The following is a 57671-nucleotide window of genomic DNA, read 5'->3' as shown; positions in this document are numbered from 1 at the left end:
TTTTTCCGAGTCGGTTCCGGAAGCCTGCTGGCCACGAACGGCGGAGAGATGACCGTTCGAACCGAAGATCTTTTGATTGAAGGTACTGTTATTACCCAGGGCGGGGACATCCGTATAGAAGATAATTCCGCAAACAACTTTTGGGTACTTTCGAAACCATCCCGGAGGTTTGCTAGCCACAAACGGCGGGGATCTTGCCGTTCAAACCGGACTGTTTTCGATTGCAGGAGCCATTTTACCAATGGGGCGGGGACATCCGTATAGAAGACAACCCGCTAAACGACGCTGGTTTTTTCCGAATCGGTCCCGAAGGCTGGATAGACACGGGCGGCGGAGAGGTGACCGTGCGAACCGATGACCTTTTGATTGAAGGCACTATTCTTACCGAGGGCGGGGACATCCGTATGGAAGACAACCTGACAAAGGATTTTGGTTTTTTCCAAATCGGTACCGAAGGTCGGATAGACACGGGCAGCGGAGAGATGACCGTTCGAACCGATGACCTTTGGATTGAAGGCACTATTCTTACCCAGGGTGGGGACATCCGTATGGAAGACAACCCGACAAAGGATTTTGGTTTTTTCCAAATCGGTACCGGAGGCCTGATACGGACGGGCGGCGGAGAGATGACCGTTCGAACCGATGACCTTTGGATTGAAGGCACTATTCTTACCCAGGGTGGGGACATTCGTATAGAAGACAACCCGACAAAGGATTTTGGTTTTTTCCAAATCGGTACCGAAGGTCGGATAGACACGGGCAGCGGAGAGATGACCGTTCGAACCGATGACCTTTGGATTGAAGGCACTATTCTTACCCAGGGTGGGGACATCCGTATGGAAGACAACCCGACAAAGGATTTTGGTTTTTTCCAAATCGGTACCGAAGGTCGGATAGACACGGGTAGCGGAGAGATGACCGTTCGAACCGATGACCTTTGGATTGAAGGCGAGATTCATACCTGGGGCGGGGACATCCGTATGGAAGACAACCCGACAAACAACGCTGGTTTTTTCCAAATCGGTACCGAAGGCCGGATATGGACGAGCGGTGGAGACGTGACCGTTCGAACCGAAGGTTATTTAATCGAAGGCGTTGTTGTTACCAATGGTGGGAACATCCGTATAGAAGACAACCCGACAAACGACGCTGGTTTTTTCCAAATCGGTACCGGAGGCCAGATATGGACGGGTGGTGGAGACGTGACCGTTCGAACCGAAGGTTATTTAATCGAAGGCGTTGTTGTTACCGGTGGTGGGGACATCCGTATAGAAGACAATCCCGCGAATGCGGATAACCTGGCCTCTGAAATCAAGTCGGACGACTGGGGATCACTCGATGCGGGAAGCGGAGACATTACCCTGACGGAAGATACTCGATTAGGGTTATACGATCATGCAGTCCGTGCGGACGGCAATATCGCCATAACCGCTTCGATTATTGATTTTGGTGGGGAAATCGATACCCCTCAGATTATCGCCGCAAGTGAAGATAAAGTCATGATATCAGGTACGACCGCTTCCGATCCCTTTATCCTGATTTCTGGCCAACAACCTGCTTTCCTTGGGGGAATTGTTTCAGAGCCAGTTCCCGATCAATATGCCGTAGCGGGGGAAAACTTTTCAGCCTATACGACGCCCATGCTCCAGTTTTGGATGGCCGGTTCGGATGGGCCCGGGTCTCCTCCGGGTGAAGCCACGCTGGGGGAATTGATGCTTACCGTCAGTGGGTTACCGGCCGGAGTGTCCTACGCGAATAATGGAAATGGCACGGTCACCTTATCCGGTACTCCGACCCAATCCGGAAGCTTTACCATCAGAGTAGTAGCCAATGTCAGTGGAGGAAATGTGGCGGTATCGGAATTCACCCAGGAATTCACAATGTTTGTTGCGCCGCCCCCGGTTTCTCCATCGGCTGAGACCACTCAGTCTTCCTCCTCACCATCGGCTACCGGGACCACCCAAACTTCCCTCTCGCCATCGGCCGGGGCTACTCAGCCCGCTGCTTCTCCGGCGGCTGCCGGGGCTGCTCAGGCCTCTTCTCATCACCAATCAGAATTGCCTAACCTTCCTCTGGTAGATCCCAGCATCGCAGGCGGGAAATCAAGGAATCACACCGTCGTCGGGCCGAAACCCGGGGGGAAAGCCAAACCGTCCACCCATGCCTGGCAATATTTGTATTCCTATGGGGGTGAAGAGCCGGGGTATGCCACCTATTCTTATGTCTTGGTGGGGAGGGGTGAAGCCAATGAGAAAGCCACCTCATTGTATTATGAGCTGGTAAAGGCAATTCATGGGTCAACTATAAGTGCAACGAGTCTTGGAGGGGTTGGAGGGGGACATGTGTCTAAAAACCGTTTGAATTTGTTTCTGATACCGATAGGCAAACCCGATGGCTTCGAATATAATAAGCCGAACTATGAACTGTCTAAACTGTTGCTTACTGCTTTGTCAGTGGAATTGCCTTTGGATTTATCCCGGCCGGGGCCATACATTATTACCCTTTACCAGCCGATAAGTGCTGCAAATACCGGCAATACCGCTGATGTGCTCTATGTGGATTTGTCAGGCGTACACACCAAAGCAATTCCTGAGATCGTGCGTACATATAAGGGCATTGTAATGGAAGAAGAGATAACCGGGATTGAAAAATTAAAGTCATTACGCCTGTCATTGTTGAGTATCGCATTGCTTGCGCAAGACGCAATCGGGTTTGCCAAGACCGCTTATGGCCACCTTGCAAAATGACCTGCGTGGGGGACCAGCCGCAATGCCATTAAGTTAAGTCTTATAGGTCGGGTTAGGCGCGCCTGGCGGTGCGGGCGTGGGTACCCGAGTGCGAACGCGCCGTAACCGGACAGGTGGGTATCGGGTTACGGCGCGCGCCAAGCCTGTCACCCAAGAACCCACGTCGCAAGCGCCTAACCCGACCTACCACGGTCAGCAGCTAACTTAATGGCATTGGGACCAGCCGAGGGTAAACTTCCCCCGTCTGAAATGAATGCCCAGCGACGGGGGAGGCATGGGCCAGCGCAGCTTGTTTGACATTGAAAACCGGCTGCAGAGTAAAGGTCATCGATTAATCATTATTTTTCCCTATTTTACATTCCACTTTTTTGATCAGATAGTTGGTTGCAAGTGCTGAAACAAACCCGAGAACGGCAATCACCGTAGTGAGCGCCGTAATCTCCAATTCGGGATAGGTCAGTTTGGTAAGCATCGCATAAACCGCGATATAAGCAATAGTCAACAAATAGACTCGTTTCTTCTTCATCCTACCCTCCAGCCTGATCGGTTTCTGGTTCCCACGCAGCGCATGGGAACCAGAAAAATAAGCATGACTGATGACCACTTGGACCGGCAACTCGGCATTCAGGTCTTTTTTTCTTCTGCATCACGCAAAGACACCAAGCCACAACGGGGTATAAGGATTGAGAAAAGAACGACAGAAATTGCAAGGTGATTCACTGCCTGATCTTCACACTGAAAAATACCGCCCACCCATCATCCTTGATCACTGCGGAATCCCCCCTCGCTACCTCTACCTGGGTGGAGACTCGATCGAACAGCTGCATGCGTACTCCGGCCCCCACCGACGCTCCTTCCACCTCGACATCCGAGCCCCGCTGCCACAACTTACCGTAGTCGACAAACCCGAAGAGCTGTGGGTTACCTATCTGTGATGCCGGGGAATCCGGAGCGTAACTCAGCTCCAGACTTCCCAGGGTGCAGTGATCACCGAACAACGCCGAGGGCTCGAACCCCCGCCCGAAGATCGCCCCACCATATGCACATTCCTGGGATGACAGCACGGGTGTTGCAGCGTACTGCCCATGCAGATTCAAAGTGGCCGCCAGACGACCGGACAACTGCTGAGACCGATACCAATTCAGCGTAAACCGCGTGAAATCCACCCGGCCATCGGCCCGGGAGGCAAACCGGTTGTCATTGTCCGTGCTGCCCAGGCCATCCACACCCTGAAACAATGTCGTGGTCAGCAGATTCCTCGCGGCTTTGCCGAAGAAGGCGGCGTCCGCCCAGTCCACCGAGACCCCGAGGTCGAAGAAACTCAGCCGGTCGCGGGTATTCGGAGTGCCGAGGATATCGGAACGGAAGTCCTGGTACCGATAGCCGCCGGAGACCCAGGTGCTGAAGTCCAAACCACGAACCACCGGATGTTTGAGCCCGAGCCCGAGGGAGTAGCCCTCGCTCCGGTAATCCAAGCGATTGAGAATCTCCGTGCCCGGATCGCCGTCATTGTAGGTGCCGGACACGGATACGACCGTCCCTTCCGCGTTCAAGGCCCGCGTATAGGCTGCCGCGAAGTAATGCAGTTCATTGAACTCCACCGTCCCACTGTAGGCAAGATCGAGCTGATCGTTCGCTCGCAACGGGTTCGGAATTTGCGTTCCCAAGGTGAACTGGTAGGGGCCATATTCCTCCGTGCCCCGATTATCGATGTGCATGAAAAACCGCAACCGCTGTTGCCAGGGCGGCTCGATCAGCAAGCGCAGTGCCCCCGCCTGAGTACCGGGGGAAAGTACCAGGGAAACGCCGCCACCGGGTACGTCCTTGGCCAACGCGCTGTAACGGTGATAGACCCGGTCGGAGAGGGGGCGGTCCGCTTGGAGCTTGGCCGCGTATCGGCGATACAAGGTCCGCTGCGTTTCCGATCGTCCCTGCGGCAGGACCAGGCCCTCGACATAGCCCTCCACCACCTCGATCCGCACGATATATCCCTCGCCATCGAAACCGAACAGCGGTCGGCGAATCCGGACCAAGGTGTATCCGTCCGCTTGGTATTGCGCCCGCAGGACCTGAACCAAACCGAGAATATCGGCGACACTTACCCGCCGCTGCGCGACCAGGGGTTGGGTGAGACCGGCGAGGCGTTCAGGGGAATAAAGAGAACTCCCCACGATCCGGATCTGCTGGAGATCGAACCTCTGCCGCTGGGCGTCTACGATCGGGAGCTCGGTACCTGGGGGCGCGGCGGGCTCGACGACGGTCGAGGTGGGCTCCGGACGGGTCGGGAAGCGGGCGGAGACCTTACCGGGGTCGATGCTTCCGGGCACCGTCGCCGGTGCCGATACCGCTACGGAAAAGCAAGATCCACCACAACCGAGACAAAGGGCAAACGTCTTTAGAAAACGGACCATCGGTGAGACTCCTTTCAAAACGGAGGCAGGGTTGCCACCGCAGGTTCGATCCAACTGTGGGGCGGTACGCCATAGGGGGTTCGAGCAGATGACTGCGCGCGCAGGACAAGCGACTATAAATAAATATAGAGCAAATGGTTATGTTTGCCCGGTTATCCCTGGTTATTGTGTTTTTATTCGGAAGCCAATTTCTTTGGCCCCCTATTTATTAATGAATAAAACAAATAGCATTATACAAAGGTGGGTTGTGCCCACTGGCATGAGATTACTGAACCAGCAGTGGTCACAGCCCAATGCCATTAAGTTAAGCGTTACCGGTCGACAAACAAGAGAAGAAACGATAAATCACGCGAATCGGCGCGAATGGATGCGCGCAGATTTGCATGATTCGTAGTTTGTGCCGATACGGAAAGGTTACGCAACCAAGGACCTGCTATGGTCGCGTCGAAGTCGTCAACGGATCTTGTTTCCGGATTTTGAGGGAGAGGCTACCTGGGTACCAAGGCCCGTGTTACCGGGTTCTGCGAGCCGCAGGCTGGTCAGGCTTACCCGACGCTGCTTATCACCCGCCCCGTTCCAGGATACCACCGAGGTAACCAGGAAGGCGTTCAGGGGAAGCTCCCAGGCGGGGTCGCCGAATTCGTAAGGCGCGATGGAGACCTGCCAGGAAAGATTGTCCTGTACATCGCCGCGGTAGCTGCCGGGCTCCAGGGGCATGTCGATCCCCACGGCATTGAGGCGCGCCTGCGCCAGGGTGGCGGCGCGGGAATAGTCCCCGCTTAGGACGGTGGTACGCAAGGCGCTCGAGAAGATCTGAATCAACAGCCCCAGGGAGAGCGCGAGGATCGCAAAGGCGACCACGACCTCCAGCAGCGAGAAGCCGCCTTGGGCACGGCCGCCGCAAGCAGGCCGCGATGACGAACGCGGGCGGCCTGTCACTCGGCCTGCCAGGAGGCCATGAGGACGCGACCGGTCAGCCATTGGACCCCCACCTGATAACCCCTATCTGCCCGGGCCAGGATGATGCGCCCGCCGGTGGAGCTGCCGTCCGGAAAGAAGCGGACCGCTCCCCGGTGCTCGCCGAGTTGCTCCGTTTCCGCCGCTTCCAGCTTCAGCTCCAGGTCTTCCCCAAGCTTGCCGTTGCGAAACTCATCGCCGACCTCGAAGGTCCGCGCCTCTACGTCGAGGGTGAAGGCGATGTCACGGCCGCTGCGGATCGCCAGCTCCCGGGCCAGGCGCAGACCCGCCATGACCCGACGGGCGGATGCCTTGAGTTCGACCCCGGGCACCGCGGCGGTAAACAAAGGCGGGGTAATGGTCAGGACGAGCGCGGCGATGGCCAGAACAACTATCAGCTCCAGCAGGGTGAAACCGGAGGAACGGTTAGTAAATCCGGGATCACACATGCCGTATCGGATCCCGCACGCTCCCTGAGGTGTCCCCACAAATCAGCCTCTGGCTCCCACGCTCCAGCGTGGAAGCAAGCTTGTCCCGACGGAGGAGGGATCTTGAGGCTCCAGCGTCATGAAACCTAGTCCCGAGCGGAGCGAGGGATCTCGGCCGCTGGAGCGGCCACAACGGCATTCCCACGCTGGAGCGTGGGAACGAGCCATCAGGGCATCGTGGCAGCTCATTAGTCCCATAACTTATTGTTTTAGATTGCAATAATGTGGGGATACCTCAGGCACGTTCCTATTTCCAACTGTATACATCCTGGTTTTCCCCTTCGCCCCCTTCCCGGTTGTCCGCACCGAGAGACCAGAGGTCGAAGGAGCCGTGCTCACCGGGTGAGCGATATTGGTATTCGGACCCCCAAGGGTCCTTTGGGACCTGTGATTTCTCCAGATAAGGGCCGTTCCAGTTAGCGACATCGCCGGGATTCTCCACCAGGGCCTGCAAGCCCTCTGCCGTTGTGGGATAGCGGCCGACGTCGATGTAGTAAATCTCCAGGGTGGAACCCAGTCCGGCTATTTGAATACCCGCGGCCTTTGTCTTGGAGCCACCAAGGGTGCTCATTACCCGTGGCCCTACGAGACCTACGAGCAGACCGAGTATGGCGAGGACCACCAGCAGCTCGATCAAAGTGAAGCCGCGGGACAGGGCCAAAGCGCGGCGAAATCGTCTGACACGTTGCGGTTGCATGATATGAATCCTTTTCGAGGGTATGGCTAGCTCCATATTCTATCCACTATCTATCGATTGCGCGTTGCGAGGGACAAAATAGGGCGAACCGAGCCGGAAGATGAAATGACCTACTAGTATCACGTTTCACAAAAAATTTCATGGTAAAACCACTTCCTGTCTTCGCGGATCGACTCGCGCCGATTTGCGTGATTCTTAGTTCGTAGGTTGGACAAAGCCCGTAGGATGCGGTGAGTGCGGTGGTTTTGAGCTTGCCGACCGGTGCATGCTTTTCACGCACGAACCGCATCTTTGGACGGCGGCGGGCCCAACATCCGCATCTGTCATTCCCGATTACGGATCGATGGGCACGCTTCGCTTGGTGCATCCTCACAAGCAGCCGCGGTGCGGAAACCTCCGCGGCATGACCGAAGCCTTAGAGCCTGTCTAAAAAATCAAGGTGCCTTGGTCTTAACTTCCCGCCGGAGAATTCAGCCGCAAATGAACGCGAATGAACGCAAATGAAGATCACGGCTTAAATTTGCGTCGATTTGCGTTCATTTGCGGCAAAAAATAAGGGGCTTAAGGAACAGAAAGAGAATCGATGGTTTGGTACGAAACGACCGAAAGCTACAGTTTTCCAACTGAAAACCAATAAAATCAGTGCATTAGTTTCTAGACAGCCTCTTAGTATCCGCTTGCCGGGCGCTTGCTTTGCCCATCCTACGCCGGCAGTTGCCACTACCCGTGGCTGTATCGGTCAATCCCCTCCCAGAAACAGATTTTCGTCTTCGTCGTCTTGAGACGCAGGGGAGGCGTGCTTCGGTGCCCTGACCGGCGCCGCCTCCGGCGCCTCACTCGATTGTCCGCCGCGCCGGATCTCGGGCTCGGCCCAAGGTCCGCTAAGGTGATACTGGTGGCGGCCCAGCCTGTCGACCGCCCCGTCGGACACCTGATCGACCAGGAAGACGGCCGCTCCGACTAAGGGGCCCCCCGCCACGGCGCCGGCGATGGCCGCGCCGGTACCGATGTGCGGCGTAACGGTCACGATCTGGTCCAACTCCCGCTCGACCAAATCCGTACTCCCGGCAATGCTGACGTCGGCGGAGGGTCCCTCGATGAGCAGCTCCCGTGTGGTGGCCGATCCCTGCTCGATGTGGAACCGTCCGGAGATCTTTTCAAATGCGTAGCCGGGGCCGAATAGGTCATTAAAGTCCAGGGACAAGCGCCGCCGCAGGGCATCGAGGTTGAGTATGCCCAGCACCCGCCCGACCCCCGGCTCCACCTCCAACAGGCTGCCGGCTCCCAGCTCGAACCGGATGCGTCCTTTCAGATCCGCCGCCGAGAATCGGTCCGGTGCGCCGGGCCAGCCCAGATTCAGATTCAGCTCGGCCGGTGTCTTGTGGAGCAGGCTCTTGAACTCGAGGCTGCGCAGGAACTCGCCCAGATCGCGGCTTTGTACGGTAAGGGAAAGGTTGGAGCGAGGTCCCGCGTCCTTCCAGCGCCAACTGCCCCGCCCCTTGATCGCTATGACCGGTCCGGTGAGGGAGACCTGGGTGAATTCCAGGCCACCCGGTTCCATTTGTGAGCGCAGGGTCACCCGCCCCAGGGGATTGTTCCCCCACAGCAGTCGTTCGATGCCCAGATCCAGCGCCCGGGCTTGGCGCGGATCCGGGTGGGGCTTGTCGGCAGAGACTTTGCCGTCTTTGGGTTCCTGATCGAACAGGCCCTTCAGGTCCAACCGCGCGAACCGAACCCGGATGGGTCCGCCGCGGGAACGCCGGGGAACAGTAATCTTACCTTCCAGCTCCCGGGCGTTGAGCTGCACCGCCCAGCCACGGCCCTGGTCCTCGAGCTCGAAGCGAACCTCGTTGAGAGCCGTGGCGGGCAACCGCAGGCTCCCAACGCGCACCCGTGCCGAGTGCAGTGCGGGGCTCCTTCCCGGATCACCGGTGGCGGGTCGTTCCTGGTCTGCCCACCAGTCGAGCCATGGCCGCAGGTCCAGAGCGGCGACGGACCCGCCCAGGTGAACCCCCTCGCGCTCGGGAAGCGGTAATGCGGGGCCGCCCAGATTAAAGGCTCCGCGGACCAACCGACGCTTGCCGTCGCTGTTCCGGTCCAATGCCAGCGCGATGCCGAGATCGCCATAGGCACCCTGAATACGCAGCGCCTTCTCCGGGGCCAGGCGTCCGGCGAGACGGAGTTGCCGAGTCCCGGCGGGGGGTTTGCCCAGGGGGGCCGGCAACGCCAGGGCAAGGCCGGCGAGATCGGATGTCAGCTCGAAATCCAGCGGGGGCACGGACCCGCCCAAGTCCGCGCCGGTGAGCGTGAGATCCAGCGCCAAGCGGGCCCGGCCCTGCAGCAGCTCCCACGCCTGGGCCGGGAATTGCCGCGCCAGGACAGCGGTCGGAAAGCGGCCCGTGACCCGGATATGGGTGGTTGCAGCGGCGTTCTTCCCGGACCTGCGGGTAGCCACGCCCAAGCGTACCGGCACTCCCCACAGCTTGGCCTCGATGGACTGCGCCTGAAGGTCACGATCGGTGAAGCGCAGCTTGCCGGCGAGCTCGGTGAGCTCGACGGCCTGGTCCGGGATTGCAAGGGCCGCAGGTCCAGGCCAGCTGAGCTCGCCGGCGAGTCGCAGGGGGTCTGGGTGCCCCTCACGCAGGGGGATAGCCAGATCCAGATCCAGACGCGCCTTGCCTGCCGGTTTGAAGACCTGTGCGAGGCCCCCGAGCCGCTTGCGCAGAGGCGTCTCGCCGAGTATCCGCAGGTGGTCGGCGAATGGGCCCTGCGCCCGACCCTGAACCTCCACGGCAACGGCCCGGTCCAGATCGGGTATGTGGGCGGAGACCTTTATGAGATCGCTGTCCAGAAACTGCCCTTCCGAGAGGGAAATCCGCATCCCGCGGTCCTCGAAGTGCACTTCGCCAACCAGCCCTGTGAGCGGGGGCCAGTCGCGATGGAAATTCAGGGTGCAATCCCGGACGGCGAACAGGGCCCGGAAACGGCCCTGGCGGGCATCGAATGGAAAATCTGCGACGGCACCGCGGAACAGGAGGGCGCCGTGGGGGATACTGCCGCCCACAAAGGCGTGTTCGAGCCAGTCGGTCAGTTCTTCCCTGAGTATATTCGACGGGAGATAGTCGGGGACCTTGGCAAACGCCAGAGCGCGGAATTCTGTGTGGAGGTCGAGGAAAGGACCCCCACCGTCCGCAGGCAGCCTAATGGAGAAACGGGAACGGGTAGCCAGATCGGCGTTGTCGGCGGTGATCTCTCGGGCGCTGAGCCGCAGCGCACCATCGCTTTCCCGCTGCCAGCGGACCTCCCCGGCCGCCGTGTCGAACCTGAGCGGATGCGGGAACAGACGGGGCAGATCCAGGCTCAGGTCGGCGCCGGAGAAGACCAGCCGACCCGCGCGCTCGTTCGCGGCCAGCTCGGTGGTGAGGCCCCGGACACCAGGGGAATGCCCATGGGCGTCGAGGCTCAAGTCCTCCACGCGGGCGGAGGCGGCCCAGCGCGGGGGCAACTCCGGGCGGTGCACAAAGCGAAACCGCAGGTCGTGAAGCCCCCCGCCGGGGCGGATTGCGTCGAATCGGTCAATCGCTCCAGGCAGAAACCGCGACAGCGGTGTGAGCAGATCCCGGGCGGCGGTCAGGTCGAGAAATCGGTTCCCCCCCGTGATCGTCCAGCCCCCGTCGTCACCTGCGGCGAAGCGGAGCCCCAGATCCGAGACCGGGAGCCGGGTCCGGTCACGGAGCAGCGCCAGATCCTTTATCGCGAGCCGCCAACCCGTACCGACCCGCCGCCAGCGTAGAAGCCCCTCCACGCGATCCAAGCGCAACGGGGGGATGTCGGCTTCCCCGGACTCAGTCCATACATCCAGTCCCACGGTCCTGATGCGGCTCAGGGATTGGCTGAGGAGCCCAGCCTCCAGCCGGTTCCAGCTCTCGAGCTCCACCCTGTCGCTCTCCAAACGCAGACCCGCGGGGAGCCATCCTGCAAGGACCTGGCCCAAGTCACTGCCCTGCCATTGGAGGTAGAGCGCGCCGCTCCAGTCCGCTGGCCGCCGGGGCTCGCCGCGCAGGTCCCCTACCAGGCGCAGTCGGCTCTGCCGGTCGTCGAGCTGCCGGGCGCGGATATCGATTCGGTGTCGCTCCCCCTGGTTCTGGAGATGCACCTGGACCTCGGACAGACGCAGCGGCGGCGCCCCAAGCTGCTCGTCGATCCAGGAAAGGTCGCTGTCCACCAGCTGGAAGCGGCCGTGACCTAAGAAGAAGTCCATTGCCTCCGGGTCATTGTCCGTCAGGTCCTCCAGCCCGGTGACCACAATGGTGCCGGTGGGCAGTCGCCGGACCACCAGTCGGGCGCCGACCAGGGTAACGGACTCGATGCGGGGGGCCAGCGCGCCTAGGCTGGCAATGGGATCCAGATCGACCCACAGCTGCGGGAGGCTGAGCCGAGGGCGGCCACTCCTAGGGTCCAGAAGCACGGTGTCCCGGAGCCTGAGCCGCGGAGCCAGGCCTGCCAGGCGTACTTCCAGGCGCCCGACCTGGACCTCCATACCAAGGAACTCCGCCAGCATACCCTCCAGCTCGGATCGGAACAGATCCGCAAACGGCAAGGCGAGACGGATCGCCCCGATCAGCAGACCGACTGCGAATATCCCGATCAGACTAAAGCGGATGGTCCGGGAGGTGACGGATTTGAACCAGTAGGGCATGCAGGAAGTGGTCGGCGCGCAGTGGGAAAAGGGGTAGGGTAGTGGTTAATATTTAAATGATTTGTTGGGCACGCCGCCGTCCAAAGATGCGGTTCGCCGCCGGGCGCGTCCCGCGCCCGGCGGCTCACCACATCCTACCGGCTTTGCCCAACCTACGAGCTTCGCCCCTCTCCCCCCGGGAGAGAGTCTGCCCCGAGCGTAGCGAGGGGGCCGGGGAGAGGGGATTAAATAAAGGAATTGGGGCGGGGTTAAATGAACCGCTCTAAGGTAACCACTTAAAAATTTACCACTACCTGGAGCATTTTCAACGCTTGGCAAGAGAGTAAGCTATTCCCTGCGCGCTGTGCCTTGCCTTGGCGTGTTTGGGGGGCTCTGAGAGCGCAAAATAAGGCGAAATGGGGTACTGGATGTCAACACGCCCTAGTACCTCATTTCGCTTGATATTGCAGGTCGAGTCGCTTGAGCTTGATGCGAGCTTCCTCACTTTCAATGCTATGAATTTGCAATATCACATGAAACTAGGTACTAGGCTCAATAACCCTGATCTTGGTAGACATCGGCGATGTAGTTCTCGAACTTGGTGTATTTGCCGAGGAAGGTGAGCCGGATGGTCCCGATAGGGCCATTGCGCTGTTTGGCAATGATAATCTCGGCGGTGCCTTTGTCGGGGCTGTCCTCGTTGTAGACCTCATCCCGGTAGATAAATGCAATCAGATCTGCATCCTGTTCAATCGCCCCCGAGTTGTGACTGACGATTCCGTCCGCCAGCCAGGAAGCGGGACCGGGCACCGTGAGATCGTAGACTTCCTCCGTCCCCGCCGGCTCGATCGACACCAGGGTATCCCAGAAGAGATCGCTTGTGGCGTGTCGGCGCAGATCATCGTCATCGAGCAGCTCGGCATAATGGGACAGGGTCTTCCGCGAAGGAGAAAAACGGAAATGTGATGTTCCTCCGTAGGCAGTGCCACGCAGGGCAGCCATGCGTCGCTGGGTAATCCCCTGGTTGTGCATAACCTCACGCACCCGTCCGAACAGCTCCCGCGGCAGTGTATCCACGTTGGGATTGGGCCGGACACCCGCCAGCGCCCGCGCCAATTGTTTCGCCTGTGCCCGCCGGGGACCAAATGCACCCACCGCAGCCAGGAAGCGGGTCTGATGCTCTAGGCCACTGATCCAGACCATATAGGTAGTGCGGTAGCGGGAGCTGGTGACCGACCGGATCCGGGCCACGATACCCAGCCGTAACAGCAACGCGGCCACATCTTCGGCCAGCGTGCGGCTATTGGTGCTCAGATGGACCCCATGGCCGCCCCGTTGTCCCGGTTTGGTCCCGTCGGTGGCCCAGAGATGGCGCAGAAACAAGGCCAGCTGCGCGTTATTCGCACGGAACAGGGCATCAGGGATGTGCTTTTCATGGGAGCGCTGGCCGAAGATGCCGAGCTCCCGTAGCCAGCGATTGATACCCTTGGGGTGCCAGCGATTGCCGTTGCCGCTGAAGATCAGCTGATGCCAGGCACCGCGTCCTGCGTGGCGGGTGATCCGCACCCCGAACGAGCGGGCACATGCGGTGACTATGCGGCTGTTGACCTCTGACGCGGTGGTATAGCGCAGTGGTTGGCCTGTGACGTAACTACCGTCGCCGATCAGATGGGCCAGCAGGATCAGCTGCTGCGCGGGCCATATTTGCGCGGATGGGGGTTCCGGCAGCTTCCGCGCCAGGGCCAGTCGATCGCCGGGACGCAGTTGCTCGACCGTGCGCCAGCGCTCAGCGGTACGCAAACGATGCTCAGCGGTTGCCCGCAGCACCCGGCCGCTGGCTAGCGTGAGCAGGTATACGGGCTTGTTGCCCACGGCCCAGATGCGGTCGGAACGGGCCGACACCAGCTTGCCGTTGTCATCGACCGCCCACACTTCCACCTGGGTGCCGACCAGATCCCGAATCGGCCGCCTGCGACCGTCTTTCAGCACGACGCGGGTCGCGCCGCTTACGCATTCCCGCAGGTCCGACATGATGGGCCGCTTGTTGGGTCGCTGCTCCAGGCTGCGGTTGAGCTGGGACAGGGCGATCACCGGGATGTCCAGCTCCTTGGCCAGGGATTTCAACGACCGCGAGATGGCCGAGATCTCTGCCACCCGATTCTCGCGCGCCTCGGGGGCCTGCATCAGCTGCAGGTAGTCGATGACGATCAGCGCCAGGTCGTTATGCTCACGCTTCAAGCGGCGGGCACGGGCGCGTACCTCGGTCGGCGACAGGGCCGGCGTATCGTCGATGAACAGCTGGGTCTTGGACAGGATGTTCACGGACGAGGTCAGGCGCGGCCATTCGTCTTCCTCCAGCTTGCCTGTCCGCACCCGGTGCTGATCGATCCGGCCCAGCGACGACATCATGCGCATAGCCAACGCCTCCCCCGGCATCTCCATGCTGAACACGGCCACCGGGCGCTGCGTCTCTACCGATACATTCTCCGCGATATTCATCGCGAAGCTGGTCTTCCCCATCGAAGGCCGGCCCGCCACGATAATCAAATCCGAGTTCTGGAGCCCCGAGGTCATTTCATCGAAATCCGGGAACCCGGTTGCCAGCCCCGTAATCCGCTCATCGCTGTTGTAGAGCCGATCGATACGATCGATGGCCGTGACCAGGAGCGACTTGAGCTCCTTGAAACCACCCCCGCGCGCCAGCTGCTCGGCGATTTCGAACACCCGCCGCTCCGCTTCGTCGAGGATCTCATTGTCCTTGCGATCCCCCGGCTTGTAGGCCAGATCGGCGATCTCCGTGCCCGCGTGAATGAGCTGCCGCAGCACCGAGTTGAAGCGCACGATCTTGGCATAGGCCTCCGCATTGGCCGCGCTCGGGGTGTCCTTGGCTAGGGAGCCCAAGTAAGGAAGGCCGCCGGTATCCTCGAGATTTCCGGTGCGCTCCAGGGTCTCCGCCAGGGTCACCACATCGAAGGGCTGATCGGCCTCTACCAGACGGCTGATCGCCTCGAAGACCAAGCGGTGCTCACGGCGGTAGAAGTCACCCGCCGCCACCTTGTCCGCGATCTTGTCCCAGGTCTCGTTATCCAGCATCAAGCCGCCGAGGAGGGACTGCTCCGCCTGAATGGAGTGGGGCGGCACCCGCAGGTTCTCGGCCCCATAGGCGGTCTCCTCGGGATAGGCGGTCGCTTCAGGAAAAGCGGAGACGTCCGGCTCTGACATGGCCTACACTGCGGCGCTGAGATTCAACTTACGGAAGGAAGGCCCTTTACGGACTCCGGAGGGTGTCGCAAAAGTCATTTCGAACCACAGAGGACACAGAGAAAGAAATCGGGTAGTGGATAAATTTTAAGTGATGAAGTCTGCCGGCCCCTACCCCGTCATTCCGGCAGGGATTGCCGGAATCCAGGGCCAAGGATGGCAAAAGCAGTGGGGGTCGAATCGTTAGGTCGCACAACTCTACCACTTTAAATTTAACCACTACCAAAAAATGATATAAGAATAGTATAATAATACTATCTACCTCGGCTTGCTTTCCACTGAGAAACCTAGAAGGAGATCGAAATGCATTCGAGTGTCAAACAGTTACTCATTTTAGTTATTGTCGTTGTTTTCCTTGTCGGTTGCGCTAAACCTCCTCCCAGAGAGGAGGTGATTTCCCGACTGGTATCGACAGATGACCCTTTGGGACCGGATTTTATACGTACTGCGCAGGTTTGTAGTCCGATGCTCGGATATTACGATGATCGCGCGCTACTCGGAGAGCGATGGGAACTCGGCATCTCAATATCCGGGCTAGTAGCCGGTGTCGCTGGAGCTGCCCTTGTTTCGGTTCCAGCAAACGCCATCTGGGTTGCCGTGCTGAGCGCATATGGCGGAGCCACGAATATGGCCAGCCAGAAGCTTCGAGGGGGCGGTTTGGATGGTGGGGAAGCGGCAGCGTATCGCGTCGTCTTGGACGAACAAATCCGGACAAACCTGGCATTAGCTCTTGACACTACCAAGCCACCTCCAGAGCGACGTAATGCATTGCTCCTTGCTCAAGTCTCCTGTGCCCTGGAACTTGGCCCGCGTACGCCAAAATTCTCCGACCCAATTGAACCGATGCCAATGCCTGAAAATTAAAGGACATATTCAGAAGCTCGGCAAAAACTTGCGATTGTCCTTGAGCAAGCTGAAAATACCGGAAAAGTTTTAATTAGAAGGAAGGATGGACATACCTTCACTGGTAGTGGTTAATATCTAAGTTGTAACATGACCAATGGCACTGGCCGCTATACCCCCTCTCCTTCCGGGAGAGGGTTGGGGAGAGGGAATCAAAAAGATGAATCTATCTACGTTAACACTTATGAATTTACCACTACCCGTTTGTCAATTGAGAACACCCCCTAGTCCGTAGTTTCACCCTATTTTACGTTCTCTGACCCGTAGGGTGGGCTGCGCCCACCAGCTAAGCGCGGGAGTGGTGGGCACAGCCCACCCTACAGGCTATATGCAAAATATGCAGAAATGGGGTACTAGGGATCCTAGCCGGATACCCCAACCCAGGCCAAGGCAGGTCCGCCGGGACCCCGCCGTGATCGCAACGCGCGCGCCAACTGGTACACCGCCATGGCATAGTAGCTGCTGTGGTTGTAGCGCGTAATCACGTAGAAGTTCTCCAGCCCGAGCCAGTATTCGTAACCGCCGGCGGCATCCAACTTGATCAGGCTGACCCGCTCCTTGCCGTCGAGCCCGGCAGTCACGGCGATTCCGTTCCGACGCAAGGCCGCGAGGCTATAGGTGCTATCGAAGCCCGTCTTCATCGCCCCCACACCCGCACCGCTCGCGGACGTGCGAACCGCCACGGGCTCCCCCTTGCGCCACCCGTGGGACGCGAAGTAGTTGGCGACGCTGCCGATGGCATCTACCGGATTCCACAGATCACGCTTACCATTGCCGTTGAAGTCCACCGCCCACCTGCGAAAGCTCGAGGGCATGAACTGGCACAGCCCCATGGCACCGGCGTAGGAGCCCTTGGGTCCGAAGGGATCCAAGCCCTCGTCGCGGGCCATGATCAGAAAGGACTCGAGCTCGCCCGTGAAGAACTTGGAGCGGCGCGGATAGTCGAAGGCCAGGGTCGCCAGGGCATCGATCACCCGGTGTTTTCCCAGATAGCCGCCGTAACGGGTCTCGACACCGATGATGGCGACCACATACTCGGGTGGCACGCCGTACTGGGCCTGGGCACGCCGGAGCACCTTGTCGTAGCGGCGCCAAAAGCCGATACCTTTCGAGATATTGTCCCGGGTGAGGAACTTGGCGCGATAACGGGTCCAGGCCCCGGTCGGTCCCTGGGACCGCTTGCCCCTGGGGCGATTGACCAAATCGAGAATCCACTGCTGCCGCTCGACCCACGAGAGGACCCGTTCCAGATCGGCCCGTCTGAAGCCCTCCTCCCGCACCAGTTTGTCGATCAACCGCGCCGCGGCAGGATAGCCCGCGTAATCGCCGGAGAGACCGGACGACCGCTCGGCAGGACCCTGCCTGAATGCTCGACCGGAGCTCGGAACGCCAACTTTCCCGCCATAAGAGACCGACTTAGCCTGCCGAATCTCAGGTGGGGCGACCCACACACGACTCGTTCGCACCTGCTGAGGCGACGCATCCGCGGCCTTTTCAGGGCTGGAGCCGCAGGCAGCAACCAAGGTCACAACCAGTGCCCAGGCAAGGAAAAAAAAGATTCGCATTGTATCCCCCTCCTGACCATACCCCAGATTGACGTAACCCGATAATCGAACCGCCGAGGACGCAGGGAATCGATCCCTTACCCTCTTTGCGTCCCTCTGTATCTTGTGGTTTTTCCCTCTACGGCCCCGTGAGCACCATGACCGTGTCCATCTCCACCGCTGCCCCCTTGGGTAAGGCGCTGACACCGATCACTGCCCGTGCCGGATAGGGCTCGCTGAAATACTCGGCCATGATCCGGTTGACCAAGGAAAAGTCTTCCGGATCCGTCAGAAAGACCGTGAGCTTGACCAGATCCGCCAGACTACCCCCGGCGGCAACGGCCACCGCCTCCAGGTTGTCGAAAACCCGGCGGATCTGTGCCTGGACATCGCCTTGCACCAGCTCCATGGTCTCGGGGACCAAGGGAATCTGACCCGAGAGATAGAGCGTCTCGCCCACCCGCACGGCCTGGGAATAGGTCCCGATGGCCCGCGGGGCGCGGTCGGTGTCGATAATTCGCTTATTCATGATCGGTTGCTCGCTGCCTGCGGAAAAACAGGAAATCCCCAAGTCGCACCATAGGCAATGGGCCATGACAGGTCAATGGATGCTGGCGCGTCGAATCGGAAAGCATCGAGACTCGGGCCGGATGCTCAGGAAAAGAGCTGTCGCCACCAGCGTTTGCGACCCTTGGTGATCACCTGGGTCGTCGGCAGGTTGATGGGGGGAATCCGGCTCATGATCCAGCCGGGCAGCGGTGGATTATCACTGTAGCCACAGGAAACCCCGAGATTGTTCGGGTCATAGATCTTGATAAAGCTGGGCGCCTGCAAGTCGTCGGCATAGACGATTCCGCAGTAATCCTCCTGGTGCTCCTCGCGCAGCAGTTTGTCCATCTCGGTCACAAAGATCTCGACGCGGGCGGTGTCCGCAGGTTCACCGGGCGGCTCCTCCCCCACCGCATAGAGATACCAACCGTCTCCCGAACCCGCGCGCACCCGGTCCCACAGGGCATCGAGCTGATGCCAACGCAAGGCGGCGGTAAAGCTACCCCTGAATGCCTGCAGATAGACCGGTTCCAAGCCGTCGATGCTGTACATGGGCTACTCCGAGCATGATTGATCTGACACCGCCGCTCCCAGGCCACGGTCGGCGGGGGAAGTACAAGGCCGCTATTCAAAAGGCGCACCGGATTGCTATATTTGGCCTTTTATAGAGGAGAATCCATATCCATGTCGGCACTCTTCGAATCCAAGCTCTCCGGATTGGCCCTGCTCAACCGCGGCAAGGTACGCGACATCTACCAGGTCGATGAGGACCAGCTGCTGATCGTCACCAGCGACCGTCTCTCCGCCTTTGACATCGTGTTGCCCCAACCTATCCCCGGTAAAGGCGAGGTGCTCACCCGCCTCTCCAATTTCTGGTTCGAGCAGACCCGAGATATGGTCCCTAATCACCGCTCCGACGTCACCCCGGATCAAGTCATCACCAACCCCAAGGAACGCGTCCTGCTCGGCGACCGGGCCCTGGTAGTGAAACGGCTCGATCCGCTGCCGGTGGAGGCCATCGTCCGCGGCTACATCATCGGCTCGGGCTGGAAGGACTACCAGCGCACGGGGGCGATCTGCGGCATCGGCCTGCCAAAGGGACTCGCCCAGGCGGACCAGCTGCCGGAGGCCATCTACACGCCCTCGACCAAGGCCACCGTCGGGGAACACGACGAGAACATCGACTTCAACCGCACGGTCGCGCTCATCGGCCGCGAGCTGGCCGAGCAAGTCCGGGACATCAGCCTGCGCATCTATACGACCTGCGCCGAATTTGCCCGCGACCGGGGCATCATCATCGCCGACACCAAGTTCGAGTTCGGCCTCGACACCGACGGCCGCCTGTATCTGATCGACGAAGTGCTTACCCCGGACTCCTCCCGCTTCTGGCCCCAGGACCAATACCGCCCCGGCATCAGCCCCCCCAGCTTCGATAAGCAGTTCGTCCGCGACTACCTCGAGGCCCTGGACTGGGACAAGACCCCCCCCGCCCCGGCGCTGCCTCAGGACATCATCGACAAGACCGCGGCCAAATACCGGGAGGCCGAGGAGCGTCTGACCCGGACTACATCTGTAGGGGACCTTGAAAAATCGCCTGCCCGTCAATCTTTCACGACGTGAAGTGAAGACACGGTTCATGGGAGCAGACCTGATCCGGTCAGGTCCCCATACTCGGCAATAGGTCCGCGCAATACCTGATGGCGGGGAACCCGCCCGGCTCCCGGACGGGTGCCTTGGAGTCCGGTGCGAGCACCGCCAATAGCCAGCGAAAACCATAGTCCTTTGCCGTCTCCAGCACCTGCGGGCTGTCGTCGATTAACAGGGTACGTTTACGATCGAACGGCTCGATGGCTTGTACCCGGGGCCAGAAGTCGTCCGCTTCTTTGGGGCTCCCCAGATCGTGGGAGCAGATGATGTGCTCGAAATGGCCGGCCAGTGGTGTCTTCTCCAGCTTGAGGGCGATCGATTTCGGGTGGGCGTTGGTGACCAGTACCCGCCGTTTGCCCAGTGCGGTCAGCGCTTCCAGAAAATCCACCACCTGGGGATGCATGACAATGAGGTGACCGACCTCCTGCTTGAGGAGTGCGATGTCCAGCGCCAGCTCACGGCTCCAGTGCTCGACGCAGTACCAGGCCAATGTACCTTCCCGATTGTGGTATCGCCCCAGGAGCTCGGCCCGTGCCCTAGCCAGAGGCAATCCACGTGCCGCGGCGTAGCGCAGGGGCACATGCTCGCGCCAGAAATGGTTGTCGAAGTGCAAGTCGAGCAGGGTGCCGTCCATATCCAGGAAGACAGTGTCGACGGCATTCCAATCGATCATCGGGTTAAGGTAAGTCCAATTGGATGAAGATTATCGAAACGAGCATAAAAGAACTTTGGTAGCGGTTAAAGGTTAAATGGAAACATCGCCACTCGCAGGGGGTTGGGCACGCCACACGCAGCACCCCCTCTTCCGCCGGGAGAGAGCCTGCCCCGAGCGCAGCGAGGGGGCCGGAGAGAGGGGATCAAATCAAGCAACGGGGCATAATGAACCGCTCTACGCTAACCATTTAAAAATTTACCATTACCAGCCGCGTAGGGCGGATAAGCTTGCGCCATCCGCCGTATGCCAGCCACCTTCGGCGGGTGGTGGCCAGGCTCCCTCCTGCGTCGGGACGGGGCCTGGCCTGACCCGACCTACGGGCTCATACCGGATCGGCATCTGGGTGCACACTTTGGGGTCCGAGAGCCGCCGGCGCCAGAGGGTGCGGTGTCAGAAGCGCTCGCCGGTGACTTGCAGGCATTTGTGGAACAGGGTTTTGCTGTCGTGGCTGGCGACGCCGACACCGCATTGCCAACGTGGCTCCGGGGGGCCGGTCGGGCTGTAGGTAACCGCGTTGAGGATTAAATCGGTGCGCGGTTTGATTGGCCGAGCGGACCGAAAAACCGATCTTCATTAGAGTTGTACCCTTTGTAACATGCTTTAAAATCAGTATGTTATAAGAATCATTTGGTGTCTAACCCTTTGTTTCCTGGTTAACCAGAAACGGGAAATCCCCCGGCTTTGCCGGGGAGACCGTAAAAGTTTGACATTTCCGGGAGTCCATCTGGGACACTCCAATCGTGAGCCGCCAAGCACACGACTGAGAGGAGGTCCCGATGGACGAAGCCAAAAGCTTAAGCCACTCCAGGTGGGAGTGTAAATATCATGTGGTTTTCATCCCGAAATGCCGACGCCAGACTTTGTACGGGCAATTGCGACGGCATCTCGGAGAGGTTTTCCATGAGTTAGCTCGACAGCGAGAGAGCCAGATCGAAGCGGGGCACCTGATGCCTGACCATGTTCATATGCTGATTTCAGTCCCGCCGAAGTATGCGGTGTCGCAAGTGGTTGGGTACATCAAGGGGAAAAGTGCAATCCACGTGGCGCGTGTGTAGGGTGAGCGCAAGCGCAATTTTGTTGGCCAACACTTTTGGGCGAGGGGATATTTTGTCTCGACGGTAGGTCGTGATGAGGGTGTAATCCGAGCGTACATCCGGCATCAGGAAGCGGAGGATCGGCGACTTGAGCAACTGAATCTATGGAGCTGATTGACCGCCTTTAGGCGGTAGTCACTTGTCGGGGTCGCGTTAGCGCCCCCGAATGCCGCTTTGAGCGGCTCACAATCGAAAGCCCCCGGCTTTGCCGGGGGATGGTTACTAACTACCGTACCGGCCTCATATTCCAATATAACTGATTGATTTTTAAGGACCTGCATCGGGTACAACTCTATTAAACCATGTGCCCTGTTCGGCTGTGGGGTGAAGAGCAAAAACAAGGTGGGTGTCCTTTTATCCCCCCTTTTATCCCCCAGATCAATCTGCTCATTTGAAGTCTTGATTATAAAGCACCGCTAAGGGTCGTGCAAGGCGAGAAGGGGTGTTGTGGGGACCAACGCGGGTAGGGGGAAATGCTCGGAGACGGTTTTTTAGGCCCAGGAAGGGCGGCTTCCAATCAACTACGATTAGTTCTTCTTATATCCACATCAAATAGGCCACTTTCCCTAAACTCATTCAGAAATTCCAGTCCAAGAATCTCTCCCCTGGTGTTAATCGGCGCCAAAACACCAAAGCCAAAATCATCATGTGGATAAATTACGAGCCTTTCTTCCTCCCAGAGAAAAAACACATGGCCGTAAATCTTCCCATCCAAAACCAATTCACAAAGCTGACTAATCATATCAGGATCTTCTTTCCGCAGCGGAAATACATTGAACTTGGTCTCCAGGTCCTCCTCTTCTTTATCAAACTCGATCCATCCTTTCTGCTCGAGTTTCGACATAACCTCTTTCTCTCGGCGTGAAAATCTTTTCTCTCTTATGACACATGGGGTCACAGAACAAATCAAAAAACACGTATCCAGCCGGGGCCTAATGAAATCAAGAAAAATTTCCACGGCAATATCTCTCCACTTCCCAAAAGGAACGGATTCGCTATAGCCAATGAAATGACGAGATTGTGCATACGCATCAAGATTAACAATCTCTTTTAAAAGCTCTATTTTTAGTTTGCACATAAGAACGTCACCTCACTATAACCGTTCAGCCCCACCCCGTCATTCCGGCTGGGACGCCGGAACCCAGGCACCCAGGATGGGAACAGTGGATGGCAAAACCAAAGAGGGGGCTGAACGGTTACCGAATAGTACGCCCTTGGATCACGAGCTAAAGCGGTAATTTTGTTCCGCTTTTACTCCATATTATCGAGTGGGTGTCCTTTTATTATGCCGAGCTGCAACCAATGCCTCTACTTCCGCATCTGACAGCTCGGTTAACGCATAACGAGTAAGGATGTCATCCGGTATGGAATACATTGCCGTTGGCGAAGAAAGCAATAAATCATAACAGATATCTTCTAGGTTTTCAGTTTGGATGACATGATAAACTCGATTGGTCCATGTGCTGATATACCAGTCCTCCTCCCAATGGGTCAACCAGAAGCTGTTACCTTGGTATGGCGATTGGGGCCACTCAAGGGCCACTATTAGTTGGACTGGTGACTGCAGGAATGTGCTTATCCCTCTTTCACTGAGTCGCTTACGAACATGAGTGTATTCACTAGTCATTTCAGCAACAAAAGAGGATTGCCATTCAGGTACCATTTAGTAATCGGCCACCGCAATATCTGTTTTGGCACTGATTAACCAAATTCCATAAACAAAAAAAGGGGCGTGTTCTCGAACACGTATATTCGACCAGTCTTTGAACTCAACCGCACGATCAATATCATCAAACAGGTGATGCTCGTTTAAATGGACCGCCCATCGGAGACGCAATTCACCAACATTCTCGATGTTTGGATCAAATCCACAATTGGTAAGCCCACTAAGACCATATCGGTCTGCTATGTCGTAACCCAGAAACGACCAATTCTCCTCCCGAACACAAGGGCTGGCAAGCGATACGTTATCTTTCAACGTTTTTTGTATGCCTGCCGACGCGCAACCTCCTAATAACGCATCCCACTCTCTTTTTTCCTCGATCGTGCAAATATCGTACAACAACTCTACCCCAATAATGCAAAATGGAATTTTTTGCAGCGCTTTTATGGGGCTCAGATATTTCGTGAGCGCGTCTAAATTGTCCCACAGATCCGGCCAGAAACCAGTATACGAGGGTTTAGACAGATGACACGCATCGAATACGGAAGGCCAAATCATCGGATCAATCGAATAAACTTCCGCACCATCCAACCGGTATAAAAAGTTACTTTTCAACCGATCATCTATTTTCCTTCCCGAAACCCGAGCATCATATCCGAGAATCCATTCCCCGAAGTTCGTTGTTGTGTTCATACCAATTCGCTCAAATTCTTACCTATGTGGTGAGGCTTAATAACCTGAGATTAGAGCGTGTTGGTCGGATGTACCAAAAGTCGGTGCAATTCCCACCAAAATGCTCCACCCTGTATCAGTGCGGCTATCGGAAATGGCAAAGCTCCTCGTTATCATAATCAGGAAGCTATTTCTTCAAAATGCTCGCCCAATTTGACGGTATAGTACCTCCCTGTGGCAAACAGCCTCCAAATTTCCGATACGGTCCAAAACATTGGCAGGTTTCCGGATTTTGATGATATACATAATAGTGCCAATGATCTCCGGGACAAGGATAATGAGGGGTACTTGGTGGAACCTTATCGATTTCCGGTGGAGGTGGTGGAGGACAAGGAGGACATTTTTTCTTATCACATTCATCACATTTTTCCTCTTTCTTCGGTTTTGATTTAGACCTAGAAATCGCATCCGATGCTTCCTTTGCTACCAACACCGCCAACAGTATTCCTCCGGTCCAAACAAGCGCCTTACCGAAGGCAACGAGGGCCACGGAAATTGTTACGGGTTCTAATCCGAAAGGATCGGTCCTGTAAACAGGGGCACCGCGGGCGTATCGATATAGATTGAAGTCCTTGCTTAAATACGAGATCGGATCCTGCGTAATATAGCGAGAAATTTGTGGGTCGTAGTAACGAAAGACATTGTAGTGCAGTCCGGTTTCCGGGTCGATCTGCTGTCCTGGAAAGCGCAGTAGATTAGGGATATCGGCTATCGGTTCTTCGCACCTGCCGAAGGCGTCATAATTTCCTTTCCATACGAGTTTTCCTGCTTCGTCCGTAATTTCCAGGGGTGTTCCCAGATGGTCGGTGTGGTAATAGTAGGCGGCTCGGTTTCGTATGCAGGCCAAGGGCACAAAGCTGTTTGCTTGGAAAATGTATTGGGTTCGGTTGGCTCCTTCTTCTTCGGCAATCAGCTGAAGTTGGTCCCAGTAGTAGGTGACCTCTCTTCCATCAAACGCCTTCTTTCCGATCCGCCGGCCCAGCGCGTCATAGTAATAGTTTACATCGCATCCGGCCGCCAAATCGAAGCAGCCGATGAGCTGGTTGAAGCTGTTGTATTGAAGCTGCGTGATCCCATTTTCGCCGCGTCGCTCGACGATGTTGCCCCGTGCGTCGTGCGTGTAGTCGAACCCATCGGACCGGAGCAGCCGATTTCCGCTCGCATAACGTGCCTGAAACCGGTGGCCTCTTTGTAACAGGTTGCCGGCGGAATCATAGACCAGGTCTTCCGGTTCCTGCGCATGCCCTGAAAGGATTCGGGCCAGGCGTCCCGCCGGGTCGTAGGCGTACTGCTTTGGGTTTCTGCCATTATCCTCCAGCCTCGATAACCGGCCGTTCGGATCGTACCTGTAGCGGCGCCGAATCAGGGGTTCGTCCGTCGGACCATGGATATCCTGGGCAAGCAGATGGCCCTCGGCATCATGTCTGCACAGGGAGTAGGACCCGCCCGGCAGATGGCGTTCGATCGGTTGTCCCAGTTTGTTGCGTACCAGCCGGATGATTTTGTCACCGGGCAAGGTGACACGCTCGAGTTTGTCGTTTTCGTCGTACTCGAATGCTATGCTTGTGTCCCAAGGCCCTTTGCGCGCGATGAGATTTCCGGCGGCATCATATATTCGCTCGATTGATTGCTCTCCTTGCTGCTCTTTGATTATGCGTCCGAGCGTATCGTATTCAAAGGTTACCCGGCTATGTTCGTTGCTCGCCTCGATGAGTCGTCCGGCTTGGTCGTATTTGTAGGTATTGCGACATTGGGTCCCCGCCAGGTCGTGGCCCGCGATTTCGACGATCCTTCCCGTTTTGTCGTAGCAAATGTTGAGCGAGCCGCCGCCGGGGCGCGATACTGCTACGACATTTCCTTTCCGGTCGTAATCATATGTATTGGTCTCTCCGGCGAAACCAACATCGCTACTGAGACGCCCACACACATCGTAGCTGAATGTGTGTTTTTGGTTGTTTTCGTTGGTTATGGTGGTCAGCTGTCCTTCGCTGTCATACTCGAATCTGACTGTGTTCCCGTTTTCGTCGCGTTGTTCGCTAAGCTTGTTCAGTCCGCGATAGATGAATCTCTTTTCATTCCCTAGCGGGTCGCGTGTCCATATGAGATTGTCTTCGGCGTCGTATCCATAGCTGGTTTCGTTGCCGTTTTTGTCGCGTTCGCGGATCAGACGCCCTTTGAGGTCGTAGACAAAATGCCTGGCATGACCTTCCACATCGCCCACATATAATAGACGATGCCATTCATCGTATTCTTTTCGGATTGCCGGGTGATTTTCCTGTGTGCTTTTCCCGGCGGCAGTGTGGTGGATTCGGCAATTACCTTGGCTGTCTTCTTCCTGAATCAGGTTGTCGTCTTCGTCATGGATGCGGATTATCTGATTGCCGAGTGGATCGATCTGCACATCGGGCTGGTCGTCTGCGTAAACCGTTTCCCAACGGTTGTTTTCCTGATCGGTCTTTACCGTTTGCCGTCCTTGTTCGTCGTATTCATAGGTGATCGTATTTTGGTTGGCATCGATTTCACCCACCAGGCGACGATTCCGGTCATAGTGGTATTGGTGGGCGCCGCCCGTGGCATCCACCACCATGACGACCAGGCCTTGTCGATTCCAGTAGTAGGTGGTTTTTTGTTGTAATGAGTTGATTACTTCGGTTTTTCCCTGCCCGGTTGTGTAGCGCAGCTCGCGATAATAGTCGCCTTGGTCTCCCCAGTTTTTGATGCATCTGCCTTGGGCGTCGTATTCGTAGTTGAAGCAGTATCCGTTGCGATTTATTTCTGCAATTAAAAGGTCATTGTCATCATATGTATATTGTAATGGGTTGGCGAATTCATCGTATACTACGGTCAGGCGGTTGCGGTTGTCATAGGTATATCCCCGCAGTCTGATTTCTTGCTGCGCGGATTGGATATGGCAGTAGATCGCGGTGAGCCGCCCGAAGGCGTCATAAGCGAAACGATAGTCCTTGCCTCCGGCGTCTTTCAGGCCAATGAGCTGCTCGCCTCGATACAGTAGGTCGATGCTGTGGTAGTGACCACTTTGTACGCGCTGCAATCGGCCGTCGGGGGTGAAACGGTAGCTTCTACCATTGCGCTGCATGAGCTCGAGATGACTTTCGAGACGCCGTAGGGTGAGTCCTTCCGCCGCCAGGTAAAATGAGTCGCCGACCGCGATCAGGGGAAGGGAGATTGCCCGGCCTTCGTCGTCGTAGTAAATCAGCTCGTCCGCATCGAGCACGAGGCGTAGGTCGAGAAAGGATGTCCAGCCGCTACCGAACAGGCCTGGTCTGCCGGCATGGTTACTTGACCAAGTACGGAAGAGTCCGATGGAGAGGGGGTAGGTGAAGGTGATGTCTTTGTCGACGACGAAGACGCGGCCGGTCGCGACATCGATTGGATGTCCGGTGGCGGTGCATTCGCAGTTGGAGGCGGTGCCGGATGGGGCCTGGACTCCTTCACCTATTTCGGTCATCGCCACGTCTCCGAAAATGGAAAAATTGCCGGCATGTTCGTTGGTCTCTTAGGAACAGTTCACTAACAAATTATGCATCTTTTCCCCGTGCCCTCCGTGGTTCAATACGACTTTCCCAGCCTTGGTTTTTTCACCACAGAGGACACAGAGCGCACAGCGGGTTGGATTCGACAAGGTTTGACGCGATCGATCAGGCCAGGCCCATTGAAATTGATTAATGACTCTCCCTCCACTCGTGCCGAGCGTATGTCGGTTAGGCGTTGAGCGGCGTGGAGTCCGGCGATTTTATCCACGCTGTGGGCAGGGGCAGGGGCAGCGTAGGGCGGGAAAGGCCAGGGACGGCCGCATCCCGCCGTTCAGTCGCCTTAATTTAATTACTTTATCGTCTACCAGGATACCGATTCTCGGTGCGCTCTGTGTCCTCTGTGGTTCAATAAATTGAATATCCTGGCGATGATGGATCGCTCGGTGAGTGCGCACAACGCGGGATGCTTGTTCACGTTGTTTTTGATCCGTTACTTACCCTCACCCCATGGCGTTCTTTTTGTTATGGAGCAGAGGATCACCCAGGCGGCACACATTCCGCCCTTCGAATTTGACGTCGAAGGAGTAGAGCATGAACTCGGCCACGTCTTTATTGGTACCGCTGATGATACCCCCGGCCACGCCCGGCTCGTCGCCGGTGGTGACCTTGTATTTGGCGCCTTTGACCATTGGCATTTTTCCATCGGTTTTTACGGTCTTGGGTCCGCCGGAGGTGTCGGAGGATTTCCCGGTATTGGGGTAGGGAATGGGCGGCGTGGATGGCCCCACGGGCGTCTTGCAGACATCGGGAAAGACGGTGCTCATGCCGCCGCTGCTCTGGTGGACAATGCCGCGGCCGTTGGCGAAGGTGGTTTGGGCCATGATGATGTGCTCCTCTCGGTTAGATTTTGTGGCAATGCCATTAAGTTAAGTGTCGCCGACACCATTTGTGATCGGTCGCGCGCTGTCTTTGTTCGCCCTCTCCCCAACCCCTCTCCCGGCGGGAGAGGGGCTTTTGCGACACCCTCGCCAGGAGAGGGGCCTTGAGGCTTAACTTAATGGCATTGGATTTTGTGGAGGATCGCGGCGGCACGGTGGCCGTGATCCGAAGAACAATAGACGAGTACCGGTCCTCGACGATAGCCCCGTTGCAGGCCGGTGGCGGCCAGGCTGATCATCACCGGACCAAAGGCCGCCCCGAGATCGCCGAAGCAGTCGGCCGGATGCGAAATAAAGGGGGCCTCGACCAGGCTGTCCTGATGGCGAATGGTGCATACGCCCAATTCCTTGGCCCAATAGCTTTCGCCATTCATGCTGCTGTATAGGGTGGCGATCTTGTGTTCTCTTTGACCCGCTAGGTTACCGAGTAGTGCTTGCCAGGTCTCGGACAGACCTTCACCGCGATAGGGGGTCTCGCTGTGGAGGTGACCATGCTCAAAGCCTCTGGCGGTAGCCGCTATGACACCCAGCGTCGTTAATCCCAGCTTCGCCGCTGTGCGCTCCGTACTCAGGAGCAGAAAACCGGCGCCTTCACCGGGGATAAAGCCGTCCAGGTTGATATCCGACTTGAGGCGGCCGACGCGGTCCAGATGTCCTAGCCGTTCCAGGTCGTATTCGCTATCACAGCCACCGACCAGGACGAACTCGGCGGTACCCTGGGTCAGGAGCTTGGTTGCTTCGTCGACTCCGATGAGTCCGGCCGCTCGACCACGCGGAATGATCGCGCTGTGCTCCGGATCGATCGGTAGCGAGGTCAGCGACAGCAGGGCATTCCACAGTTCGTTATGATCGGTCGTAGCGTCCTGTGGCAACGCGAGCAATAAGGGGATGGCTGCGTCCAAATCCGGCTGCGCCCGAGCCAGATCCTGCAAGGCCAGATTGGCGGCCCGGAGCATCCGGGATTCCCGCCGGCTGTACTGCGTCGAGGCAGTCAGGGTGCTCGGCAGGTCAGGCAAGCATTCCTCGGGGATGTAGGCGATGACGAAGGGCTCGTATTCTTTGTCGCACCAGCTAATCTCATTGAAATTGGCGATCTGTGCGCGTACCGCAGCCGCGGTCTGGGCCAGCGTGAGGCCCACGGGGGTCGCGGCGCCTGCCGCGGTGATGACGATGCGTGGTGAGGGCAATTTATTCATCCGAGGTCGATTCCAAGGTCGATATCGGCGTCCAGGCACCGCACGACCACCTCGCGCACCCGCAAGACCTGTTTGTCACAGGGGATGCTTGCGCGCCACACCGCAATGAAACGGTGCCGGTCCGGTTCGAGTACCAGGGTATCCCACACCGGGGTGCGGGTATGCAGGGCACCGTCGATCATAAAGTCGGCGGACAGACGGATACGCGGTAGCTGGAAGTGCAGGAGGCCCGACTTGCTGGCGTTGACGATCTTTACTTCTTCACCTCCCTTGAGATAGCCATCGGCGATCAGATCCGGGTGGGCGGCCTGATTGAAGCGGGGATCGAAGTCCGCCGGCAGATAGGGGGCCCGGTTCTTCTTCCAGTGTTCGTCGTAGGTCCCCGCATAACGCCGGCGCGGTTCCCAGTGGGGATGGATGTAACCGAATCCGGCCGGTGGGGGACGATCCTTCGGGCTATCGATGAGGTGTTTCGGGTCCTCCAGGTTGGGCAGGGGCATTCCGGTCAGCGCCTGTTCGCCACCGCGGACGCGAAATCCGTGACCGATGGGATTCGCCGCATAGACGCGGGGTTGGGGCCCGTCGCGCCCCGACACTTGGTCCCGACCACCGAAAGCGCGCTCATAACGTAAAGGCATCTCGGCAAAGGGAAGGGGGTCGGTGAAGTGGGCAATGCCCAAGGTTCGGTCCCAGCAACGATCACCAAAGACCCGTATGATCTTACGTCGGGAACCGACCATCAGGCCGACGTCAATGGAAGTTACCCGCCGTTCGGCCGGTGCGTAGGCATGACCGGTCATAACGATGTCGGTTGCCGGTTTGGTAAAGCCGAGTTCGGCGGCATACCGAATCGAGGAGGTGCCCGGCTCGTCCCAGCATTCATCGGCACGTACCACCGGCAATTGTTCCTCTGCGACTTGAATCCCTTCAGGTCCGATGTCGAAGGTCCCTTTGGTAACCGAGAAGGCTGTATCCACACCTTCCTGATCCGGAAACACGGCCAGTGCGGTGACAAAGGGGGTGTAATCGGTGGTCTGCAACACCAGAGGATTCCCGGTAGCGCTCAGTTGATCTGCGCCGACCCACCCTTGATCCGATTAACACCGGAGGAACGGCTAGATAGGTAGGCGCCTCGGATCAGGATCTTGCCTGCTTTTGTCAGCGTGATGCTGGCTTTACCGCACTCGAGGACGATTTCTTTCTGTGCACGGAGCAGGATGCGCTCGCCGTCTAGGTCGGCGGTGAATGGGGCCTGGGGATCGGCCTGGCGTTCTGGATGCTGCACCATGCCGATGACCAGGGGCAGACGCGGGTCGCCGCCTTCGAATAGGAGGGCGACCTCGCGGCCCACGTCCGTGCTCTGAAGCCTGGTCGTGGCGCGGGCCTGGAGGGCCGTCTCCTGCGGATTGCCGGGGAAGGCGACGAGCGGCGCTCCGTCCTCGTGGAATCCGAGCAGGAGGCCGATGACAACCCCGTCGTAGCGTTCGGTGGTCTCGCTGAATTCCGCCCCGGCGGTCTCCGCTCGGTCTTGGTTGCGGTTCGTTTCCATGGGTTCAGTTCTCCAGGATCTTCTTGCCTTTAATAACCACGTTCTTGCTCGCCTTGGCGTTGGTAACGCCGGAGCCCTTGACGGTGATGTCCTTGCCCTGGATCGTGATGGTACCGTCCTTCTTCATGGAGATGCTGGCGCTGCCGGTGGTAAGGGTGATGGAGTCACCGGCGTCGATCGTCAGGTTTTTGCCGATGTTCATGGCCTGATTCATGCCTACGGACACGGCTTGCGCCAGGCCGACAGTAATGGCCTGGGCACCACCTACGGAATGAGTTCTTGCCGACGATTACTCCGACCAATCGGGGACCGACATTCTCGCTGAGGGTGGTGCCAATCGTGACATCAATCTTGCCGATCTGCTCGCTCAGACTGTGCCGACTTAGCGTACTCTGGTTCCTGCCGACGAGTCACGGCCTGTTGACCCGCCAGTGACCGTTTCGTTTGACTCCGACGGTGCGGGTGCAGGTCCTGGGCGACATTGATAATCTCGTTAGCGCCGACGGTTTCGGTGCGATTACTGCCGATAGAGATGGTCTCGTTGCTTCCCACCTGCTCGATCCGGTCGACGCCGATTAGTCGTAGTCTCGTTGCCGACGGTCTTGGCACGGTCGTTCCCGATTTGGATGAGTTATAAGGCCATTGAGGTGACATCCGGCTGCGATCATGCAGCATGCTCGCGCAGGTCGTGCTCGATGAGATTGCTGTCTTTGTCAAATTGACCATGCTCACGGATGAGCTCCTGGCCCGCTGGTGTCGTCCATGATGTATTCGTTGTAACCACCGCCGCCCTTGGTGCTGTTGGACATGAGTCCGCTGACGGTGGCGCTGCCAGGTAATCCATGGGGGGGCTTATTGACGTCGTTGTAGACCGCACCATTTGATGATGGGCCGGTCGGGGTCGCCTTCAGAAGTCGACGATGACTTCTGGCGGGATGCGCGGGATTGCCACAGCGCCCAGTTCTTACCGGCCAGGGGTGAAACGTACTTAGCAGGGCTGAAATTGCTGAAGTCGGATTGGCCGTAGCGGTCCCAGTGGGACTGGATCGCCCGACCCATTACGCCAGTGGTCAGTCAGATTTCCTGGCTACGCCGGCTTTGCCGACGACGATGGCGGTCTGGGGGGCCCCGGACCAGGGCAGGAAGTGTAGTCCGCGGTGGCCGAAGGGTCTGGGCATCAAAGGCAGTAAACCAACACTGGAAGACCGGGCCGGCGCTTGGTTTCCCGGAGGAACCGAAGGCGTCCGGACTTCCAGTTTATGCCAGGTGAGACGATCAGGTATTCCAGTTCTGGTCTTGGCGGGGATACTCCGGTCAGCTTGAAGCGCGATCCGGTGGCTAAGCCACGGGCATTGCCAGCACCCTGTATGAGGGTCTCGTAGTCCACATGGGAGTTCTTCGATGCGGGCGCGCAGTCGTCGCCCTGATCGTACTGGGTGTAACCACCCGGATAGTCGTAGCGCTCCAGGGCGTGCTCATGCGGTGGTCCCATCGGTCAGCAGGTCTTTTCCAGGCGCTGTAAAGTCGAAATCGGTGTGGACGAAGGCCCCGAGGACTGGACCGCTCCGGCCACGGACCAGTGGTTGATGTGATCCCGGCTCCCGCAGTGCGGTCTCATCGGGGGGGTAGTAGAGTTTCTTCGTAGCCGGCAACGGGGGTGATGGGCACCGTTGTCTCGTCGGCCAGTTTCAAAGTTGTGTTTGCCGTCTGCGTGCCGGAAGAGTAGTGGATGCCTTCCTGTTCCAGCCAGCCGGCTGATGAACGCGAGAATCTGTTTCCACGGTACTGCACACAGTAATTCCGGGACTGATGCGGCTCGACCAGGAATTCCTGGAAATCGGTGTGGCCGTGCTTCCATGGAAGATGTCCTTGACGATGTCAGCACCGTCAGTCCTGGAAGATACGACATGATCGGTGGTGCGGGGTGAGAAACCAAGTCAAAGTTGAGGCCTGGTAGATGGCAAAGGGACCCGTCGAAGCCGGTGTGTGAAAAACGGCTGACGATGCCGTTGAAATAGCGGGTCCGGTAATCCGGCAGCTCCAGCCGCACGGTGACGGGTTGGCCGAGTAGCTCCTCGTGCTTGATCGGTTGGTGGACTTCGCTGATGAGTTCCAGTTGGTACTCGAACAGGGTGCTCAGGCGTTCGCTGCCGCGCATGGCACGCAGCAGTAGGACGTCTTCGGCGAGGGTCCGGGCTCGTTGGCTGAGAGACATGGCTTCTAGCTCCCCATAATCACAGCAGAGTATAGATTGATAGTTTCCCTAATCATCAAAATGTGCCCACGCAATACCGTTCACATCGAGCGACAACAACAAAATCGGAACCGCCACCAACGGCAACACCACGATGAGCGCACGCACGAACGGGAATCGCCTTGGCACATCTGAGCGAAGCGACAATAGGATGGAAAACAACGATGCCAAAAAACCGGCCCCGACGCTGGCGCGAATATACTGGAAGCGTACGTCGTAAAGGATGGGAAGCAATGGAATCGTGAACTGGGATAACACATAGACGAAAAATATGACGGCATAGGCCACCGCGAGACTCAATAGCAACCCGGAAACCATGGATATCCCAACAAACCACCTCAGGGCCAGGGCGCAGAGCAAGGCCGCCGGGAGTAACACTGGTGCCGTGACCCAGAGCTGGAACAGGGCACTGATCAGGAAGTTTCCGGTCAACACCTGGACGATGCGAAACGCCGAGACCTCGTATTCCCCCACCAGCACTAATCCGGCAACCGCAGCCAGAATCACCACGACCAGGACCAAAATCGGTTTGATCAACATCGGAAACCTCCTACCTACCTATTTGACCGTCACGCTGGCATAGCAAGTCGTGGGCGGCTCAGGTCGAGTCGAGAATTGGATAAAACGATCCAGGTTGCTTTTGACCCAGGTCGCCATAGTATCCTGACTGGCATCCAATTCCACCGTCTGTCCCGGCTTACAGGGGTCGAGTCTGCGCTTCGCTGCACTCTCCTTCAGCAGATCGTCTCCCGTATGGAAAAACAAGGCAAGGATCGGTGGCGCATTGCCAATCCAGATTCCCCCGGACAAGGTGAAATAATCTTGCGATGCCTGCCCCATAATCGCTCCGATCATTTCAATTGCCGATGCAGCGTCCAGTCGAAGGCACTGCAGCTCGAGATTCGTCGCAGTCGGATGCAACAACCGTGCCCGCTCGGTATGGATGCTGCCCCATCCAATCCCCTCACCTAACGGAAGATCTGGATCTTTCGTGAAGATATCCAAGCCCCTTCCAAGATGGTACTGGAGGTAATCCGACCAAAGACCTTCCATGTTTTCCTCGTATTCCCAAGCGATCGCTCCAGCGATGGCTCTCGCATCGATATTGTGCTGGTGCCCTGCCTCGAGGATATCCGAAGAAAACTCGATGAACATCTCGTCGAGGGTTATCTCGAGCAGCGACGTGGACAGATTGCAGCTGCCGACATCGGGTAGCCGCCGTTCAAGCGCCCACGTCAAATCATTAACGGTATCTCGTACCTTGCGTTCAACCGCTGCCTGGGTCTCCCTTAGTATCCACCTTCTTACCGCATCGAGGGGATCGTCTGGATTCGGAAAGGGGTCGTTTGGAATTGGAAACGGAATCTCTGGCACGTTTCTGCCTCCTATTAACCGTTGCAAAAGCTTTCCGCGCTATTCTACATATTATTTTAGGCGCCGAGCGTAGCGTATCGAGTGTCCTTAAGCCTAAATGCCAAGACGAAGTGCGAAATATCCTTTGTATTCCATCATGGTGCCACCTCCGATTCTATTCAGGAAGTTGCGAGTTTTCGATAAGTGCAGCAATTTCTCTGAATTTATCCGCAAGCTTACTTGCCGCTTCAGGGTCGGATACAGATCAATGCCATTAAGTTAAGCGTCACCGGCGCCGTTTGTGATTGGTTGATCCCTGTTTTCGTTCGCCCTCTCCCCAACCCCTCTCCCGCCGGGAGAGGGGCTTTGAGGCTTAACTTAATGGCATTGGGATACAGATAAGGCAGCGTTCCTTGCGATTCGTTCCAGAGCCCTATCTATTTCCGCGTTTGAAACACTTTCGGTGAAAATCGAGAGAAACTGTTGCCAAGCCAGCAACGGAATATCGGCCAGTTTTTCCTCGAATAGTTCTGCTACATAGTCTTTCATAACGCCGGCGCGGGCTAGGCGCCCAAAGTTGCCGCCACTGTCGCTTGCTGGACGGTCTGAAATCATATCCGATTTGGTCGGATAATATTGACTCACGGAGGATAAATGGACATCCCTATCAGCAGTGCGTGACTCGCCGAATGTTCGGGAACTATTGGAATCTCAGCACCCTGACCATGCCCATCTTCTTTATTTGCACACGTAACGATTCCGGGATCTCTTCGTACACATATACGTCCGATACTTCCCCTCTCAGCTTTTTTTATCGTTTTGAAAACAACTCAAAAATTGCCATACTGATTCCTTATTGGGTACATCAGGCCCCAATCCGATAATTCGGCGCTTCTTTGATGATCTGCACGTCATGGACATGGGATTCGCGCATGCCCGCGCCACTGATGCGCACGAATTCCGGTTTGGTCCGCATTGCTTCGATATTGGCGCAGCCGGTATAGCCCATGCTCGCGCGTAGGCCGCCCATGAGCTGGTGGATTACATTGAGTACGCTGCCCTTGTAGGGCACCCGTCCCTCGATGCCCTCGGGCACCAGCTTTTCTTGCTCTTCGTCGTCCTGAAAGTAGCGGTCGCTGGAGCCTTCCTTGCCGCCCATGGCGCCTAGGGAGCCCATGCCGCGGTAGGATTTGTAGGATCGACCCTGGTAGATCTCCACCTCGCCGGGCGCTTCGTCCGTTCCAGCAAAGAGTCCGCCGATCATGACGCTGTGGGCGCCGGCCGCGATGACCTTGGCGATATCGCCCGAGTAGCGCAGCCCCCCGTCCGCGATCACGGGTATATCGTTGTCGGCGAGGGCCTCCGTGACATCCGCAACCGCCGTGATCTGGGGTACGCCCACCCCCGCTACGATACGGGTGGTGCAGATGGAGCCGGGCCCGATGCCGACCTTGACCGCATCGGCTCCCGCCTCTACGAGCGCACGGGCGGCAGCGGCGGTGGCGATGTTGCCGCCGATGACCTGGACCTCTGGAAACTCTTGCTTGACCCGGGCCACGCGCTCGAGGACGGCATGGGAATGACCGTGGGCGGTATCCACAATGACCACGTCCACGCCGGCCTCCACCAGGGCCGCGACCCGTTCGTCGGTACCGGCCCCGACGCCGACTGCGGCGCCGACCCGCAGGCGCCCGTGGTCGTCCCGGGACGCCTTGGGGAAGTCCTTGGCCTTCTGGATGTCCTTGACGGTGATCATGCCCCGCAGCGCGAAGTCCTGGTTGATGACCAGTACCTTTTCGATCCGATGTTTGTGCAGCAGGCCCACGATCTCTTCGCGGCCAGCGTCCTCACGCACGGTCACGAGGCGGTCACGGGGGGTCATGATGGAGGACACGGGGGCATCGTAGCGGGTCTCGAAGCGCAGATCGCGCCCGGTGACGATGCCGTTGAGTTGTCCTTCTCCGGTCACCACCGGGACGCCGGAGATGTTGTTGGCCCGGGTGATGTGCCTGACTTCTCCGATGCTGGTCTCGGGGGTGACCGTGATCGGGTCGCGGATGATGCCGCTTTCGTACTTCTTGACCGTGAGTACCTCGCGTGCCTGCCGCTCGGTACTCATATTCTTGTGCACGATGCCGATTCCGCCCTCCAGTGCCAGGGCGATAGCCAGTCGTGCCTCGGTAACCGTATCCATGGCGGCGGAGATCAGGGGGATCTTGAGATCGATAGCGTGGGTCAGGCGGGTACCCAGGTCCGCTGCGTTGGGCGGGACCCGAGAGTAGGCCGGTACGAGGAGGACGTCGTCAAAGGTGAGGGCTTCCTGGATCAGGCGCATGGCGATTGGGGTGTGCATTCGGGAGGGGTAACGACGAATTATAGATTTTGCGCCGCGGAGGGTAAATTCGGACGATCGCAGACGCCAGGCAAGTGCGTATCGATTGCCTCTAGCTACCAGTCTCCGGTCGCCGGCTTCCAGCACCTGAACGATATCTTTTTCATCCGCAGATTACGCAGATTTTCGCAGATTCTTATCTTTGCTCACGCTGTAAGCGGAATACAATGGGGATTGTTACTCGACCTTGACGCCAAGGGCCTCCGACACCAGCGCATGGTCTTCTTGAGAAATCTGCGTAATCTGCGGATCAAATAGGCGCTCGCCCTTACCTGCATGCAATGGGATTCCGTCTGTAACCTGCTGGATTTCTCCCGGGACATCTACAGCGTCTCGCGCCTCAACCGTGAGGCCTGCGCCGTGCTGGAAGGCGGCTTTCCGCTGCTGTGGGTGGAGGGGGAGCTGTCCAACCTAGCACAGCCGGCCTCCGGGCACATCTACTTCTCCCTCAAGGACCCTGCAGCCCAGGTGCGTTGTGCCATGTTCCGGTCCAAACGGTTGTTGCTCGGGTTCAAGCCTGCGAACCACCAGCAGGTGTTGGTCCGGGCACGGGTCGGCCTCTATGAGGGTCGCGGCGAGTTCCAATTAATCGTCGAACACATGGAGCCGGCAGGGGAGGGCGCCTTACGCCTTCAGTTCGAGCGCCTGAAGCAGCGGCTCGCCGTCGAGGGGTTGTTCGACGAGTCGCACAAGCGACCGCTGCCGTCCATCCCGCGCCAAGTCGGTCTGATCACCTCACCCACCGGTGCCGCCGTCCGCGATCTGCTCACCGTGCTGGGGCGGCGCTTTCCGGCCTTGCCGGTGCTGATCTATCCGGCCCAGGTCCAGGGGGAGAGTGCGGCTAGGGAGCTGGTGGCGGCGCTCGATCTGGCCAACGGACGGGCGGAGTGCGATGTCTTGATCCTGGCTCGGGGGGGTGGGTCGCTGGAAGACCTGCAGGCCTTCAACGATGAGGCCCTTGCCCGCGCCATCTGCCGCTCGGCCATCCCGGTGGTCACGGGGATCGGCCATGAGATCGATCTTAGCATCGCCGATCTTGCCGCCGACCGGCGCGGGGCGACGCCATCGGCGGCGGCGGAGCTGGTCAGCCCCTCCGCGCAGCATATGGCACAGCGAGTGGGGGCCTGCGGGCAGCGATTGGAGGCGGCCTTGACGCGGGAGCTTGCCGCGCGCCGGCAAGGCTTCGCCGCTGCGGAGCGGCACCTACGTCTGCTGCATCCACGCGATCGGCTCCGGCGTCGGCAGCGGGACGTCGAGGCGCTGCAACGCCGTTTGGCCACCGCGGTGGAGAGAAGGCTGGCAGAGGCGCGGAGACGCCTGGATCCGCTCACCCTGCGGGTACGGGGGGCGTCGCCGCAAGGTGAGCTGGCACGCCGGCACCTGATCGTCGGTGCGCTCGGGCGCCGGCTGGACGAGGCGGTGGATCGGATATTGGATGCCCGCGGCGAACGCCTGGCCCGCGCCGTTCAGGGTCTGGAGGCGCGCAGCCCCCTGGCTACCCTGACGCGGGGCTTCGCCATCTTGCGTCGGGTGCCGACGGGGCGGGTCATCACCGACGCGGGTCGGCTCGTGCCCGGAGACCGAGTGGATGCGCGCCTGGCCCGTGGCCGCCTGATACTCGAGGTCGTCGAGGTGGTTGGCGAGGATTGAGAAGCTGTCCGGCATGATTCGGTGCTGCCCGAGAAGGCGTCTCAAATAATCTGTTGAACGCCTGGTAACTTACCTAATTTCTTATCACACGTTTTTTTATTAAACGCCGAATCATTCAGGATTACTCACCGCATCCTACGCCCTTTGTCCAACCTACCGCAGAGGATACCAAATCTCGTCCCGTTTGGGCGGCATCAGCTCGCGCCGCAGGGCCTTCAGGTCGGGTCGGGAAGATTTTACGGCGGTCTCGGCGAAGGGGTCTTCCTGCTCCAGCACATCGCCCAGCTCTGCCTCGATCTGGTCCGGGTCTTCGCCTGCTTCCATGCGGCGGATGGCCTCCGCCATGCCGGCGCCGGGCTGCATGCCGGTGGCGTCGAACAGGCGCTGCATGATTCCGGCCGCCTGCCTCGGGTCGTTCTCATCGAGGTTCTCGAGATCGCCGGCCATGGACGCGAAGGCGCGCATCATCTGCTTCTCGTCCATTCCGGGCGGCAACTCGGCGTCCTCTGCATGCCCGCCCCTGGCCTTGGAGATGGCGAATGGGGACGCCTGCCGCGCCAGGTCGGGCCGGCCGCAACCGGGGCAAGTGGGTTGCGTTTCGGTGTCAACTCGGCGGGAGAAGAAGTTGAAAATGGTATGGCAGTCGGGGCAATAGAACTCGTAGACAGGCATGGTGTTTCCCTGAAAGAGGAATTGACTACGAATCACGCGAATCGGCGTGAAAAAGATCCCTCCCTTCGGTTCGGGATGACAATTTCGCGCGGATTCGCGTGATTCGTCGTTTTTCCTCTTGTTTGCCAATCGTAACGCTTATCTTAATGGCATTGGGTTACAGGAACCGCCGCAGGACGGCCTGGGTCTCCTCGGTACTGATGCGCGGCCCCAGGCTGGTCACCAGCTTGGCGGAGGCCGCTGCCGCCAGATCCCCCGAGCGTTTGTGGCCCCAGCCCTGGGTGCGGCCGTAGAGGAAGGCGCCGGCGAACATGTCTCCGGCGCCTAGGGTGTCGACCGCAGCGACCTTGACCGGCGCGATCTCGATCATGGCATTGCCGTCGTAGACCAGCGCGCCTTTAGGGCCCCGGGTGATCGCGAATTCCTTGGCGATCGTCTTCAGAAAGGCGATGGCCGCATTCAGGTCTTCCGTGTCTGCCATACCCCTGGCCTCGGCTTCGTTGGCAAAGAGCAGGTCTAGGCCACTGCCGATCATCGCCATGAGACCTGCCTTGAAGTAGGTCACCAGGTTGGGGTCCGAGAGGGAGATGGCGGTCTTGACCCCCGCCGCCTCGGCAATCCCCTTGGCGGTGATGGACAGCCTGCGCGCTGAGTCGGAGGTGACCAGATAGCCCTCCGTGTAGAGATAGTCGGAAGCGCGCAGGGCTTCCGGGACTAGCTCCTGCTCGGCCAGGTCGCCACTTACACCTAAGTGGGTCACCATGGTTCGGTCCGAGTCCGGTGTGACCAGGACCACGCAGCACCCGGTGTGCCCGTCCTCTCGAGGGGTGTGGTGGTTGGTATCCACGCCGCCGGCGATCAGGTCGTCCATGTAGAAGCGACCGAGGGTATCGTTGGCCACCTTACAGGAATGGAAGCCCCTGCCGCCGAATTGGCTGACCGCGATGATGGAGTTGGCCACGGAGCCGCCGGAACCCTTCCGGTGCTGGTGTCCCTTGAGGTGATCCATGATCCGGATCTGGTGGTCCGCATCGACCAGGGTCATGACCCCCTTGTCGATCCGCAGCTTGGCGAGGTCGCTGACATCCACCTCGTATTCCATATCCACCAGGGCGTTGCCGATGCCGTAGACGTGGTATTTCCGCATCTACTTGCTCTACCCCCGCATCGAGTCAAAAAATTCCCCGTTGGTCTTGGTGGTTTTGAGCTTGTCGTGCATGAATTCCATGGCGGCCAGCTCATCCATAGGGTGCAGGATCTTGCGCAGGATCCACATCTTCTGCAGGTCGTTCGGCTTCATCAAGAGCTCCTCGCGGCGGGTGCCGGAGCGGTTGATGTTGATGGAGGGGAAGATACGTTTCTCGGCGATGCGCCGGTCGAGGTGGATCTCCATGTTGCCGGTGCCCTTGAATTCTTCGTAGATGACATCGTCCATGCGCGAGCCGGTCTCCACCAGGGCGGTGGCGATGATGGTCAGGGAGCCGCCTTCTTCCACGTTTCTCGCGGCGCCGAAGAAGCGCTTGGGGCGCTGTAGGGCGTTGGCGTCCACACCGCCGGTGAGGACCTTGCCGGAGGAAGGCACGACCGTATTGTAGGCACGGGCCAGTCGAGTGATGGAGTCGAGCAGGATGACCACATCCTTTTTGTGTTCCACCAGACGCTTGGCCTTTTCGATGACCATCTCGGCCACCTGGACATGACGGGTGGCGGGTTCGTCGAAGGTGGAGGAGATAACCTCGCCGCGTACCGAACGCGCCATCTCGGTGACCTCTTCCGGGCGCTCATCGATGAGCAGCACGATGGGGAAGCACTCCGGGTGGTTGTGGGCGATGGACTGGGCGATATTCTGCAGCATCATGGTCTTGCCGGCCTTGGGCGGGGAGACGATGAGGCCGCGCTGGCCCTTGCCGATGGGGGCGCACAGATCGATAGTGCGGGCGGTGATGTCCTCGGTGCTGCCGTTCCCGATCTCCAGCTGCAGCCGTTGGTTCGCGAACAGGGGCGTGAAGTTCTCGAACAGGATCTTGTGCTTGGCGTTCTCTGGCCGATCGAAGTTGATGTCGTTGACCTTGAGCAGCGCGAAGTAGCGCTCGCCATCCTTGGGTGGCCGGATCTTCCCGGAGATGGTGTCGCCGGTGCGCAGGCCGAAGCGGCGGATCTGGCTCGGCGAGATATAGATATCGTCCGGGCCGGCAAGGTAGGATGCATCGGCGGAGCGCAGGAAGCCGAAACCATCCTGCAGGATCTCGATCACACCGTCCCCGTAGATATCCTCACCTTTCCTTGCTTGGGCCTTGAGAATCGCGAAGATGAGCTCCTGCCTGCGGGATCTTCCCATGCCCTCGATGTTTACGGTTCGGGCCAGATCCACGAGGGCAGGCACCGGCATTTTCTTAAGTTCAGTCAGGTTCATGATACTGTTTCGGTTGCAAGGCCATCTTAAGTTCAAGGTGCCTGTATGAGGTTAAGGATGTCCCGCCATGTTCGCTCGGATAGCTGATTGAACATGAAACGAACATGAAACGAAGTCGTAAAGCGCAGCTCCGACTTCGCGCATCGGAAAACCCTTAAGTAGGGATTTCCTTGAGTTTCCCCCGATTGGCCCTTGTGGGGTGTGGATCGGGCAGCGAGGCGCAGGGGATGCTACTTTAGTCTGTTGCCTATGGATCTCTCGTGGAAAGCGAGGTGTGTCTAGCGTATCCGAGGGCAGGGTGCTGCAACGCCCCGATCGGATGCGGGGAGACGTGCATCACGGTGGAAACTTCCTTTAGGTGACGGATGTTGCGGCGAGGGGCACTCGGATGGGCGCCGCAGTCGGCGCCGCTGTCTCGCTGTGATCGCGGTGGACAGGCCTCTCCCCGCTCGGGTCACAGGTTACTATCGATAAAGGCAGTGAGCTGTGACTTGGAGACGGCACCGACCTTGGTCGCCTCTACCTCGCCTTCCTTGAACAGCATCAGCGTCGGGATACCGCGGATTGCGTAGCGCGGAGGCGTGTTCGGGTTAGCGTCGATGTTGAGTTTGGCGACCCGGACCCGGCCCTCGTACTCGGCGGCGATCTCGTCCAGCACAGGTGCGATCATTTTGCAGGGGCCGCACCAGTCGGCCCAATAATCGACGAGTACCGGCTTGGACGATTGTAAGACTTCCTGCTCGAAGGAGTCATCCGTTACATGGACGATGCGTTCGCTCACAGAGGTGATCTCCCGTTAGGTTGATGCTTGAGGGATAGAGGCTGCCGTTTGCGGCATTCGGCGCTGGGACGGAAAAGCGGCGGGGAATTGGCGTTGGTGCGCCCTTCGGATTAAGATGCTATTTGAGCCAAGAATTCAAAAATATGCAACCCCTGCTATCGACAAGTGGGGGTAAACCTACCGATTTTCCGTCCCTTGTTCATGACCCAGACCCACCTGACCGACACGCGATTCGATTCCTTCGACCTCGACCCCCGGATTCTCCAGGGGCTTCAAGACACCGGATTTACCCATTGTACGCCCATCCAGGCGGAGATCCTCCCGCTGGCGCTGCCCGGACGGGATGTGGCCGGGCAGGCCCAGACGGGGACCGGCAAGACGGCCGCGTTTCTGGTCACCGCACTGCAACGGCTCGTCACGTATGAGCCGCATCCGCAACGTCGGGTGAACCAACCGCGGGTGATCATCGTCGCACCGACCCGGGAACTCGCCGTGCAGATCCACAGGGATACAGTGGTCCTCAATCGGCATACAGGGTTTCGTCTGGGCCTGGTTTACGGCGGCACCGGTTATCAGGAGCAGCGTGATGTTCTGAACGCCGGGGTGGACATCCTGGTCGGAACCCCCGGACGGCTCATCGATTATTATAAGCAAGGTGTCTTCGACCTGCGGGCGGTGGAAGTGGCGGTCATCGACGAGGCGGACCGCATGTTCGATCTCGGCTTTATCCGCGACATCCGCTATCTGCTGCGCCGCATGCCACCGCCGACCAAGCGGCAGGGGATGTTGTTCTCGGCAACCCTTTCCTACCGGGTCACCGAGCTCGCCTATGAGCATATGAACCACCCGCACCCGGTGAAGATCCAGCCGGATCAGGTGACCGCCGACCGGGTATCCCAGCACTGCTTCATGATCGCCAACGACGAGAAGATCCCCCTGCTGGTCGGGTTGCTGCGGGGCCTGGAGCAGGCCCGCGTCATCGTCTTCGCCAACACCAAGCGGGCGACCGAGGCCATCTGGGGCTATCTGGAAGGCCATGGCCTGCACGCGGCGGTACTCTCCGGCGACGTGCCCCAGAAGAAGCGCCTGCGGTTGCTCAAACAATTCCAGGAAGGGGCGCTGCCGATCCTGGTGGCTACCGACGTAGCCGCCCGCGGCCTGCATATCCCGGACGTGACTCACGTGATCAACTATGACCTGCCGGAGGATGCGGAGGACTATGTCCATCGTATCGGTCGCACCGCCCGGGCCGGGGCCGCCGGCGATGCCGTCAGCTTCGTCTGCGAGACCTACGCCTTTTGCCTGCCGGATATCGAGGCCTTCATCGGCGCCAAGATTGCGGTCAGGCCCGTGACCCCGGATCTACTGGCCGAGATCGACCCGGCGCGGTTCGTGCGCACACCCCGGCGGCGCCATCCCCAGGACAAGCGCCGCGGCCATGGTCACGGCCATGGGGGCAGGCACAAATCACGTCCGAAAGCGGTCGAGGGAGAGCCGCATAAAGCCGAGACCAAGGAAACCGAGGGTGCAGGCGTCAAGCAACGTCGCCGGCGGCGCAGGCGCAAAACGGGCGGCACCGGTGACGGTGATTCTACCGTAGCGCCGCGGAGCTGAGAAATGGTGTGGAGTAACTTGTCTTCGCCTTAACCCAGCGCGGAATGGCTTTACGCTAGGAGGTAGTAGTAGAAGTTTAAATAAACATCGCCACTGGCAGTGGGTTGGGCACGCCACGAGCTGTACCTCCTCTCCCCCCGGGAGGGTGTCGTAAAAGTCCTTATTGAGCTAACTCATCACGAAAATCAAGCCCCTAGGTCGGGTCAGGCCAGGGCGACGAAGGTGGCTGGCATACGGCGGATGGCGCCGGCTTATCCGCCCTACGCGGGCTCTGTGCTCTCTGTGGTTCGAAATGACTTTTGCGACACCCTCGGTGGGAGCGGGGCGAAGCTCGTAGCCCAACACACCATTTAAAACATGGCTCTTTATAGACTCCACTGTTCTATCCTCCCTCCCCGGCACGACCGTCGAGCATAGTGAGCACCTGTCTGCGTGCAGGGACACACCGGCAGGCGGCGAGCCGGAGCGGTCCAGCGGAAACTTTGGAGTGCGGCGGCGAGGTTATCCCGGCATTGGTAGAAACCCGCGCTACCTGGTGTAACCGGGGGTGCCGGCAGGTACAGTGCAAACCCGCCGCCGCTTTGGATTTAGCGACGTATCCAGCAAGGTGTTGCAGCCAGGGGAAAGCGCCGTCGCCGCGGCGCGGGTGGAGCCCGCTGCCCAGGTTCTTGGCAAGCGCCGTTGGTATCCCCTGTCGCTGAGGTTCGATGCGGTCGCGCCGCTTTGCCGGCGCATCCGAAAAAGTAAAACCGTCCGGAATAAAGACAGACCTGTGTTATCCGGCGGACGGTGGTCAGAGCTGAATCCATGGAAAAGAAAGGGCCCATGCAGCAAACGCAGAGATGTCCCCTTTCTCACCCCGAACGCGGCGAAGGCAACACATCCCTGCGTTTATTCTGCGAACGATTGGGGGACGTGCCTCGTCCACCACTCGGGCGATACCCCTTCCAGATCACCCTTTGAATTCAGAACCACGACCTCACCATCAAAGGTCTCGAAAGTCATCGACACCTTTTCCCCGTAGGTAATGATCTGTTCCTGCAGGATTCCGACGGCGATCCGCTCACCCATGCGCAGGGAATCATAGTAGTCCGAGTAGTAGTGCACGCCGGCCATGTTGCGCCCGATGGAAATATTGGCGGCCAGCTTGTTGAGCTCCCCTTGAACCGTTAGCTCATCCGGCACTTTTTCCAACGACATCCCGTCGTCCGACGGCTTATATGCACAGGGAAACTTACACTCTTTACCATCATCGTCATACATCTCGAAAAATGCCTTCAAGATGGTGACGCAGGCACCGGCCACGGTGGCATGGCCGGCACCGTAGGACGGATGCATCGGTGAACCTTCCGGAAAGGCCATTGGCAAGAGCAGGTTTTGACCCATCGTAAGGGGTGGGAGGTTGTTGCAGGCCAGCTTCCGGGCTTTCCGGATGTCAGGGTTATTCTGACGGCAATTGTGCTTATCGACGTACTTCAACATCTCCGCTGGTAGCGATTTAAGCAGCTTATCAATCGCGGCCTTACCTTCCTCGCCGAATTTTTCTCCTTTCCCATTCTTATGAGCCGTCAATAAAGCACCGATTGCCTCGGGACGGGCGCGGCGGTGGTAGTTGAATTTCTGCCGTCTCACGGCCTTCAGGGCCCGCGTTGCCACTTCGGTCACTAGCGACAGGATGTGCGGACCACCGAAGGTGGCAAATCCATCACGTGTGGGATGGCCCTTGCCCTCGGGAAACCCCCTATCAAAAGGAATTTCCAGCCCCAGCATGATCAGACAGGCGTTCAGATAGGCCTGATAGAGGGCATCGTAGTGCACATAGGTCGCCAGATCCCGGGGGGTCGTTATGAAGCGGCGGCAGGGGTAGAATTCTACCGCTTTGCTGACATTCGCGCCGTTTTGCACATCCAACCAACTGCACCAGTCGGTCATGAAATCGACGCCGACCTTGTGCACATGGACGCGTTGATCAATGACCTGGGTACCGTATTGAGTGTAGCCACCGACAATATCGTGGCTATTGGTGCGTGTTTTATTGCCGACAAGCAGGAACTGGGACAGGAAGGGGCTATCCTTCGCTCCGGGCGCCGATCCACGGAGAAAGGTTTTGCGTGTGAACTTGCCCTCCTTGTCGAGACGGGCCTTACGGCGCCTCCCTTCCTGGCAGGCCAGCTTGTCTTCTTCCTTTTTGAACCAGTCCATACCGCTTATCAGATCGATCAACGCCTGCGCACTTGCTACTGCTTTATCATTTCCAGCAGGATCTTGAGCAATGAGCTCATCTCCACCTTGCTCAATGGTTGAAAAAGGCACGTCCCTCAGCAAGGCAGCGGCATAGACCTCCGCCATCTCCATCGCCAGCTCAGGTGAATCGAGACGTGGGGCGGGTGCCATACCCACATCCCCCGCGTCCGGCCCTTGCAGGTCGTAGACATGGCCGGCAAGAGGACTCTCCCATTTTCTGAAGGATGATACTTTCTCACCATCGATGGTCGAGCGGTAACCTTCCTTATCGCCCTTCGGCACATCAAAATTCCATTCCGGCTTATTGATGGCGTTACGGAACTTCTCGAAGGCCCCTTCCTTTACTACGCCATACTCGTCATGTGGCAACCCTTTTGTAAAGTTCGTGATGTAATAGGGCGCATACTCGTCTTCTTCACCATTGTTTGTAGTGATTACCCTGGGACGCTCAGCTCTGATTTTGTCGGCCGCTGCTCTGATTTCGGAAGCCCGTTTTGAGCGGTCTTCACCTTCCGGATATGGCGTTTGGTTAGTAGGCATTGGATGTTCTCCTCTGTTGTGTTTGCTTGCTATCGTCTCAGGTTCTTCGCTGAAACAGGCCATCTGCTCAAGGCGTCTTGAAAAATCCGAGGTACCCCTGTGGCACCGGGATGTGCCGCCCTCAGCACGTGAAAATACCGGGATTTCGAAAATCGAAAGGCTCTTTATAAGGATTCCGGACTGCTTTGGAGTGCGCCGGCAAAGCGGCGCGACCGCATCGAACCTCAGCGACGAGGGATACCAGCGGCGCTTGCCAAGAACCTGGGCAACGAGTTCCACGCGCGCCGCGGCGACGGCGCTTTCCCCTGGCTGCAATACCTTGCTGGATACGTCGCTAAATCCAAAGCGGCGGCGGGTTTGCACTGTACCTGCCGGCACCCCCGGTTACACCAGGTAGCGTGGGTTGCTACCAATGCCGGGATAAGGTCGCCGCCGCACTCCAAAGTTTCCGCCGGACCGCTCCGGTTCGCTGCCTGCCGGTGCGTCCCTGCACCCAGACAGGTGCTCACCACCCTCGACGGTCGTGCCGGGGCTAGGGAGGATAGGAGAGTCCGGAATCCATAAAGAGCCAATCGAAATTTTGCACAGAGCCCAGGCCAGGAATCTTTCAAGTTCCCTCTGAGCAACTTCCACAAAGCGAATGTGTGAAAATATGCTCCATATTCTGGGATTTTCGGTACACTGTCAAGCCTCACCGGATTGCAACGGTGTCCGGTTCCAACTTATTGATAAGCCTGGATTTCTTTCTCATAGCGCCATATGCGGGCACTCCAAGCATAAAACCAACCGAAAAGGCAATAGAATCAAATCGTTAGAATCGGACACCGTTGACCGGATTGTAGCCCTGTGTTTTAAACGGAGACCGAATAATTATGAGCATAGGAAAACAAAGTGATCGATCAGCGGATTGAATTTGTAACCTTATTGTCAGCTGCCGTCAGCCTCTTACTGGTAACCAGCATCGCTGCCGCACCAAGCGATGATCCCGTCTCAGGCCAAACGCGGATCGTCAGCACAGGAGGTCGTTATCTGCTTGAGTACCGCACCCATCCCAGCCCGATTGTGCTCAACGAGCCCTTCGAGCTCTTTGTGAGGGTGCGTGAACGTTACAAGCGATCCCCCGCGAAAAATGTGTCCCTTGAGGTAAATGCCGGCATGTTGGCACACAATCACGGCATGTTTACCCGGCCGGAGGTCATTCAGACCGGCGCTGGGGAATTCCAGGTAAAGGGGATGCTATTCCACATGGCGGGCGAATGGAATCTGACCTTTATTGTCCGCCGTGGCCTGATTAAAGACAGGGTAGAGACCGATATTGTGGTGGATTAGATGATCGGCAATTGCAGGCGATCAATCGCTATTTCCATCTTGTTTGTTGCCTTTCCGGCGGCAGCGACCGATATGGATACCCCTGTGGAATATACGGAGCAGGAGCGGCGCAAGATTTTATCCATGACCGCCCTGGACAGCGAGCGTTTTCTAGACCCGACGAATCGCTTCAGTGGCAATGAGAAGGCAGTAGCTTTCGGTAAACTTCTGTTCTTCGACAAACGCCTGTCTGACGATCGCACGGTCTCTTGCGCGACTTGTCACATTCCCAAAAGCGGTTGGGCCGACGGAAAATTGTACGCCAGCAGGGATGGGGCCTTACGCCAGACGCTAACCTTGACCAACATCGGCTACAACCGTTGGTTCGGTTGGGGCGGCAGTTCCGATTCGCTATGGGCGCACTCGCTTATTCCCATCGAGGCTCCTAACGAGGTGGCCGGCTCTCGGGTACAGGTCGCCGTTCGGATACAGACCGAAAAGGATCTCTACTCGACCTATACGGAGCTGTTCGGTCCTATTCCTGCGGAGATTGCCCCCGCACAGCTCCCGGAGCAGGGCAGACCGGTATCCCGGGATCCCGATCATCCCCTGCATCGTCAATGGATGGCCTTGAGCGATTCGCAACGCCGGGCAGTGGACGATCTATTCGTCAACGTCGGCAAGGCCATTGCGGCCTTCGAGGCTACCATCGTCTCGCGCTCATCGGCATTCGACCGCTTCGCCGAGGGCCTGAGAGACGACAATCCAAGTCAGATGGCAGCGCTCTCTACCAGTGCCCAACGTGGCCTAAAGCTTTTCCTGGGTAAGGCCAAGTGTGTTCTGTGCCACTCTGGCCCCAACTTCAGCGACGGTGAATTTCATAATATCTACGTCAGCCGCGCGGGAGAAGATGATTACGGACGCTGGGACGGCGTCGCCCAGGTACGGGCTTCGAGCTTCAATTTCGAGAGTCGCCACAACGACGCACGTCCGGAACAGGCCTTTCCCTGGGTCCGCTATGTTACCCGCATTCCCGAGAGCAAGTACCAGTTTAAAACACCTACCCTGCGCGATGTGGCGCAGAGAAGATCCTTCATGCACAACGGGCGTTTCAGTACCCTCGATGAGGTCATCGATTTTTACGATGAGATTGACGAGGCCAAAGAATTCCAGGATCACGAGGAAACCACATTGGTCCCCATCGGCCTCAGCCACCAAGAAAGAGAAGATTTGATCGCCTTCTTACATAGTCTGACCGATGAAGAGGCCCAATCTGAGCTACCCGACTTATAGGGCAATGCCATTAACTTAAGGATTATGAGACCGGCTCGTTTGGCTCCCACCGCGTCATTCCGGAAAGTGTTGCCGGAATCCAGGTGCCAGGGATGGCAAAAACAATGGGGGATTGAACAATTGCGGTAGTTTAACTCAGTGAGATAAGCCTCCGGCTTTGGCGGGGGTGATTTAACTTAAAAGTGCCCTAAAGGCATCTTTGATGAGGAGAAACACTGATGAAAGCGATGAAATTCATTATCCCTGTATTGGTAATTCTGTTGTTGAGGGCGGAACCGGCACTGGCTCATATCAAGTGGTTTGTGGAATTCGACATCGCTGAGCCGCCCCGGCAGCTGACTGAGGTGCTGAACGGAACCTTCTGGCTACTGCTGCTGGTCGCTAGTGTTGGTTTACTGATCCTTTATTCTATTGATATTAAATGGTCACGCGCGCAACGCTTTGACTGGTTCGGACGATTCTTCAGTAACCAGCCGAATATCGTCGACACGATAGCCCGTATCGGCACCGGTGTGTTCTTTGTCATGCTTTGGTTGATCGGTGATGTCATTTTAGCGCCGGATTTACTCGGTGATGCAGCGTTTTTACCTTATCTCCATCTATTCGCTGCCATCTTTGTTCTATTCGAATCGACCATGATCCTCAGTGCCTTATGCATTCTGGCCCTGTATGGTTATGGTATTACGCAGTATGGTTTCTATCATATGTTGGATTATATGCTGTTCCCGGGACTCGCTGCTTATCTTGTGCTGAAATCCATTGGCGGCACAAGGTTGGAACAATATCGCGTGCCATTGTTGGTGGTGGGTATGTTGTTCTCTTTCCTGTGGGTTGCAATCGAAAAGTTCGCGTATCCGCAATGGTTCGACCCTTTTCTGGACAGCAATGAATTCCTAACCATGGGCCTGCCCCGTGACTTCTTTCTAATGTGTGCCGCATTCGTGGAATTTACCTTGGTTTATGTATTGCTGACCGGACGTAATGTCGTGTCTTTGGCAGCATTGGCCCTGAACCTAATGATCATCGCTGGTGCCGTTCATTTCGGTAAAGTCGACACCATCGGGCATTTCTTGGTCATTGTCATACTGATAATCATGACCATCAAGGGTCCATCGGTTTATAGCTTTTTCTCCTACCGAGAGAATCGGGGGGTCCTGGCCCAGGCTGGTATAATGGTGATGAGCTATTGGTTGGCCTTGGGATTGATGGTCTCCATGTACTATGGATTTCATTACTTGGCCTACGGCAGGCCGTGAGTCAGGAAGACAGAACATCCAACCCAATGCCATTACTGTCTGGGACTGTAAATATCATCATGGTGTGGACGACGAAGTATTGGTACCAAGTGGACGGTGGCGATGTAAGTTACCGCGGTTGGGAGCTGCTGAGAGAGATCGCGCGACATCAAGAACCAAAACCTGCCGGAGCCGGATGACGATTTTGAGGTTGTATCGCGACAGCGATCGGCCGCATGGCCGATCAATCCGGCTTTTAGCCGTAACTTGAAGCCACCGGCTTTAGCCGGTGGAGTGTTCACATAGCCTATAAGTCAAGCGTCAGGTCGGCAAACAAGAGGAAAAACGACGTATCACGCGAATCTGCACGAACTTGTCATCCCGAACCGAAGGGAGGGAGCTTGTTCGCGCCGAAAGATACGCCTTGACCGGCGCGTCGTCCCTGAAGGGTCTTCGAATGCTCAAAGTCCCTCTCCCTGGAGAGGTTTCCGGGTAGTCGGACATGGCAAGCATCGAGCACGGTCTTTCGTTCGCCCTCTTCCCAGCCCTTCTCCCGCCGAGGGTGTCGCAAAAGGCACCGATCTTCGCCCTTTGACCCCCTCTCCCCAAGCCCCCTCGCTGCGCTCGGCGCAGGCTCTCTCCCGGCGGGAGGGTGTCGCAAACGCCCCTCTCCCGGTCTCTGGTTCCCACGTAGCGCGTGGGAACGAGGAAATGTCGGCGATCCCAGAGGCCGACAGAATGTCGGCGGTCCCAGGGGCCGACAACATGTCGGCGGTTGCGGGGACGCGAGTGCGGCTGGGACCGCCGTCTTTCAGACGGCTTACGCATCCAATGACCAGCTGTCGGCAACGGTCAGAGCAGATGCCTTGTGGGTCGCACCGGATAACGCCGGACCGCCGGCAGGTTCGGTTCCCGTGTATACGCAATGGTGGACACCAACCTGATGCTCTCCGCGGCGCGGAGCTTCCGCGTTCCCACGCGCCGCGTGGGAACGAGAAAGACCGCGTCGGGCGTCACCTTTTACGACACCCTCGGCGGGAGAGGGGCTTTTCAGGTTACCGAACCCACGCTGCGAACCCGCAAAGACTTAAGGAAAGAGGTTTTGCCAAGGCGATGTTTCAGCCGTGATGATTAGTCGGTTGCCCTGTTTGCATCTACACGTTAACCCCGAGCGGCATGATTTTGCGCTAGGATATTCAGCTAGCCGTGGTGTTCGGTCGGCGCCGCGCACCAGGCCCGACAGTGAATTCCCACACCGATGCCGGGTTGAAGCCCTGCTGTCCGAGACCCCATGATGAGGGATGGTTTTCGATAGTCCTGGAGGTCGGGTCAGGCACCTGCTGCTGGTGTTTGGATGTACCCATCTATTTGGGCGCACCCTAACCCACAGCCACAAGGAAAACTACGAATCACGCAGATCCTCGCGAATTGGGTTTTGGTGCCTACGGGAACGTTCGCGTCGATTCGGGTGATTCGTGGTTGAAACGATACCGTGTGTTGGGCACGCCGCTGTTCTGCCTTGTAACCAAACCTGGGTGTAGCGACGAATGTTTAATACGATCTTGGAGGCGATCAAACGTCTCGAAAATGAAGAGAAGCCTTCTAAGTCCAGTAAAGAGTTATTGGACTACCTGCATTCGGAAGCGGATAAAGAGGTGAATTCAAACCTTATAAACCTCATGACCTATGGTCAGAGGCTCGGGTGGGAGCGGATTGAAAATAGGGTTGCCAAGCTTCTTGATTTCATTCAAGCCGCAAAGGGAAACTCCGATAGTCGTGGCTAGCTATGTATATAGTTCCCCAAAAAATGATCTCCAGGTTATCAGTACTTGGGTACCGCTGTACCGGCCTAGCCTGATCTTAGGGTTAATCCGGGGTACTTGGTCACCCGCTTTTGCAGCTGCATGAAAGAATATGCCCTCATCCTGGTCGGCACTGTGTTGGTCAACAACTTCGTGCTGGTCAAGTTCCTCGGACTTTGCCCCTTTATGGGTGTCTCCAAGAAGCTGGAGACCGCCACCGGCATGGGGCTGGCGACGGCCTTCGTGCTCACCCTTTCTTCGGTCACCGCCTGGCTGGTCAACAGCTACCTGCTGGAACCCTTGGGGATCGAGTACCTGCGCACCATCGCCTTTATCCTGGTCATCGCCGCCGTAGTCCAGTTCACCGAAACCGTGATGCACAAGACCAGCCCGCTGCTGTATCAGGTCCTCGGCATTTTTCTCCCGCTCATCACCACCAACTGCGCGGTGCTCGGCGTTGCCTTGCTCAACCTGCAGGAGCAGCGGACCTTCGTTGAGTCGGCCCTGTACGGTTTCGGCGCCGCCGTCGGCTTTTCGTTGGTACTTACCCTGTTCGCGGCCATCCGCGAGCGGGTGGATATGGCGGACGTGCCCGCCCCCTTCCAGGGCAACGCCATCGCCTTGATCACCGCCGGTCTTATGTCGCTGGCCTTCATGGGTTTCGCCGGTCTGGTGGCCTCGTGACGGAGGCGCGTGCATGCTGACCGCCATCGCCGCCTTCGCGCTACTCGCCACCTGTCTGGGGTTGCTTCTGGGCTACGCGGCCATCTATTTCCGCGTCGAGGGCGATCCCGTCGCCGACCGGATCGATGCCTTGCTGCCCCAGACCCAGTGCGGGCAATGCGGATATCCAGGCTGCCGACCTTACGCCGAGGCGGTAGCCAAAAACGAGGTGGCGATCAACAAGTGCGCGCCGGGGGGTGAGACCGTGATCCTGGCCCTCGCCGATCTGCTCGGTAAGGACCCCTTGCCGCCAGAGGCCGGAGAGGAGGAGCCGCCCAAGGCCCTGGCGGTCATCGACGAGCAGCTATGCATCGGCTGTACCCTGTGCATCCAGGCCTGCCCGGTGGACGCCATCCTCGGTGCCGCCAAGCAGATGCATACGGTCATTGCGGACGAATGCACCGGCTGTGAGCTCTGCGTTGCGCCCTGTCCGGTGGCGTGCATCGAGATGGTGCCGGTCGCGACGGACCAGCGAACCTGGAAATGGCCCTATCCTGCACCCCTGCCCCCGCCTCGGCCCGACCCGGCGGCAGTACAGCTGGGCGCAGTTTGAACCGCTTAAGACGCGGAGGATACAGAGAAGTTACCAGCTACCAGCTACCAGCAAATTAGAACCTCACAGGGCACAAAGGACGCAAAGTTTTTTGTTGATATAACGAGGGAACTTCGACATCTTCTGGCGCTCAGTTTCGATTTGCGTTCATTTGCAGCTAAAAATCGGGGTAGTGCTCAACATGTAGTGATCCAGTTCTGAACGCTCATTGCAGAGTTCCAATCGGACAGGATTCACAGGATTTTCAGGATTAACAAGATTCTTTATTTTTGTAGGGAACGGCCGACCCGCCGTTCCATAAACTGTTCGGAATGCCAGGTCGGGCATTCCCTATAGCAAAATCAAGTGAAATGGGATACGAAATTAAAACGAAGGAAAATCCTGTGAATCCTGGAAATCCTGTACTAATCGGATAACAGGACCGTAGGGTGGGAAAGCGTGGTGCATCCCGCCGCGGCGCTGGGAACGCCGGCATCCTGCCGGCCAGGATTTGCCGGCAAGAGGCTGTTTCGACCCGACTTCTCCGCAGCGCGGAGCTTCCACGTCCCCACGCGGCGCGTGGGGACGAGAAGAAACAGCACAAAGCTCGAAGCATTGCTGGTAGCGTTTAACCGGAAATTTATCACTACATATTAGGCACTACCAAAATCGATCGCCTTGCCGAACCGAACGAATCTTTAGTTTTGCACTCACCTAACCCACACCAGCGCCGGCTATGGCGGTTCCACGGCGGTATCCATCTGCCCGCCGAAAAGGAGTTGTCCACCGGCCGCCCGGTAGCCAAGGCGCCTTTGCCGTCGTTCCTGACGATACCCGTGCAGCAGCATGTCGGTGCCCCTGCATTGCCCTTGGTTCAGGCCGGCGACTGGGTACTGAAGGGCCAGCGGATCGCCGAGCCCCAGGGCTACATGAGCGCTCCGGTCCATGCCTCCAGCTCGGGGATGGTGGTCGCCGTCGAGGAGCGGCCGGTCCCCCACCCGTCCGGGCTCGGCGGTACCTGCATCGTCATCCGGACCGATGGCCTGGACCAGTGGGCACGGCGACCCAAGCCCCTGGAAAACTACCGGGACCTGGATGCTGCGACGCTGCGCGAGCGCGTCCGATGGGCCGGCATCGTGGGGCTGGGAGGTGCCGCCTTCCCGACCAGTGTCAAGCTCGATCCGGAGCCGCACCAACCGATCCGGACGCTTATCTTGAACGGCGCCGAGTGCGAGCCCTACATCACCTGCGACGACATGCTGATGCGGGAACACGCTGGTCGCATCGTCCAAGGGGCAAGCATCGTCATGCACCTGCTGGGTGCCCGCGAGTGCCTGATCGGCATCGAGGACAACAAACCGCAGGCCATCGAGGCCATGCGGCTGGCGGTGGCGGAGAGCGACATCGGGAAATTCACCCAGGTCTGCGCCATTCCCACCCTGTATCCCAGCGGCGGCGAGAAGCAGCTCATCCGCGCCCTCACCGGCAAGGAGGTGCCGACCAAGGGCACCCCGGCCCAAATCGGGATCCTGTGCCAGAACGTAGCCTCCCTGGCCGCGGTGGCCGAGGCGGTAATCACGGGTAAGCCGCCGATCGCCCGCTATATCACCTTAAGCGGACGCGGCATCAAGGAGCCCCGCAACTTCGAGGTCCTTATCGGTACCCCTGTCGCTGACCTGATCCGAGCGGCGGGTGGGTTCGCCGGGGAGGTCCGCAAGCTGGTGCTGGGTGGCCCCATGATGGGCTTCACCCTGAATTCCGAGCAGGTGCCGGTCACCAAGGGGACCAATTGCATCCTCGCCCTAACCGACCAAGAGGCACCGGCCCCCAGACCGGCGCAACCTTGTATCCGCTGCGGCAAGTGCGCCGAGGTCTGTCCGGTGAGCCTGTTGCCCCAGCAGCTGTACTGGTATGCCTGGTCCAAGAATCTGGATAAGGTGCGGGACTACAACCTGTTCGACTGCATCGAGTGCGGTTGTTGCTCCCAGGTCTGCCCGTCCCACATCCCCCTCGTGCAGTATTACCGCTACGCGAAGGCAGAGATTCGGAGCCGAGAGCAGGACCAGCGCACCGCCGAGCACGCACGGGTCCGCTACGAGGCCAGAACGGCGCGGCTCGAACGCCTGGAGCAGGCACGCAAGGCCAAGCTGCGCCGCCAGCAGAAGGCCCTGACCGCACGCCCGGCCACCACCGATCCGGCGCAGGCCGGACCAGACCATACCGCGGCCACCCAAGACCCCAAGCAGGCGGCGATCGAGGCGGCCAAGGCGCGGGTTGCGGCCAAGAAGGCGGCCTTGGCCAAACAAGGGATGGCTCCTAAGAACACGCGGAATCTAACCCCCTCCCAACAGCGGCAGATCGCGGCGGCCGAGCAGCGGCGTCGGGCAGCGGCGACGGCCGGGACGCAATCGGCCGGCGAGGGCTGAGGACACGGCATGGCGGACGGCATCGTCTCTTCCCCCCACGGCAGTCGCCCCAATCGGGTCGACCGGATCATGCTCGAGGTCATCTTGGCCCTGATTCCAGGGACCCTGGCCATGATCTGGTACTTCGGTTGGGGCATCCTCATCAACCTGGTCCTGGCCGGTCTGTTCGCCGTGCTGACCGAGACGGTCGCGCTCAAGCTGCGCCGGCGCCCGGCACTGCCGGCGCTGCGGGACCTGAGCGCCTTGGTCACGGCCCTGCTGTTCGCCCTCGCGGTACCGCCTACTTTGCCTTGGTGGCTGACCCTGCTGGGCATGGTGTTTGCCATCGGCGTGGCAAAACAGCTGTACGGCGGGCTGGGCTACAACCCATTCAATCCGGCCATGGCAGGCTATGTCTTTCTGCTGGTCTCCTATCCCCTGGCTATGACCAGCTGGCTGCCGCCCTACATGCTGGCGGAGCAGAACCTCGGCTTCGTCGATTCAGTACGCCTGATCTTTACGGGAACGCCGCCCGCGGGGTCGACCTGGGACGCCATCACCATGGCTACGCCCCTGGACCAGATGCGCACCCAGCTCGATCAGAATCTGATGATCGAGGAGATCCGCGCCAGCCCCCTGTGGGGGGATTTCGGTGGCCGCGGCTGGGAGTGGGTGGGCAACTGGTTCCTGCTGGGAGGCGTCTTCCTGCTCTGGAGGCGCGTCATCAGTTGGCACATCCCGGTGTCCATGCTGCTGGGCTTGCTCATCACCGCCGGCTTCTTCTGGACCCTGGACCCCCAAACCCATCCCTTTCCCGCCTTCCACCTGTTCAGCGGCGGGGCCATCCTGGGGGCTTTCTTCATTGCCACCGACCCCGTGTCCGCCTGCACTACCCCCAAGGGCCAACTCATTTTCGGGGCCGCCATCGGTGTGCTGGTCTTCGTGATCAGGACCTGGGGCGGCTATCCGGACGCGGTGGCCTTCTGCGTATTGCTCATGAACATCGCCGCCCCCACCATCGATTACTATACCCAACCCCGGGTCCTCGGCCACGACCGGGATACCTGATGAGCATGGGAATCATTTTTTGCCGCAAATGAACGCGAATCAGCGCAAATTCTACTTTGTCATATTCAGCCTGATTTGTTGATTTTGCTCGTTCCCACGCTGGAGAGATTGTGAAAGAATTCGCGGGCG

The 57671-nt window shown here is 58.3% G+C and carries 45 protein-coding genes and 1 pseudogene (1 of these 46 running past the window's edge); 15 read left to right on the top strand and 31 right to left on the bottom strand.

Translation table 11 applies throughout. The features are described 5' to 3' along the window. Nucleotides 1–264, top strand: partial view of a two-partner secretion domain-containing protein gene (locus E1958_RS07265; protein WP_166664614.1) — the final stretch only. Its footprint begins 1752 nt before the window's first position; 264 of the gene's 2016 nt are visible here — the last part of the coding sequence; the start codon falls outside the window, past its left edge; the stop codon is at nt 262–264. An 80-nt stretch (nt 265–344) separates the two neighbouring features. Beyond that, a complete protein-coding gene (locus E1958_RS07260; protein WP_133511295.1) occupies nt 345–2747 on the top strand; it encodes a hypothetical protein in 2403 nt (800 codons plus the stop codon). Between the two features lie 331 nt (nt 2748–3078). On the opposite strand, the gene E1958_RS07255 is transcribed toward E1958_RS07260, so the two are convergent. The 7 genes from E1958_RS07255 to E1958_RS07225 all read right to left on the bottom strand — a co-directional run bounded on the left by E1958_RS07255 (nt 3079) and on the right by E1958_RS07225 (nt 15200). Then, nucleotides 3079–3273: a hypothetical protein gene (locus E1958_RS07255; RefSeq protein WP_089724275.1), complete on the bottom strand. Its 195-nt coding sequence runs from the start codon at nt 3271–3273 to the stop codon at nt 3079–3081. Nucleotides 3274–3463: 190 nt separating this feature from the next. Continuing rightward, a complete protein-coding gene (locus tag E1958_RS07250; RefSeq protein WP_133511294.1) occupies nt 3464–5158 on the bottom strand; it encodes a ShlB/FhaC/HecB family hemolysin secretion/activation protein in 1695 nt (564 codons plus the stop codon). 453 nt (nt 5159–5611) lie between these two features. After that, complete coding sequence (locus tag E1958_RS07245; protein ID WP_133511293.1) at nt 5612–6139, bottom strand: type IV pilus modification PilV family protein; 528 nt, start codon at nt 6137–6139, stop codon at nt 5612–5614. Next, complete coding sequence (locus E1958_RS07240; protein ID WP_133511292.1) at nt 6094–6564, bottom strand: GspH/FimT family pseudopilin; 471 nt, start codon at nt 6562–6564, stop codon at nt 6094–6096. The genes E1958_RS07245 and E1958_RS07240 overlap by 46 nt, the downstream gene beginning before the upstream one ends. Before the next feature lie 286 nt (nt 6565–6850). Further along, complete coding sequence (gene gspG, locus E1958_RS07235; protein ID WP_133511291.1) at nt 6851–7300, bottom strand: type II secretion system major pseudopilin GspG; 450 nt, start codon at nt 7298–7300, stop codon at nt 6851–6853. Nucleotides 7301–8039: 739 nt separating this feature from the next. Beyond that, nucleotides 8040–11999, bottom strand: coding sequence for a YhdP family protein (locus E1958_RS07230; protein WP_133511290.1), 3960 nt, complete (start codon nt 11997–11999; stop codon nt 8040–8042). Between the two features lie 531 nt (nt 12000–12530). Then, nucleotides 12531–15200, bottom strand: coding sequence for a replicative DNA helicase (locus E1958_RS07225; RefSeq protein WP_165742272.1), 2670 nt, complete (start codon nt 15198–15200; stop codon nt 12531–12533). 342 nt (nt 15201–15542) lie between these two features. On the opposite strand from E1958_RS07225, the gene E1958_RS07220 reads away from it, so the two are divergent. After that, nucleotides 15543–16103 carry a hypothetical protein gene (locus E1958_RS07220; protein WP_133511289.1) on the top strand — a complete coding sequence of 187 codons (561 nt, stop codon included), beginning with the start codon at nt 15543–15545 and terminating at the stop codon, nt 16101–16103. Nucleotides 16104–16504: 401 nt separating this feature from the next. Here the strand turns inward: E1958_RS07220 and mltB are convergent, their stop codons facing one another. The 3 genes from mltB to E1958_RS07205 form a co-directional block, all read right to left on the bottom strand. Continuing rightward, on the bottom strand, nt 16505–17707 hold the full coding sequence (gene mltB / locus E1958_RS07215; protein ID WP_133511288.1) for a lytic murein transglycosylase B: 1203 nt from the start codon (nt 17705–17707) through the stop codon (nt 16505–16507). A 118-nt stretch (nt 17708–17825) separates the two neighbouring features. Next, nucleotides 17826–18215: a RidA family protein gene (locus E1958_RS07210; RefSeq protein ID WP_133511287.1), complete on the bottom strand. Its 390-nt coding sequence runs from the start codon at nt 18213–18215 to the stop codon at nt 17826–17828. Nucleotides 18216–18340: 125 nt separating this feature from the next. Then, a complete protein-coding gene (locus tag E1958_RS07205) occupies nt 18341–18787 on the bottom strand; it encodes a hypothetical protein (protein WP_133511286.1) in 447 nt (148 codons plus the stop codon). Between the two features lie 132 nt (nt 18788–18919). On the opposite strand from E1958_RS07205, the gene E1958_RS07200 reads away from it, so the two are divergent. Beyond that, a complete protein-coding gene (locus tag E1958_RS07200; protein ID WP_133511285.1) occupies nt 18920–19855 on the top strand; it encodes a phosphoribosylaminoimidazolesuccinocarboxamide synthase in 936 nt (311 codons plus the stop codon). A 37-nt stretch (nt 19856–19892) separates the two neighbouring features. Here E1958_RS07200 and yrfG read toward each other — a convergent pair whose 3' ends face one another. Together yrfG and E1958_RS21935 are read right to left on the bottom strand one after the other, a co-directional pair. Then, the gene (yrfG, locus tag E1958_RS07195; RefSeq protein ID WP_133511284.1) at nt 19893–20555 is read right to left on the bottom strand and encodes a GMP/IMP nucleotidase; all 663 of its coding nucleotides are present in this window, start codon (nt 20553–20555) and stop codon (nt 19893–19895) included. 432 nt (nt 20556–20987) lie between these two features. After that, nucleotides 20988–21140: a DUF2169 domain-containing protein gene (locus tag E1958_RS21935; protein WP_133511352.1), complete on the bottom strand. Its 153-nt coding sequence runs from the start codon at nt 21138–21140 to the stop codon at nt 20988–20990. A 233-nt stretch (nt 21141–21373) separates the two neighbouring features. On the opposite strand from E1958_RS21935, the pseudogene tnpA reads away from it, so the two are divergent. Further along, nucleotides 21374–21805: pseudogene (tnpA, locus tag E1958_RS07185) on the top strand (IS200/IS605 family transposase). Between the two features lie 403 nt (nt 21806–22208). On the opposite strand, the gene E1958_RS07180 reads toward tnpA, so the two are convergent. The 14 genes from E1958_RS07180 to guaB form a co-directional block, all read right to left on the bottom strand. Beyond that, nucleotides 22209–22769: a hypothetical protein gene (locus E1958_RS07180; protein WP_133511283.1), complete on the bottom strand. Its 561-nt coding sequence runs from the start codon at nt 22767–22769 to the stop codon at nt 22209–22211. A gap of 585 nt (nt 22770–23354) precedes the next feature. Beyond that, nucleotides 23355–24047, bottom strand: a complete 693-nt coding sequence (locus E1958_RS07175) for a hypothetical protein (protein ID WP_133511282.1) — start codon at nt 24045–24047, stop codon at nt 23355–23357. A 166-nt stretch (nt 24048–24213) separates the two neighbouring features. After that, on the bottom strand, nt 24214–27555 hold the full coding sequence (locus E1958_RS07170; protein WP_133511281.1) for an RHS repeat-associated core domain-containing protein: 3342 nt from the start codon (nt 27553–27555) through the stop codon (nt 24214–24216). A gap of 525 nt (nt 27556–28080) precedes the next feature. Beyond that, nucleotides 28081–28461: a DUF4150 domain-containing protein gene (locus E1958_RS07165; protein WP_133511280.1), complete on the bottom strand. Its 381-nt coding sequence runs from the start codon at nt 28459–28461 to the stop codon at nt 28081–28083. Nucleotides 28462–28634: 173 nt separating this feature from the next. Then, nucleotides 28635–29714, bottom strand: a complete 1080-nt coding sequence (locus E1958_RS07160; RefSeq protein ID WP_133511279.1) for a beta-ketoacyl synthase N-terminal-like domain-containing protein — start codon at nt 29712–29714, stop codon at nt 28635–28637. Next, the gene (locus E1958_RS07155) at nt 29711–30757 is read right to left on the bottom strand and encodes a DUF2169 family type VI secretion system accessory protein (protein WP_166664613.1); all 1047 of its coding nucleotides are present in this window, start codon (nt 30755–30757) and stop codon (nt 29711–29713) included. Before E1958_RS07155 ends, E1958_RS07160 begins: the two co-directional genes overlap by 4 nt. A 20-nt stretch (nt 30758–30777) precedes the next feature. Then, nucleotides 30778–31263: a DUF6484 domain-containing protein gene (locus tag E1958_RS07150; protein WP_133511277.1), complete on the bottom strand. Its 486-nt coding sequence runs from the start codon at nt 31261–31263 to the stop codon at nt 30778–30780. Nucleotides 31264–31267: 4 nt separating this feature from the next. Continuing rightward, nucleotides 31268–31465 carry a hypothetical protein gene (locus E1958_RS07145; protein WP_208108575.1) on the bottom strand — a complete coding sequence of 66 codons (198 nt, stop codon included), beginning with the start codon at nt 31463–31465 and terminating at the stop codon, nt 31268–31270. A 975-nt stretch (nt 31466–32440) separates the two neighbouring features. Continuing rightward, on the bottom strand, nt 32441–32755 hold the full coding sequence (locus E1958_RS07140) for a contractile injection system protein, VgrG/Pvc8 family (protein WP_133511276.1): 315 nt from the start codon (nt 32753–32755) through the stop codon (nt 32441–32443). 3 nt (nt 32756–32758) lie between these two features. Next, entirely contained in the window at nt 32759–33478 is a 720-nt protein-coding gene (locus E1958_RS07135) for a contractile injection system protein, VgrG/Pvc8 family (RefSeq protein ID WP_133511275.1), read from the bottom strand. A 48-nt stretch (nt 33479–33526) separates the two neighbouring features. Continuing rightward, nucleotides 33527–34057: a hypothetical protein gene (locus tag E1958_RS07130; RefSeq protein WP_133511274.1), complete on the bottom strand. Its 531-nt coding sequence runs from the start codon at nt 34055–34057 to the stop codon at nt 33527–33529. A gap of 18 nt (nt 34058–34075) precedes the next feature. Beyond that, a complete protein-coding gene (locus E1958_RS07125; protein ID WP_133511273.1) occupies nt 34076–34891 on the bottom strand; it encodes a hypothetical protein in 816 nt (271 codons plus the stop codon). A gap of 357 nt (nt 34892–35248) precedes the next feature. Further along, the gene (locus tag E1958_RS07120) at nt 35249–35515 is read right to left on the bottom strand and encodes a hypothetical protein (RefSeq protein WP_133511272.1); all 267 of its coding nucleotides are present in this window, start codon (nt 35513–35515) and stop codon (nt 35249–35251) included. Between the two features lie 220 nt (nt 35516–35735). Beyond that, a complete protein-coding gene (guaB, locus tag E1958_RS07115; RefSeq protein WP_133511351.1) occupies nt 35736–37205 on the bottom strand; it encodes an IMP dehydrogenase in 1470 nt (489 codons plus the stop codon). Between the two features lie 333 nt (nt 37206–37538). Here guaB and xseA point away from each other — a divergent pair, with 333 nt between their 5' ends. Then, on the top strand, nt 37539–38912 hold the full coding sequence (xseA, locus tag E1958_RS07110) for an exodeoxyribonuclease VII large subunit (RefSeq protein ID WP_133511271.1): 1374 nt from the start codon (nt 37539–37541) through the stop codon (nt 38910–38912). A gap of 153 nt (nt 38913–39065) precedes the next feature. Here xseA and E1958_RS07105 read toward each other — a convergent pair whose 3' ends face one another. From E1958_RS07105 to trxA, 4 genes are all read right to left on the bottom strand, one after another. Next, entirely contained in the window at nt 39066–39584 is a 519-nt protein-coding gene (locus E1958_RS07105) for an FmdB family zinc ribbon protein (RefSeq protein ID WP_089725245.1), read from the bottom strand. 157 nt (nt 39585–39741) lie between these two features. Further along, nucleotides 39742–40731 (bottom strand): adenosine kinase, encoded by a 990-nt coding sequence (locus E1958_RS07100; protein WP_133511270.1) that lies wholly within the window; start codon nt 40729–40731, stop codon nt 39742–39744. A 9-nt stretch (nt 40732–40740) separates the two neighbouring features. Then, nucleotides 40741–41997 (bottom strand): transcription termination factor Rho, encoded by a 1257-nt coding sequence (rho, locus tag E1958_RS07095; RefSeq protein ID WP_089725250.1) that lies wholly within the window; start codon nt 41995–41997, stop codon nt 40741–40743. A 454-nt stretch (nt 41998–42451) separates the two neighbouring features. Continuing rightward, nucleotides 42452–42778 (bottom strand): thioredoxin TrxA, encoded by a 327-nt coding sequence (gene trxA, locus E1958_RS07090; protein ID WP_133511269.1) that lies wholly within the window; start codon nt 42776–42778, stop codon nt 42452–42454. A gap of 201 nt (nt 42779–42979) precedes the next feature. On the opposite strand from trxA, the gene E1958_RS07085 reads away from it, so the two are divergent. Next, complete coding sequence (locus tag E1958_RS07085) at nt 42980–44392, top strand: DEAD/DEAH box helicase (RefSeq protein ID WP_133511268.1); 1413 nt, start codon at nt 42980–42982, stop codon at nt 44390–44392. Between the two features lie 891 nt (nt 44393–45283). Here the strand turns inward: E1958_RS07085 and E1958_RS07080 are convergent. Next, nucleotides 45284–47539, bottom strand: a complete 2256-nt coding sequence (locus tag E1958_RS07080; RefSeq protein WP_207787793.1) for a vanadium-dependent haloperoxidase — start codon at nt 47537–47539, stop codon at nt 45284–45286. 528 nt (nt 47540–48067) lie between these two features. Here E1958_RS07080 and E1958_RS07075 point away from each other — a divergent pair. From E1958_RS07075 to rsxD, 8 genes are all read left to right on the top strand, one after another. Further along, on the top strand, nt 48068–48505 hold the full coding sequence (locus E1958_RS07075; protein WP_133511267.1) for a hypothetical protein: 438 nt from the start codon (nt 48068–48070) through the stop codon (nt 48503–48505). Nucleotides 48506–48577: 72 nt separating this feature from the next. Further along, nucleotides 48578–49777, top strand: coding sequence for a cytochrome-c peroxidase (locus E1958_RS07070; RefSeq protein ID WP_166664611.1), 1200 nt, complete (start codon nt 48578–48580; stop codon nt 49775–49777). A 218-nt stretch (nt 49778–49995) separates the two neighbouring features. After that, nucleotides 49996–51033, top strand: a complete 1038-nt coding sequence (locus E1958_RS07065) for a hypothetical protein (protein WP_133511265.1) — start codon at nt 49996–49998, stop codon at nt 51031–51033. Between the two features lie 1526 nt (nt 51034–52559). Then, a complete protein-coding gene (locus tag E1958_RS07060) occupies nt 52560–52796 on the top strand; it encodes a hypothetical protein (RefSeq protein WP_089729532.1) in 237 nt (78 codons plus the stop codon). A gap of 120 nt (nt 52797–52916) precedes the next feature. Then, complete coding sequence (rsxA, locus tag E1958_RS07055; RefSeq protein WP_133511264.1) at nt 52917–53498, top strand: electron transport complex subunit RsxA; 582 nt, start codon at nt 52917–52919, stop codon at nt 53496–53498. A 13-nt stretch (nt 53499–53511) separates the two neighbouring features. Beyond that, nucleotides 53512–54090 carry an electron transport complex subunit RsxB gene (gene rsxB / locus E1958_RS07050; protein WP_133511263.1) on the top strand — a complete coding sequence of 193 codons (579 nt, stop codon included), beginning with the start codon at nt 53512–53514 and terminating at the stop codon, nt 54088–54090. 683 nt (nt 54091–54773) lie between these two features. Then, complete coding sequence (gene rsxC / locus E1958_RS07045; RefSeq protein ID WP_133511262.1) at nt 54774–56495, top strand: electron transport complex subunit RsxC; 1722 nt, start codon at nt 54774–54776, stop codon at nt 56493–56495. A 9-nt stretch (nt 56496–56504) separates the two neighbouring features. Further along, complete coding sequence (gene rsxD / locus E1958_RS07040) at nt 56505–57542, top strand: electron transport complex subunit RsxD (RefSeq protein ID WP_133511261.1); 1038 nt, start codon at nt 56505–56507, stop codon at nt 57540–57542. Nucleotides 57543–57671 lie beyond the last annotated feature (129 nt).

It is taken from the genome of Candidatus Thiosymbion oneisti, assembly GCF_004359955.1.
Lineage (GTDB): Bacteria > Pseudomonadota > Gammaproteobacteria > Chromatiales > Chromatiaceae > Thiosymbion > Thiosymbion oneisti.
The sequence above is the reverse complement of the archived record's forward strand: the minus strand, read 5'-3'. Positions and strand labels throughout refer to the sequence as shown.

What these genes read in the sequence shown, in the direction of transcription:
- E1958_RS07255 (WP_089724275.1), bottom strand. Translation starts at nt 3,273, where the DNA reads ATGAAGAAGAAACGAGTCTATTTGTTGACTATTGCTTATATCGCGGTT.
- E1958_RS07060 (WP_089729532.1), top strand. Translation starts at nt 52,560, where the DNA reads ATGTTTAATACGATCTTGGAGGCGATCAAACGTCTCGAAAATGAAGAG.
- E1958_RS07250 (WP_133511294.1), bottom strand. Translation starts at nt 5,158, where the DNA reads ATGGTCCGTTTTCTAAAGACGTTTGCCCTTTGTCTCGGTTGTGGTGGA.
- E1958_RS07245 (WP_133511293.1), bottom strand. Translation starts at nt 6,139, where the DNA reads ATGGCTGACCGGTCGCGTCCTCATGGCCTCCTGGCAGGCCGAGTGACA.
- rho (WP_089725250.1), bottom strand. Translation starts at nt 41,997, where the DNA reads ATGAACCTGACTGAACTTAAGAAAATGCCGGTGCCTGCCCTCGTGGAT.
- E1958_RS07130 (WP_133511274.1), bottom strand. Translation starts at nt 34,057, where the DNA reads ATGTTGATCAAACCGATTTTGGTCCTGGTCGTGGTGATTCTGGCTGCG.
- yrfG (WP_133511284.1), bottom strand. Translation starts at nt 20,555, where the DNA reads ATGATCGATTGGAATGCCGTCGACACTGTCTTCCTGGATATGGACGGC.
- rsxD (WP_133511261.1), top strand. Translation starts at nt 56,505, where the DNA reads ATGGCGGACGGCATCGTCTCTTCCCCCCACGGCAGTCGCCCCAATCGG.
- E1958_RS07145 (WP_208108575.1), bottom strand. Translation starts at nt 31,465, where the DNA reads ATGAACATCGGCAAAAACCTGACGATCGACGCCGGTGACTCCATCACC.
- E1958_RS07180 (WP_133511283.1), bottom strand. Translation starts at nt 22,769, where the DNA reads ATGTGCAAACTAAAAATAGAGCTTTTAAAAGAGATTGTTAATCTTGAT.
- E1958_RS07100 (WP_133511270.1), bottom strand. Translation starts at nt 40,731, where the DNA reads ATGCGGAAATACCACGTCTACGGCATCGGCAACGCCCTGGTGGATATG.
- E1958_RS07150 (WP_133511277.1), bottom strand. Translation starts at nt 31,263, where the DNA reads ATGGAAACGAACCGCAACCAAGACCGAGCGGAGACCGCCGGGGCGGAA.
- E1958_RS07230 (WP_133511290.1), bottom strand. Translation starts at nt 11,999, where the DNA reads ATGCCCTACTGGTTCAAATCCGTCACCTCCCGGACCATCCGCTTTAGT.
- rsxB (WP_133511263.1), top strand. Translation starts at nt 53,512, where the DNA reads ATGCTGACCGCCATCGCCGCCTTCGCGCTACTCGCCACCTGTCTGGGG.
- E1958_RS07070 (WP_166664611.1), top strand. Translation starts at nt 48,578, where the DNA reads ATGGATACCCCTGTGGAATATACGGAGCAGGAGCGGCGCAAGATTTTA.
- E1958_RS07105 (WP_089725245.1), bottom strand. Translation starts at nt 39,584, where the DNA reads ATGCCTGTCTACGAGTTCTATTGCCCCGACTGCCATACCATTTTCAAC.
- E1958_RS07225 (WP_165742272.1), bottom strand. Translation starts at nt 15,200, where the DNA reads ATGTCAGAGCCGGACGTCTCCGCTTTTCCTGAAGCGACCGCCTATCCC.
- xseA (WP_133511271.1), top strand. Translation starts at nt 37,539, where the DNA reads ATGCAATGGGATTCCGTCTGTAACCTGCTGGATTTCTCCCGGGACATC.
- E1958_RS07240 (WP_133511292.1), bottom strand. Translation starts at nt 6,564, where the DNA reads ATGTGTGATCCCGGATTTACTAACCGTTCCTCCGGTTTCACCCTGCTG.
- E1958_RS07210 (WP_133511287.1), bottom strand. Translation starts at nt 18,215, where the DNA reads ATGAATAAGCGAATTATCGACACCGACCGCGCCCCGCGGGCCATCGGG.
- guaB (WP_133511351.1), bottom strand. Translation starts at nt 37,205, where the DNA reads ATGCGCCTGATCCAGGAAGCCCTCACCTTTGACGACGTCCTCCTCGTA.
- E1958_RS07200 (WP_133511285.1), top strand. Translation starts at nt 18,920, where the DNA reads ATGTCGGCACTCTTCGAATCCAAGCTCTCCGGATTGGCCCTGCTCAAC.
- E1958_RS07220 (WP_133511289.1), top strand. Translation starts at nt 15,543, where the DNA reads ATGCATTCGAGTGTCAAACAGTTACTCATTTTAGTTATTGTCGTTGTT.
- E1958_RS07135 (WP_133511275.1), bottom strand. Translation starts at nt 33,478, where the DNA reads ATGTCTCTCAGCCAACGAGCCCGGACCCTCGCCGAAGACGTCCTACTG.
- E1958_RS07165 (WP_133511280.1), bottom strand. Translation starts at nt 28,461, where the DNA reads ATGGCCCAAACCACCTTCGCCAACGGCCGCGGCATTGTCCACCAGAGC.
- E1958_RS07170 (WP_133511281.1), bottom strand. Translation starts at nt 27,555, where the DNA reads ATGACCGAAATAGGTGAAGGAGTCCAGGCCCCATCCGGCACCGCCTCC.
- E1958_RS07065 (WP_133511265.1), top strand. Translation starts at nt 49,996, where the DNA reads ATGAAAGCGATGAAATTCATTATCCCTGTATTGGTAATTCTGTTGTTG.
- mltB (WP_133511288.1), bottom strand. Translation starts at nt 17,707, where the DNA reads ATGCGAATCTTTTTTTTCCTTGCCTGGGCACTGGTTGTGACCTTGGTT.
- E1958_RS07140 (WP_133511276.1), bottom strand. Translation starts at nt 32,755, where the DNA reads ATGGGACCACCGCATGAGCACGCCCTGGAGCGCTACGACTATCCGGGT.
- E1958_RS07175 (WP_133511282.1), bottom strand. Translation starts at nt 24,047, where the DNA reads ATGAACACAACAACGAACTTCGGGGAATGGATTCTCGGATATGATGCT.
- gspG (WP_133511291.1), bottom strand. Translation starts at nt 7,300, where the DNA reads ATGCAACCGCAACGTGTCAGACGATTTCGCCGCGCTTTGGCCCTGTCC.
- E1958_RS07160 (WP_133511279.1), bottom strand. Translation starts at nt 29,714, where the DNA reads ATGAATAAATTGCCCTCACCACGCATCGTCATCACCGCGGCAGGCGCC.
- rsxA (WP_133511264.1), top strand. Translation starts at nt 52,917, where the DNA reads ATGAAAGAATATGCCCTCATCCTGGTCGGCACTGTGTTGGTCAACAAC.
- E1958_RS07085 (WP_133511268.1), top strand. Translation starts at nt 42,980, where the DNA reads ATGACCCAGACCCACCTGACCGACACGCGATTCGATTCCTTCGACCTC.
- E1958_RS07205 (WP_133511286.1), bottom strand. Translation starts at nt 18,787, where the DNA reads ATGTACAGCATCGACGGCTTGGAACCGGTCTATCTGCAGGCATTCAGG.